This is a genomic window from Marinobacter lutaoensis (assembly GCF_001981305.1).
Classification (GTDB): Bacteria; Pseudomonadota; Gammaproteobacteria; order Pseudomonadales; family Oleiphilaceae; genus Marinobacter; species Marinobacter lutaoensis.
This window is the reverse complement of the sequence record NZ_MSCW01000007.1, coordinates 670,937-728,607: the sequence shown is the minus strand read 5'-3', so window position 1 is coordinate 728,607 and position 57,671 is coordinate 670,937. Positions and strand designations below refer to the sequence as shown.

The 57,671-nt window shown below is 64.7% G+C and carries 46 protein-coding genes (2 of these 46 running past the window's edge); 31 read left to right on the top strand and 15 right to left on the bottom strand.

What is annotated here, in order from left to right; all coding sequences use genetic code 11:
* A protein-coding gene (locus BTO32_RS13000) for an OmpA family protein (RefSeq protein ID WP_076725037.1) crosses the window boundary here: on the bottom strand, positions 1-1,119 show its 5' portion. 90 nt of this gene lie to the left of the window's left edge; the window shows 1,119 of its 1,209 coding nt (coding positions 1-1,119); its start codon is at positions 1,117-1,119; the stop codon falls past the left edge of the window.
* 148 nt (positions 1,120-1,267) lie between these two features.
* Positions 1,268-3,541, bottom strand: coding sequence for an ATP-dependent helicase (locus BTO32_RS12995; RefSeq protein WP_076725036.1), 2,274 nt, complete (start codon positions 3,539-3,541; stop codon positions 1,268-1,270).
* Positions 3,542-3,595: 54 nt separating this feature from the next.
* On the opposite strand from BTO32_RS12995, the gene BTO32_RS12990 reads away from it, so the two are divergent.
* On the top strand, positions 3,596-5,731 hold the full coding sequence (locus BTO32_RS12990; protein ID WP_076725035.1) for a tRNA(Met) cytidine acetyltransferase TmcA: 2,136 nt from the start codon (positions 3,596-3,598) through the stop codon (positions 5,729-5,731).
* Positions 5,732-5,822: 91 nt separating this feature from the next.
* Positions 5,823-6,515 carry an ankyrin repeat domain-containing protein gene (locus tag BTO32_RS12985; RefSeq protein WP_076725034.1) on the top strand — a complete coding sequence of 231 codons (693 nt, stop codon included), beginning with the start codon at positions 5,823-5,825 and terminating at the stop codon, positions 6,513-6,515.
* Here the strand turns inward: BTO32_RS12985 and BTO32_RS12980 are convergent.
* A complete protein-coding gene (locus BTO32_RS12980) occupies positions 6,512-7,621 on the bottom strand; it encodes an enoyl-CoA hydratase/isomerase family protein (protein ID WP_076725033.1) in 1,110 nt (369 codons plus the stop codon). The two genes, BTO32_RS12985 and BTO32_RS12980, sit on opposite strands and share 4 nt — an antisense overlap.
* A 204-nt stretch (positions 7,622-7,825) precedes the next feature.
* Between BTO32_RS12980 and BTO32_RS12975 the strand changes: the two genes are divergently transcribed.
* Positions 7,826-8,155, top strand: a complete 330-nt coding sequence (locus tag BTO32_RS12975; RefSeq protein WP_076725032.1) for a c-type cytochrome — start codon at positions 7,826-7,828, stop codon at positions 8,153-8,155.
* 29 nt (positions 8,156-8,184) lie between these two features.
* Here the strand turns inward: BTO32_RS12975 and ppnN are convergent, their stop codons facing one another.
* The gene (gene ppnN / locus BTO32_RS12970) at positions 8,185-9,567 is read right to left on the bottom strand and encodes a nucleotide 5'-monophosphate nucleosidase PpnN (protein ID WP_076725111.1); all 1,383 of its coding nucleotides are present in this window, start codon (positions 9,565-9,567) and stop codon (positions 8,185-8,187) included.
* 119 nt (positions 9,568-9,686) lie between these two features.
* On the opposite strand from ppnN, the gene thiI reads away from it, so the two are divergent.
* On the top strand, positions 9,687-11,141 hold the full coding sequence (gene thiI, locus BTO32_RS12965) for a tRNA uracil 4-sulfurtransferase ThiI (RefSeq protein WP_076725031.1): 1,455 nt from the start codon (positions 9,687-9,689) through the stop codon (positions 11,139-11,141).
* A gap of 13 nt (positions 11,142-11,154) precedes the next feature.
* Here thiI and BTO32_RS12960 read toward each other — a convergent pair whose 3' ends face one another.
* Positions 11,155-12,168, bottom strand: a complete 1,014-nt coding sequence (locus tag BTO32_RS12960) for a histone deacetylase family protein (RefSeq protein WP_076725030.1) — start codon at positions 12,166-12,168, stop codon at positions 11,155-11,157.
* Positions 12,169-12,331: 163 nt separating this feature from the next.
* Between BTO32_RS12960 and BTO32_RS12955 the strand changes: the two genes are divergently transcribed.
* Both BTO32_RS12955 and uvrD read left to right on the top strand, forming a co-directional pair.
* Positions 12,332-13,780, top strand: coding sequence for an NAD-dependent succinate-semialdehyde dehydrogenase (locus tag BTO32_RS12955; RefSeq protein WP_076725029.1), 1,449 nt, complete (start codon positions 12,332-12,334; stop codon positions 13,778-13,780).
* A gap of 164 nt (positions 13,781-13,944) precedes the next feature.
* Complete coding sequence (gene uvrD, locus BTO32_RS12950; protein ID WP_076725028.1) at positions 13,945-16,110, top strand: DNA helicase II; 2,166 nt, start codon at positions 13,945-13,947, stop codon at positions 16,108-16,110.
* On the opposite strand, the gene BTO32_RS12945 is transcribed toward uvrD, so the two are convergent.
* Complete coding sequence (locus BTO32_RS12945) at positions 16,107-16,604, bottom strand: hypothetical protein (protein ID WP_076725027.1); 498 nt, start codon at positions 16,602-16,604, stop codon at positions 16,107-16,109. The two genes, uvrD and BTO32_RS12945, sit on opposite strands and share 4 nt — an antisense overlap.
* Before the next feature lie 118 nt (positions 16,605-16,722).
* Here BTO32_RS12945 and BTO32_RS12940 point away from each other — a divergent pair, with 118 nt between their 5' ends.
* From BTO32_RS12940 to BTO32_RS12900, 9 genes are all read left to right on the top strand, one after another.
* Positions 16,723-17,454, top strand: a complete 732-nt coding sequence (locus BTO32_RS12940) for an AraC family transcriptional regulator (protein WP_076725110.1) — start codon at positions 16,723-16,725, stop codon at positions 17,452-17,454.
* 79 nt (positions 17,455-17,533) lie between these two features.
* Positions 17,534-18,409, top strand: coding sequence for an aromatic amino acid exporter YddG (gene yddG / locus BTO32_RS12935; RefSeq protein WP_076725026.1), 876 nt, complete (start codon positions 17,534-17,536; stop codon positions 18,407-18,409).
* A 305-nt stretch (positions 18,410-18,714) separates the two neighbouring features.
* Entirely contained in the window at positions 18,715-19,284 is a 570-nt protein-coding gene (locus BTO32_RS12930; protein WP_076725025.1) for an Hsp20/alpha crystallin family protein, read from the top strand.
* Between the two features lie 106 nt (positions 19,285-19,390).
* Complete coding sequence (clpK, locus tag BTO32_RS12925; protein WP_076725024.1) at positions 19,391-22,237, top strand: heat shock survival AAA family ATPase ClpK; 2,847 nt, start codon at positions 19,391-19,393, stop codon at positions 22,235-22,237.
* A gap of 17 nt (positions 22,238-22,254) precedes the next feature.
* A complete protein-coding gene (locus BTO32_RS12920) occupies positions 22,255-23,682 on the top strand; it encodes a phospholipase D-like domain-containing protein (RefSeq protein ID WP_076725109.1) in 1,428 nt (475 codons plus the stop codon).
* A 26-nt stretch (positions 23,683-23,708) separates the two neighbouring features.
* Positions 23,709-25,589, top strand: coding sequence for an ATP-dependent zinc metalloprotease FtsH (gene ftsH, locus BTO32_RS12915; RefSeq protein ID WP_245820328.1), 1,881 nt, complete (start codon positions 23,709-23,711; stop codon positions 25,587-25,589).
* Positions 25,590-25,795: 206 nt separating this feature from the next.
* On the top strand, positions 25,796-27,535 hold the full coding sequence (locus tag BTO32_RS12910) for a cation:proton antiporter domain-containing protein (protein ID WP_076725023.1): 1,740 nt from the start codon (positions 25,796-25,798) through the stop codon (positions 27,533-27,535).
* Positions 27,536-27,674: 139 nt separating this feature from the next.
* Positions 27,675-28,151, top strand: a complete 477-nt coding sequence (locus BTO32_RS12905; RefSeq protein ID WP_076725022.1) for a phosphate-starvation-inducible PsiE family protein — start codon at positions 27,675-27,677, stop codon at positions 28,149-28,151.
* Between the two features lie 240 nt (positions 28,152-28,391).
* Positions 28,392-29,543 carry a S1C family serine protease gene (locus tag BTO32_RS12900; RefSeq protein WP_076725021.1) on the top strand — a complete coding sequence of 384 codons (1,152 nt, stop codon included), beginning with the start codon at positions 28,392-28,394 and terminating at the stop codon, positions 29,541-29,543.
* Positions 29,544-29,754: 211 nt separating this feature from the next.
* Here the strand turns inward: BTO32_RS12900 and BTO32_RS12895 are convergent, their stop codons facing one another.
* Together BTO32_RS12895 and BTO32_RS12890 are read right to left on the bottom strand one after the other, a co-directional pair.
* Positions 29,755-30,552, bottom strand: coding sequence for an undecaprenyl-diphosphate phosphatase (locus BTO32_RS12895; protein WP_076725020.1), 798 nt, complete (start codon positions 30,550-30,552; stop codon positions 29,755-29,757).
* Positions 30,553-30,642: 90 nt separating this feature from the next.
* The gene (locus tag BTO32_RS12890; protein WP_076725019.1) at positions 30,643-31,494 is read right to left on the bottom strand and encodes a helix-turn-helix domain-containing protein; all 852 of its coding nucleotides are present in this window, start codon (positions 31,492-31,494) and stop codon (positions 30,643-30,645) included.
* Positions 31,495-31,665: 171 nt separating this feature from the next.
* On the opposite strand from BTO32_RS12890, the gene BTO32_RS12885 reads away from it, so the two are divergent.
* The 7 genes from BTO32_RS12885 to BTO32_RS12855 all read left to right on the top strand — a co-directional run bounded on the left by BTO32_RS12885 (position 31,666) and on the right by BTO32_RS12855 (position 40,078).
* On the top strand, positions 31,666-33,135 hold the full coding sequence (locus BTO32_RS12885) for an alanine/glycine:cation symporter family protein (protein ID WP_076725018.1): 1,470 nt from the start codon (positions 31,666-31,668) through the stop codon (positions 33,133-33,135).
* Positions 33,136-33,216: 81 nt separating this feature from the next.
* Positions 33,217-34,620 (top strand): aspartate ammonia-lyase, encoded by a 1,404-nt coding sequence (locus BTO32_RS12880; RefSeq protein WP_076725017.1) that lies wholly within the window; start codon positions 33,217-33,219, stop codon positions 34,618-34,620.
* Positions 34,617-35,630: a type I asparaginase gene (locus BTO32_RS12875; protein ID WP_076725016.1), complete on the top strand. Its 1,014-nt coding sequence runs from the start codon at positions 34,617-34,619 to the stop codon at positions 35,628-35,630. The genes BTO32_RS12880 and BTO32_RS12875 overlap by 4 nt, the downstream gene beginning before the upstream one ends.
* A 156-nt stretch (positions 35,631-35,786) precedes the next feature.
* A complete protein-coding gene (locus BTO32_RS12870; RefSeq protein ID WP_076725015.1) occupies positions 35,787-36,551 on the top strand; it encodes a metalloregulator ArsR/SmtB family transcription factor in 765 nt (254 codons plus the stop codon).
* A gap of 43 nt (positions 36,552-36,594) precedes the next feature.
* On the top strand, positions 36,595-37,599 hold the full coding sequence (locus tag BTO32_RS12865) for an ArsJ-associated glyceraldehyde-3-phosphate dehydrogenase (protein WP_076725014.1): 1,005 nt from the start codon (positions 36,595-36,597) through the stop codon (positions 37,597-37,599).
* 1 nt (position 37,600) lies between these two features.
* Positions 37,601-38,788, top strand: coding sequence for an organoarsenical effux MFS transporter ArsJ (gene arsJ / locus BTO32_RS12860; RefSeq protein WP_076725013.1), 1,188 nt, complete (start codon positions 37,601-37,603; stop codon positions 38,786-38,788).
* A 93-nt stretch (positions 38,789-38,881) separates the two neighbouring features.
* A complete protein-coding gene (locus tag BTO32_RS12855) occupies positions 38,882-40,078 on the top strand; it encodes an MFS transporter (protein ID WP_076725012.1) in 1,197 nt (398 codons plus the stop codon).
* Positions 40,079-40,081: 3 nt separating this feature from the next.
* Here BTO32_RS12855 and BTO32_RS12850 read toward each other — a convergent pair whose 3' ends face one another.
* Positions 40,082-40,486 carry an acyl-CoA thioesterase gene (locus tag BTO32_RS12850; protein WP_076725011.1) on the bottom strand — a complete coding sequence of 135 codons (405 nt, stop codon included), beginning with the start codon at positions 40,484-40,486 and terminating at the stop codon, positions 40,082-40,084.
* Positions 40,487-40,688: 202 nt separating this feature from the next.
* Here BTO32_RS12850 and BTO32_RS12845 point away from each other — a divergent pair, with 202 nt between their 5' ends.
* The 5 genes from BTO32_RS12845 to phoU all read left to right on the top strand — a co-directional run bounded on the left by BTO32_RS12845 (position 40,689) and on the right by phoU (position 46,216).
* Positions 40,689-41,747: a substrate-binding domain-containing protein gene (locus tag BTO32_RS12845; protein WP_076725010.1), complete on the top strand. Its 1,059-nt coding sequence runs from the start codon at positions 40,689-40,691 to the stop codon at positions 41,745-41,747.
* Positions 41,748-41,904: 157 nt separating this feature from the next.
* Complete coding sequence (pstC, locus tag BTO32_RS12840) at positions 41,905-43,293, top strand: phosphate ABC transporter permease subunit PstC (RefSeq protein WP_076725009.1); 1,389 nt, start codon at positions 41,905-41,907, stop codon at positions 43,291-43,293.
* Positions 43,286-44,563: a phosphate ABC transporter permease PstA gene (gene pstA / locus BTO32_RS12835; RefSeq protein ID WP_076725008.1), complete on the top strand. Its 1,278-nt coding sequence runs from the start codon at positions 43,286-43,288 to the stop codon at positions 44,561-44,563. Before pstC ends, pstA begins: the two co-directional genes overlap by 8 nt.
* A gap of 11 nt (positions 44,564-44,574) precedes the next feature.
* Entirely contained in the window at positions 44,575-45,462 is an 888-nt protein-coding gene (gene pstB / locus BTO32_RS12830; RefSeq protein ID WP_076725007.1) for a phosphate ABC transporter ATP-binding protein PstB, read from the top strand.
* A gap of 31 nt (positions 45,463-45,493) precedes the next feature.
* On the top strand, positions 45,494-46,216 hold the full coding sequence (phoU, locus tag BTO32_RS12825) for a phosphate signaling complex protein PhoU (protein ID WP_076725006.1): 723 nt from the start codon (positions 45,494-45,496) through the stop codon (positions 46,214-46,216).
* Positions 46,217-46,300: 84 nt separating this feature from the next.
* On the opposite strand, the gene BTO32_RS12820 is transcribed toward phoU, so the two are convergent.
* The 5 genes from BTO32_RS12820 to mnmH form a co-directional block, all read right to left on the bottom strand.
* Positions 46,301-46,666, bottom strand: a complete 366-nt coding sequence (locus tag BTO32_RS12820; protein WP_076725005.1) for a histidine triad nucleotide-binding protein — start codon at positions 46,664-46,666, stop codon at positions 46,301-46,303.
* Between the two features lie 36 nt (positions 46,667-46,702).
* Positions 46,703-47,998: an FAD-dependent monooxygenase gene (locus BTO32_RS12815; RefSeq protein ID WP_076725004.1), complete on the bottom strand. Its 1,296-nt coding sequence runs from the start codon at positions 47,996-47,998 to the stop codon at positions 46,703-46,705.
* Between the two features lie 87 nt (positions 47,999-48,085).
* Positions 48,086-48,643: an aminoacyl-tRNA deacylase gene (locus BTO32_RS12810; protein WP_076725003.1), complete on the bottom strand. Its 558-nt coding sequence runs from the start codon at positions 48,641-48,643 to the stop codon at positions 48,086-48,088.
* 150 nt (positions 48,644-48,793) lie between these two features.
* Positions 48,794-49,627, bottom strand: a complete 834-nt coding sequence (locus BTO32_RS12805) for a mechanosensitive ion channel family protein (protein WP_076725002.1) — start codon at positions 49,625-49,627, stop codon at positions 48,794-48,796.
* Between the two features lie 128 nt (positions 49,628-49,755).
* Entirely contained in the window at positions 49,756-50,853 is a 1,098-nt protein-coding gene (gene mnmH, locus BTO32_RS12800) for a tRNA 2-selenouridine(34) synthase MnmH (protein WP_076725001.1), read from the bottom strand.
* 130 nt (positions 50,854-50,983) lie between these two features.
* Between mnmH and BTO32_RS12795 the strand changes: the two genes are divergently transcribed.
* Positions 50,984-51,646, top strand: a complete 663-nt coding sequence (locus tag BTO32_RS12795; protein ID WP_076725000.1) for a class I SAM-dependent methyltransferase — start codon at positions 50,984-50,986, stop codon at positions 51,644-51,646.
* A 399-nt stretch (positions 51,647-52,045) separates the two neighbouring features.
* Here the strand turns inward: BTO32_RS12795 and BTO32_RS12790 are convergent, their stop codons facing one another.
* The gene (locus tag BTO32_RS12790) at positions 52,046-52,441 is read right to left on the bottom strand and encodes a VanZ family protein (RefSeq protein WP_076724999.1); all 396 of its coding nucleotides are present in this window, start codon (positions 52,439-52,441) and stop codon (positions 52,046-52,048) included.
* 96 nt (positions 52,442-52,537) lie between these two features.
* Here BTO32_RS12790 and cysZ point away from each other — a divergent pair, with 96 nt between their 5' ends.
* The 3 genes from cysZ to BTO32_RS12775 all read left to right on the top strand — a co-directional run.
* Positions 52,538-53,287, top strand: a complete 750-nt coding sequence (gene cysZ / locus BTO32_RS12785) for a sulfate transporter CysZ (protein WP_076724998.1) — start codon at positions 52,538-52,540, stop codon at positions 53,285-53,287.
* Positions 53,288-53,318: 31 nt separating this feature from the next.
* Positions 53,319-56,180 (top strand): RNA polymerase-associated protein RapA, encoded by a 2,862-nt coding sequence (gene rapA, locus BTO32_RS12780; RefSeq protein ID WP_076724997.1) that lies wholly within the window; start codon positions 53,319-53,321, stop codon positions 56,178-56,180.
* Positions 56,181-56,329: 149 nt separating this feature from the next.
* Positions 56,330-57,671, top strand: the 5' portion of a protein-coding gene (locus BTO32_RS12775) for an acyl-CoA dehydrogenase (RefSeq protein WP_076724996.1). Its footprint extends 1,109 nt past the window's final position; 1,342 of the gene's 2,451 nt are visible here — the first part of the coding sequence; the start codon lies at positions 56,330-56,332; its stop codon lies beyond the right edge, outside the window.

Sequence of the window (57,671 nt, the reverse complement as noted above, 5' to 3'; positions counted from 1 at the left end):
GTAGCCGGTGGCACGGACCCGGTCGGGGTTGACGCCGAGCACCTGGGTCAGCCGGTTGGCCACGGCTTCGGCCCGCCGCTGGGAGAGGAACTGGTTGTAGCGGGCCTCGCCCCGGTTGTCGGTGTGGCCGGCGATCTCCACGAAGGTGCTTGGATTGGCCTTCAGGAAGTCGGCGACCCGGCGGATCTCGGCATCAAATTCGTCACGGATCACCGAACTGTTGGTGGGGAACTGGACCCGGATCTCGAAGGTCTGGATGGTCTGGGTCACGCCCTCGCAGCCGCTGTCGTCCACCTTGGCGCCCACCTGGGTGTCCGGGCACAGGTCCTGGCTGTCGACCACGCCATCACCGTCGCTGTCCAGCTCGCAGCCCCGACTGTCCACCCGGGCGCCCCGGGGCGTGTTCGGGCAGGCATCGCGGGCGTCGGCGACACCGTCGCCGTCGGCGTCCGGTTCACAGCCGGTGGCGTCCACGGTGGCCCCGGCACGGGTACCCGGGCATTGGTCCCGGTTGTCGTTGACACCGTCCCCGTCGCTGTCCGGTACCGGCCGGGGCGCCGGCGCGGCGCTGGCCAGGGTACGGGCGAAGGCAACGCTGATGCCGAGCGACACCTGGGTGTCAAAGGTGCTTTCATCGACACCGTGGAATTCCCGCAGATCCCCGCGCAGGGAGACCGTGTCGGAGATGTTGTAGCGCACCCCGGTGCCGACGTTGACGCGGGTTTCATCGTGGCTGGTGCCGGCGGTCTTCGGCGCCGGATCGTCGACCCCGAAGTTGGCGTGGCCAGCCCCGAACGAGAGGTACGGGTTCCAGGCTTGGTCCGGGTCGGCGAAGTAGTAGGTGCCGTCGAGCCGGATTTCGTCGAAGTCGGAGGAGCCGGGCACGTATTTGCGGTCGGCGCTGGCCCGGGAATACAGGGCCTCCAGCGCCCAGCGCGGCATGAACCGGTACTCGACGCCCACGCCGAAGGTGCCGGTCTCGCTCAGGTCCCGGGCGTCATCGAACAGCTGGAACGCGGCGAAGGGGTTGATGTACAGGGTTTCCTGACGGTCGGCCAGCGCCGGGCCGGCCAGGGTCGAGGCGATGGCGGCCATCGCCACGGGGCGCATGATGTTCATGCCGAACCTCCTGTTCCTGGGGTGTTGTGTCGATACCGACGGAAAGCGTGTCTACTGGGAATCTAAGGCAGCCGGGGGCAAAACACAAAGGCCGCCGGGGCTTTGTTACGTCATTGTCACACTCTTGGCCGCCGGTGACCGGAATCGGTCAGGGCAGGGCGGTGAAGTACAGGTGGGCGCTTTTCTTGCTGAAGTTGAGGGTGTCGCCCCGGTCGAAACGCACCTCGAACGAGCGCTCGTCCTCGGCCAGCACCGTGCCGGGGCCGAAGATGGCATGGCTGACGCGGGGGTGGTGCCAGACCGGCGCGCTGGCGTCGACCGCCGGCTGCGGCGCGCCCGCCACCTCGACACCCTCGCGCTCCGCGTAGCGCTGGCCGACGGCGGTCAGCGGCGCCTCCAGGTGCAGCCGGGACGGACGTTCACCGGGCGACCGGTGGAGCCGATCGCCCAGTTCCAGGGACAGCTCGACACAGCATTCGGTCAGGAACCGGCTGGGCCCCTGGTCGCCCTCCAGATGCGGGCGCTGGCTGGCCGGACGGGTGATCAGGTGCAGGGCGTGGCGGGCCCGAGTCATGGCCACGTACAGCAGCCGTCGCTCGCTTTCCAGAAAGGCCTGGGCGTCGTCCTGGGGACGCGGCGTGTAGGGCAGGTATTTTTCCTGCAGGCCGGGCAGAATCACGGTGTCCCACTCCAGGCCCTTGGTGCGGTGGATGGTGGACAGCAGGACGCCCTGGTCGGCGCGTTCGCTGGCCTGTCGCTTCAGGGCCAGCAGGTGCTCCAGGGCATCCTCACCGTTCACGTCCAGGCCCTTGAGGTAGTTCAGGATGCCCTCGACGGTGTCGATGCGCTCGTCGGCGCTCTCGTGGGTCAGCGCCAGCGAACGGAGACCCTCGAACAGCTCGGTGGCCTCGGCGTAACGGCGCAGGAGGGTCGCGGCCGGGCCCCGGAAACCCCGCAGTTGCGCCAGGGCGTCGCCCAGTGCGCGCAGTTTGCGGGCGGCCGGTGCGGACAGCGCGCTGAAGTCCATGGCCAGGAGCCGTTCATGCCAGCCGTCGGTGAAGCCGGCCAGAAACTGAGCCAGGCTGTCCAGCTCCGGTTCCCTGAGGCCGACGTGGGGAAAACGCAGCAGCTGACGGGCGAGGGCCCGCCGGTCCAGTTCCGGCCGCGCCGCGAGCCGGCCGCTGACGACCGTCAACAGCGCGATGATGGCCTCGACTTCCCGGCTGAACAGGGCGCCCTTGCCGGCATCGATCCGGTACGGAATCTGGCGCGCCAGCAGTTTCAGCTCAATGGCAACGCTCTGGCTCCAGACCCGGAACAGAATGGCGGTGTCGGCCAGCGCCTCCGGCGACAGGGTGCGCAGAATCTTCAGAACCGGCCCGGCGTCGGTTTCCGAACGGTGCAGCTGCACCGAGGTTGCGGGGGTGGACGGGTGCGCGTGGCACATCACGTCTTTGCGGCCCCGGTTGTGGCTGATCAGGTGGTTGGCCAGCAGCGCCACTCGGTGGCCGTAACGGAAGGTGTAGCTGAGGGTCTGCTCCAGGGGGTTGCCGAACTCCTCGCTGAAGCGCCGGAGGATGAACTCCGGCCGGGCGCCCCGGAATTCGTAGATGGTCTGGTCCGGATCGCCGACCACCGTGACCCGGGCCCGGTCGCCGGCGACGTAGCGCAGCAACAGGTGCTGGATCTCGTTGGTGTCCTGATACTCGTCCACCAGAATCAGGTCCATCTTGTTGCCCACCCGCCGCTGCAGCGGCGGGTTCTGGTGGATCGCCATCACCGGTTCATACAGCATGTCGGCGTAGCTGATCCGGCTTTCGCCCTTGCGCCACTGTTCGAAGCTGTGGAACAGGTCGATCAGGTAGCGGTGGCGGTCGGCGTAGCCGAGGGACTCGAACACCACCTCTGCCGGCGACAGTGTGGTTTTCACCAAGTCGATGAAGCCGCTGGCGGTTTCCACGTACTCCTTCTTGTTGCGGCGGATGTCGTCCGCGAGTTCCTCCGGCGCCAGCCGACGGGTGAGCTGCCAGACCTGATAGTGGATCTCCTGCTCGGTGAGGATCTGCTCGGAAAATCCCGGCAGGTATCCCTCGCGCACGAAGCGCCGGTACAATCGCAGGCCCATGGCGTGGTAGGTGCGGATTTCCGGCAGGGCCAGCCCGGTTTGGCCGCAGACCTGCCCCAGCTTGCGCTGGAAATCGGCGCGGGCGCTGCGGTTGAACATCAGCACCAGCATCCGGTTGGGGTCGTGTCCCTGCTCCAGCAGATAGCGGATGCGCCACGCCAGGGTGGAGGTCTTGCCGCTGCCGGCCACCGCCGTGATCACGGCGTGCTCGTAGCCGGCGGTGATGATCGCCCGCTGCTCGTCGGTCAGAAAATCCGGCAGGGGCGTGGATGGGGCGGATGGGCTGTGGCTTGGCATGGCGCTATTGTACTGGGCAACGGCCGGGGCGGATACCGGGCCGGGAGGGAGTCGATGACAACGGACACAACCGACTGGTCCGCGTTCGCGCAACGGCTGGCGCGGCGTGGGGAGCGCCGGCTGGTGCTGGTGGAGGGCCCGAGGCCGGAGGCGCTGGCGTGGTTACGGCGGCAGCTGCCGACACCGTTGTGGGGGGCGGGTCTGTGGACCGGGCCGGCGAACGACCGGCCCCACCCGGCGTTGATGCCGGTGGCGCCGGCGCGGGCCCGGGACTGGCTGGGCCGGGAGCTGGACCTGTTGGTCTGGGACGGTTGGCACGGCAATCCGCCGGATGCGCTGGCCGCGCTGGCCGGCACCCTGCGTGCCGGTGGCCTGTTGTTCTGGCTGATGCCGCCGCTGGCCCAGTGGCCGACCTTCGACGACCCCGATTACGCGCGGACCGGCCTGGACGGGGCCGACCGGCACCCGTTCGCCGCCCGCATGGCTGCGCTGCTCCGGGCCTCCGACTCGCTGATCCGGGTGGTCTGCCCCACCCGGGTGCCCCTGGCGCTGCCGGTGCTGGCGGAGCCGGAGACACCGTTTCGGGTCGCCGCTACCGAGGATCAGGCACGGCTGGTGACAGCGCTGGTCCGCTTCGGTCTCGGTCGCCGCCGCCGGCCGGTGGTGGTGACCGCGGACCGGGGCCGGGGCAAGTCCGCCGCTCTGGGCCTGGCGGCGGCACAACTGCTTCGGCGGGGCCGCTCGCGGATCCTGGTCACCGGACCGTCGCCGGACAGTATTGCCACTCTGATGCGACACGCCGAGACGGCGCTGACCGGGGACTTGGCCGAGGTCGGGCCGGACCGGCTGGTCACCGCCGCCGGTGCGGAAATCCGCTACCAGCCGGTGCCGGAACTGCTGGCCCTACGGCCGCCGGCGGAAGTGCTGCTGGTGGACGAAGCCGCGGCGATTCCCCCGGACCGCCTGCGGGCGCTGCTGCTGGGCTGGCCCCGGGTCGCCTTCTGCTCCACCGTGCACGGATACGAGGGCTCGGGCCGGGGCTTTGCGATCCGCTTCCGGGCGACGCTGGAGACGGAGACGCCGCATTGGCAGGCGCTGAGCCTGAGCCAGCCGGTGCGCTGGGCCGGCTCCGACCCCCTGGAACCGCTGATCGACCGGTTGTTCCTGCTGTCGGCCAGCGGTTCGGAGGCGACCGGACCGGCCGGTTCGGAGGGTGGGGTGACCGTGGAACCCTGGTCGCCGGCCGGGGCACCGGAGGCGGAGCTGGCGGAGGCCTTCGGCTTGCTGGTGGACGCTCACTACCGCACCACGCCGGCGGATCTGCGCCAGTGGCTGGACGATCCGGCGGCGCAGACCTGGTGCGCCCGCGTCCAGGGCCGGATTGTCGGCCTGCTCTGGGCGGCACGGGAAGGCGGCTTGCCGGCGCCGCTGGCCGAGGCGGTGGCACAGGGCCGGCGGCGGCTGCGGGGGCACCTGCTGGCGCAGTCGCTGGCCTGCCATGGCGGCCTGGCGGAGGCGGCCCGCGGGCGGATGCTGCGGGTGGTGCGGATCGCGGTGGCGGCCGGGGCTCGCCGCCAGGGCATCGGTCAGCGGCTGGTGCGGGCGGCCCGGGACTGGAGCGCCCGGGCAGGGTTGGCGGTGCTGGGTACCAGTTTCGGGGCCACGCCCGAACTGCTGCGTTTCTGGCAGTCCTGCGGCCTAGCCGTGGTGAGGATCGGCGTGCAGCGGGAAGCCACCAGCGGCGAGTACCCCCTGCAGATGGCGACGGGGCTGAACGCCCCCGGCCAGTCGCTGGTGGCCACACTGCGCCAGCGTCTGGTCCGGCACTGGCCGGATCTGCTGCTGCGGCACTGGCAGGCGATGGCGCCGGAGCTGCTGGTCTCCGTGCTTGAGGATCTGCCGGCGGACGGCCAGCTGGAGCCACTCGATCAGCGGGATTTGCAGGGCTTTGCCCATGGCCACCGGGGCTACGATCTGTGCTGGCCGGTGCTGCGGGCGCTGTCCCGGTGCCCTGGGGTACTGGCCCGAGTCCGGGACCAGGGTGAACTGCCATTGTGGGTGGCGGCGGTGCTCCGGGGGCGGGACTGGCAGGCGCTGCGGCAGGACGGGCTGTGCCTGGGCCAGCGCCAGGGCGAGGCGCGGCTGCGGTCGGTGGTCCGCGCCCTGCTGGCGCAGGCGCCGGAGTTGTGACCGGCTCGATTTAATTCCGGCCGGTCGCCGCCCAGAATAGGCCCCGAGCACGCACCCGATTTCAAGAATAACCAGACTCAGAGACCCGATCATGGCCCAGGGATACGGCGCTGCCCGTTCACCGTTTGTTGTTGTTTCACTGCTTGTCCTGTTGTCCGCCTGTGTCGCCGCCCGGACGCCCAGTAATCTGGCCCGCACCACCGCCACCGAAGCCGGCACGCCGCTGATGGCGGCCGCCGCCTCCGGCGATCTGGAACGGGTGCGTGGCCTGGCCGAGTCCGGCCACCCTCTGAACGCCCTGACGGAACGGGGGACGCCGCTGATGGCCGCTGTCCGGGCCGGACGGGACCGGGTGGCCTGGTATCTGCTGACGCAGGGAGCGGACCCGGACCTGGCCTCGGCCAATGGCGAAACGCCCCTGATGGCCGCGTCGGCGGCGGGACGCCTGCGCCTGGTACAGCTGCTGTTGTCGGCCGGGGCGGATGTCAACGCCCGGGACCGGGCCGGGTATACGCCGGTGGTACGGGCGGCGGAGCAGGGGCAGGTATCGGTGGTGAAAACGCTGGTGTCGGCGGGGGCCAACGTCAACGTGCAGCCGGGCGGCGAATCCCTGCTGATGAAAATCGTCGGCCAGGGGGACTTGCTGATGGCGGAAATGCTGCTGGCCGCCGGCGCCGACGTTCACTTTCGGGCGGCGGACGGCGGCACCGCCCTGCAACGGGCCCGCGCCCTCGGCTATCCGGATCTGGACATGTTGTTGATCCAGGCCGGCGCCCGGGACTAGCCCAGGTCCTGCAGCCGCATGGGATCGGTCTGGTCGTCCCATTCCGGGACGAAATGGGCCGCCACCACCTCGGTCGGTACCTCCGCCACGGAAGCATAGGACCAGACGGGCGTTTGGTCCCGGTCGATGAGCCGGGCGCGGATGCCTTCCGGCAGGTCCGGGCGCCGGCAGCAGGTCAGGGCCATGGCCAGTTCCATCCGGAAAATAGCCTTCAGTGACATCTGCTGGGCCTTCTTCAGCTGGCTCCAGACCAGCCAGGCGGTGACCGGACAGCCGGCCCGCAGGGTATCGATGCAATCCTGCCACCAGTCGCTGTCCGGCGCCGAGGCCAGCAGGTGTTCGACGATCTCCGGCAGTTCGGTACCGGCGCTGAGCCGGGCAATCGCTTGTTCGTGCCGCTCCAGGTGGCTGTCGGGCAGGGCCCGGTAGTCCGGGGCGTGCATCTGGTTCAGCAGCCGGAACAGACGGTTGTCGTCGGCCGCCGCGTCGCCGGTCCAACGCTGCTCCCGCAGGGCGTCGAGCAGGGCCGGGCGATCCTCCGGCAGCAACGCCAGGTCGGCCAGTCCGACCCGCAGGGCGTCGGAAACGTTCAGGCGGGCGCCGGTCAGGCCCATGAACAGCCCCAGGCGACCGGGCAGCCGGTTGAGAAACCAGCTGGCGCCGACGTCCGGAAACAGGCCGATGGCGATTTCCGGCATGGCCAGGGTGACATCGGGCGTGATCAGCCGGTAGCGGCAGGCGGACAGCAATCCCAGGCCACCCCCCATGACGATGCCATGGCCGATGCCCAGCACCGGCTTGGGGTAGCGGTGCAGGCTGTAGTCGAGCCGGTATTCCCGGGTGAAAAAGCGGGCGGCGGCGTCGGTGTCACCGCAGGCCAGGCCCTGATAGAGCTGGCGGATGTTGCCGCCGGCGCAAAAGGCGCGGTCGCCGGCCCCCTGCAGCAGCACCAGGCAGATGCGGCGGTCGGTCGCCCAGCGGTCCAGGGCCGCCTGGGCCTGTTCCACCATCGGTTCGGTGAGGGCATTCAGGGTGTCGGGCGCGTTCAGCGTGAGCAGGCCAAGGTGGCCTTCGCGACAGGGGATTTCCTGGACCTCTACGGACATGCGCTGCGCCTCCGGCTCGCTGTGGTCATCTGGGCAAGGGACTTCTGTGTACTGTCCCACCAATGGCCGGTGCCGGTAAAGAGGACCAATGTCGAAAGTCGGTGGGTTGATCTGTCGCATTTGAGCCTGGCAGTCACTGTGCTATAAGTGGCTCACGGATTCTTATAAGCAAGTCAGACTGATTGAGATGAGAGGGAAAGCCCTATGAAACTGAAACACGTTGCCGTTGCAGGTTTGATGTCCGTCGCTGCCGCTCTGCCGGCGGTCGCCAGCGCCGCTGATGCCGCCGCCGGTCAGGCCAAGGCCGCCGTGTGCGCTGCCTGTCACGGCCAGAATGGCAAGGCCCAGATTCCCACCTACCCGAACCTGGCGGGCCAGAACGAACAATACCTGGTGATGGCCCTCAAGGCCTACAAGAACAAGGAACGCACCGGTGGCCAGGCGGTGATCATGCAGGGCCAGGCTGCGGCCCTGAGCGATACCGACATCGCCAACCTCGCCGCCTACTTCTCCAGCCTGCCGGCTGGGGGCTGAAGCGCGCGGTCCATGGTGGAGCGGCCGTTTCAGGCCGCTCCACTGATGATGCGATAGCACGGCTGGTAGGCCGTGGCGCCCGGCAGTTTCATCCGGTTCTGGGCCACGAATTGCTCCAGCATCGCCTCCAGGGGGCGGATCAGCGTCGGGTCACCGGCGATCTCGAACGGCCCTTTCTCCTGAATCTGGCGAATCCCCTGTTCCTTCACGTTGCCGGCGACAATGCCGCTGAACGCCTTGCGCAGGTTGGCCGCGACCATGTGCACCGGCTGGTCCCGATGCAGTTCCAGTGAGCGCATGTTGGCGTGTGTGGGCTCGAACGGGAACTGGAACACCGGGTCGATCTTCAGCATCCAGTTGAAGTAGTAAGCGTCCTGCATGGCCCGGCGGAAGGTTTCCACCTCCTTGACCCCCCGCTTCATGGTCTGGGCGACGCGCACCGGATCGTCGATGATGATCTCGTAGCGACTCGCCGCTTCGTCGCCCAGGGCGTTGCGGATGAAACGGTCGATCATTTCGAAGTATTCGGCGTTTTCCTTCTGGCCGGTGAACACCACCGGGAAGGGCAGGTCGCTGTTGTCCGGGTGCAGCAGGATGCCCAGCAGGTACAGGATTTCCTCGGCGGTGCCGACGCCGCCCGGGAACACGATCACGCCGTGACCGCAGCGGACAAAGGCCTCCAGACGCTTCTCGATGTCGGGCATGATCACCAGCTCATTGACGATCGGGTTGGGGGCTTCGGCGCCGATGATGGCCGGCTCGGTGATGCCGATGTATCGGCCATTCTTCACCCGCTGCTTGGCATGGCCGATGGTGGCGCCCTTCATCGGTCCCTTCATGGCACCGGGTCCGCAGCCGGTGATGATGCTCAGGCCGCGCAGGCCGAGCTGATGGCCCACTTCCTTGCTGTACTGGTATTCCTCGTGGCTGATGGAGTGACCGCCCCAGCACACCACCAGGTCCGGCTGGCGGCCCGCCTCCAGCACGCCGGCGTTGCGCAGGATGTGGAACACCAGGTTGGTGATGTCGTCCGGGTTGTCGCCCCGGAACCCGGCGATGGTCTGGGGAATGGAGTGGGTGTAGATGATGTCCCGCAGGACCGCGAACAGGTGCTCACGGATTGCCCGCAGCATCTCGCCATCGACGAAGGCATGGCTGGGGGCGTTGATCAGTTCCAGCTTCAGGCCCCGGGGCTGCGGCACCAGGCGCACGTCGAAGTCGGCGTTGGCCTCCATCAGTGCCTTGCAGTCGTCCGTTTCGACGCCGGTGTTGAGGACCGCCAGGGCGCATTGCCGGAACAGCCGGTACAGGCCGCCCTCGCTCTTGTCCTTGAGACGGTTGACTTCATGGTTGGAGAGGATTTCGAGGCTGCCCTCGGGGGAGACCAGGGTGTTGATCTTGGTATCGGTCATGGTCATGTAGTGCGCAGACTCCTGGTGATTTCGGCCAAGCCGGATTTTGAGGCAATCCGACAAAACGGTACACTAAGCGCTTTCCGCTTCATACGCCACCCGTCAAGATTCCGATCCCTATGAAACTGCTGATTCGTCCCGCGCCGGAAGTCGCCATCAAGAGCAAGCCTGTTCGCCAGCAGCAAATGCGGCAGCTGCGTCAGAACATCCGCAAACTGCTGGTCCGGCTGGACCCCGACATCGAGGTGTCGGGCGGCTGGGACCGCATCGACGTGGTGGTGCCGGATGGGCGCGGCCTGCACACGCCGGTGATCGACACGCTGATGCGGACCCCCGGCATCTCCAGCATCCAGGAGGTGGCGGTTTACCCCCTGGTGTCCCTGGAGGATATGGGCGAGAAAGCGGTACAGGCCTACCGTGGCGCCCTGGATGGCAAGACCCTGGCGGTCCGGGCCAAGCGGGTGGGTCAGCATGATTTTCGTTCCCTGGACGTGGAGCGGGCGGTGGGCGCGGCCTTGCTGCGGGCCAACGACACCCGGGGCGTGGACCTGACCAATCCGGACGTGGAAGTGCGGGTCGAGGTCAAGGGCGACCAGTTTCACATCAGCCGGCACAAGCACCCGGGCCTGGGCGGTTACCCGCTGGGGTCGGTGGAAACGGTCATGACGCTGATCTCCGGCGGCTACGACTCGTCGGTGGCGGCCTACCTGATGATGCGCCGGGGCCTGCGCAGCCACTTCCTGTTCTTCAATCTGGGAGGTACCGCCCATGAAGTGGGGGTGCGTCAGGTGGCGCATTATCTCTGGCAGCGGTACGGCGCCTCCCACTCGGTGAAATTCATCTCGGTGCCCTTTGACGGCGTGGTGGCGGAGATCATGCGCGCGGTCAACCACCGGCACTGGGGCGTGGTGCTCAAGCGCCAGATGCTCAAGGCGGCCGGTGAGATCGCCAGAGAGCTGGGCGTGGCCGGTCTGGTGATGGGCGACGCGGTGGCGCAGGTGTCCAGCCAGACCCTGTCCAACCTCAACGTGGTGGACCGGGCGACCGGCGAGGTGGTGCTGCGGCCGCTGATCGCCATGGACAAACAGGACATCATCGCCCTGGCGCGCCAGATCGGCACCGAGCCCTTTGCCCGCACCATGCCGGAGTACTGCGGCGTGATTTCCCAGAAGCCGGCCACCCGGGCCAAGCTGGACCGGGTCGAGGCGGACGAGGCCAACATGGATCCGCAGGTTCTGGCGAACGCCGTTGCCGCGCGGGTGGAAACGCCGGTGCATGCCCTGATGGACAGCACCTCCACGCCGGAGGAGATCGAACTGGTACGGACGCCGTCGGTGGGCGACGTGGTCATCGACATCCGCCACCCCGCCGAGGAAGAGCGGGAGCCGCTGACCCTGACCAACAACGAAGTGCTGAAAATTCCCTTCTACGAGCTCAACCAGCGCATGGAGGCCCTGCCCAGGGACCGCCAGTACCTGCTGTTTTGTGACCGGGGCACCATGAGCCGCCTGCATGCCGGTCACCTGAAGGCCGAGGGGTACGACAACGTGAAGGTCTACAGCCCGGCCGCCTGAGCCTGCTGCGGCCTTACCCCTCCAGTCCCCGGAAGAACTGCTGCACGTTGGTGCCCAGGGTGTCCAGGTCGTAGCCGCCTTCCTGCACCACCAGTGTGGGCAGGCCCAGGTGGCGCAGGTGGGTGCCGAGGCGGCAGAACCCCTCCGAGCTCACCGACACCTTGGCCTGGGGGTCGTTCCGGTAGATATCGAAGCCCAGTGCCAGCACCAGGGCGTCCGGCTGGAACAGCCGGATCGCCGCCAGGGCCTCGTCCAGGCGGCCGAAGAAGTCCTCCTCGCTGGCGCCATGGGGCATGGGTAGATTGATGTTGAACCCGTCGCCCTCGCCCTCGCCGCGTTCATCCTCGAAACCGCTGACCACCGGGTAGAAGTTGGTGGGGTCGCCGTGAATGGATACGTACAGCACGTCACTGCGATGGTAGAAGATTTCCTGAATACCCTGTCCGTGGTGCATGTCGGTATCCAGAATGGCGATCCGGTTGAAGCGGCCGCGCAGGTGCTCGGCGGCGATGGCGGCGTTGTTCAGGTAGCAGAAACCGCCGGCGGCGTCCCGGCGCGCGTGGTGCCCCGGCGGCCGACACACCGCGTAGGCGCTGCGGTCGCCGGCCATCAGCGCGTCGGCCGCACCCAGGGCGCTCTGCGCCGACCAGTAGGCGGCTTCCCAGGTCCGTTCACCCACCGGGCAACTGCCGTCGGCCAGGTAGCGGGCGGCCTCCGCCAAGACCCCGCGCAGGGCATTGGGCGAGCGCACGAAAATGTTCGACATGACCTCGTCGCCCCAGTCTTCCATTTCCATCCAGCGCCGGTGCGCGGTCTGCAGGAAACGCAGGTACCCCAGATCGTGCACCCGGGAAATCGGTCCGGCCCCCTGGTCCGCCGGCTGCAGGACCGGCATGCCCAGCTCTCGGAGCCCTTCCAGCAGATGACCGGTGCGGGCCGGCACTTCCTGGGGCTGGCGCATCTGCCCCCGGGTGAAGTACGTCTTCGGCACGTGCAGGTCCTGCGAGGGGTGGAAATACGCTTTCATCGTCCGGCCTCCTTTCAGTTCGCTTGCCCGAAGCCCGGCGGGTCCGGGGTGAGTCCAGTCTGCCCTTGACTTTACAGGCTTAGACTCAAGATCCACTATGGAAGACATCATTCATGGACGCAACCCGGTGCGGCCGGGCCGAACGCAGATATGAGGAGCCGAGATGATCGAATCACCGCTGCTGGAAAACCTCACGGGCTACATTGGCGGACGCTGGCGGGACAGCGCCGGAGGCCGGACCTTCGATGTCCACAACCCGGCCACCGGCGAGGTGATCGCCCGGGTGCCGTCCATGCCCGCCGAGGACGTCGAAGCGGCCATTGAAGCCGGCAAGTCGGCACTGAGGCTGACCCAGCCCTACCCGCTGGACACCCGGCGCCAGTGGCTGGAAGGCATCCGGGACAGCCTGCTGGCGCACCGGGAGGAAATTGGTCGCATCCTGTGCATGGAACACGGCAAACCCTGGCTGGAAGCCCAGGGCGAGGTGGACTACGCCGCCGGCTTTTTCGACTACTGTGCCAAGCACATCCAGGCGCTGGACGCCCACACCTTGCCGGAGAAACCCAAGGGCTGCAGCTGGACGGTGCACTACCGGCCGGTGGGCGTGACCGGCCTGATCGTGCCCTGGAACTTTCCCATCGGCATGATCGCCAAGAAACTCTCGGCGGCACTGGCGGCCGGCTGCCCGTCGGTGATCAAACCGGCCAGTGAAACACCGCTGACCATGATTGCCTTCTTCAGCCTGCTGGACCGCCTGGGGCTGCCCGATGGCATGGTCAACCTGGTGATGGGTAAGGCCAGCGTGATCGGCAAGGTGCTGTGCGAGCATCCGGATGTGCCCATGTTGAGCTTCACCGGCTCCACCGAAGTGGGCCGGCAGCTGATCCTGGACACCGCGCCCCAGATCAAGAAACTGGCCCTGGAGCTGGGTGGCAACGCGCCGTTCATTGTCTTTGACGACGCCGACCTGGACGCCGCCGCGGACAACCTGGTGGCGAACAAATTCCGGGGCGGTGGTCAGACCTGTGTCTGCGCCAACCGCATCTTCGTGCACGAGAAGGTGGCCGATGCCTTCGCCGGAAAACTGGCCGACCGGGTGGCCGGACTGACCGTCGGCAACGGCCTGGAGTCCGGTGTGGACATCGGGCCGCTGATCAACCGTGCCGGCTTCGACAAGGTCCGGCGCCACCTGGAGGATGCCCTGGCCAAGGGCGCCCGCCTGATTGCCGGTGCCCGGCCCGAGGACTTGGGGGAGGGCCTGTTCTTCCCGCCAACCGTGGTCCTGGGGGTGGACCGGTCGATGGACTGCTACCGCGAGGAAACCTTCGGGCCGCTGGTGCCGATGGCGGTGTTCCGTGGCGAGGAGGAGGTGATCGCGGCGGGGAACGACACCGAATTCGGCCTCGCTTCTTACGTATTCACGGCCGACGCCGAGCGGGCGCAACGCGTGGCGGCCGGGCTCCGGTTCGGTCATGTCGGCTGGAACACCGGCACCGGGCCGACGCCGGAGGCACCGTTCGGCGGCATGAAAGCCTCCGGCATCGGCCGCGAGGGCGGGTTGGAAGGCCTGTTCGAGTTCGTCGAGCCGCAAACCGTGCCCCGGGGCTTCTGACCGCAACACCACCGCCCGCCCCGGGCGGTGCGAAGAGCCCCGACAGCCCTCCCGCCCGGGACCTGTGTCCCGGGCGGCCCCGTGCCCATCCCCGCCCGGCAATCCCGCGTTTCTCCTGTTATACTCACGAACCTGTTTATTTAGCCAGTAGCGAACGATTTCCTATGGACGTCTCCCACATCATCGACCCTCTCAATGATGCCCAGCGCGAGGCCGTAACGGCCCAGAACGACCACCTGCTGGTGCTGGCCGGCGCCGGCAGCGGCAAGACGCGGGTACTGGTGCATCGCATTGCCTGGCTGATGGCGGTGGACCGGGTTCCGCCCACGGCAATCCTGGCGGTCACCTTCACCAATAAGGCCGCGAAGGAAATGCGCTATCGCATCGAGGAGATGATGCAGATTCCGGCCCGGGGGCTGTGGATCGGCACCTTCCATGGTATCGCCCACCGCCTGTTGCGAGCCCACTGGCGGGACGCCGGGCTGCCGGAAAACTTCCAGGTACTGGACAGCGACGACCAACTGCGGCTGGTCAAGCGGGTCATGCGCGAGTTGCAGATCGACGAGAGCCAGTGGCCGCCCAAGCAGGCCCAGTGGTTCATCAACAGCCAGAAGGACGAAGGGCTGCGCGCCGACCACATCCAGGAAGTACCGGGCGACCACTTCACCGGCACCATGCTGAAAATCTACCGCCGTTACGAACAACTGTGCCAGCAGGGCGGTCTGGTGGATTTCGGTGAACTGCTGCTGCGCTCCCATGAACTCTGGCTGCAACGGCCCGAACTGCTGGGGCACTACCAGCAGCGGTTCCAGCACATACTGGTGGACGAATTTCAGGACACCAACACCATTCAGTACGCCTGGTTGCAGGTGCTGGCCAGCCACCGGGTGCCCCTGACCGTCGTGGGGGACGACGACCAGTCCATCTACGGCTGGCGCGGCGCCCGGATCGAAAACATCCAGCAGTACCAGCGCGATTTCCCCAACGCCCGGTTGGTGCGGCTGGAACAGAACTACCGCTCCACCAAGACCATCCTCAAGGCCGCCAACTCGGTGATTGCCAACAACCAGGGCCGGCTGGGCAAGGAACTCTGGACCGACGGCCCGGAGGGCGAGCCCATCAGCCTGTATGCCGCCTTCAACGAACAGGACGAGGCCAACTACATTGCCGACAGCATTTCCGAGTGGGTCAGCGAGGGCAACCTGCGCCGGGACGTGGCCATTCTATACCGTTCCAACGCCCAGTCCCGGGTGCTGGAAGAGGCGCTGATCCGCCAGGGCATTCCCTATCGGGTTTACGGTGGTCTGCGTTTCTACGACCGCCAGGAAATTCGCAACGCCCTGGCGTACCTGCGCCTGGTCCACTACCGCCGCGACGATGCCGCGTTCGAACGGGTGGTGAACGTGCCGCCCCGGGGCATCGGTGCCAAGAGCCTGGCGGAACTGAGGGCATACGCCACCGAGCAGGGGATTTCCCTGTGGGAATCAAGTGAGCGGCTGTTGCAGGCGGGCCAGGTGAAAGGACGGGCGAAAACCGGCCTGCAGTCCTTCATGGACATCATCCAGCGCCTGTCCGGAATGGCTGAACAGGCGTCACTGCAGGGGCTGATGAAGGAAACCATTGAAGCCAGCGGCCTGAAGGAATACCACGCCAGTGAGAAAGGGGAAAAGGGGCAAGCCCGGGTGGAAAACCTGGAAGAACTGGTCAACGCGCTGGCGGACTTCGAGGTGGACGACGGCCTGGACCCGCTGGCGGAATTCATCGCCCAGGCGGCGCTGGACGCCGGTGAGGCTCAGGCCGACGCTCACGAGGACAGCGTTCAGCTGATGACCCTGCACTCGGCCAAGGGGCTGGAATTCCCCCTGGTGTTCATCGCCGGTGTCGAGGAGGGGTTGTTCCCGCACAGCATGTCGCTGGAGGAACCGGGGCGCATGGAAGAAGAACGTCGCTTGGCCTACGTGGGCATCACCCGCGCCAAGAAAAAGCTGGTGCTCACCTACGCCGAATCCCGGCGCCTGTACGGCCAGGAAAAATTCCACGCGCTGTCCCGATTTGCCCGGGAGATTCCCGCCGACTGCCTACAGGAAGTGCGTTTGCGCAACACCGTGACCCGCCCGGCCATGGTCGCGCGTCCGAACGAGACCCTGTTCAGCCAGGACTCGGCCAGCCAGGCCGGTTTCAGCCTGGGCCAACGGGTCCGGCACCCGAAATTCGGCGAAGGCATCGTGATGAACTGCGAGGGCACCGGCCACCACACCCGGGTGCAGGTGAACTTCGAAGACGGCGCGAAATGGCTGGTGCTGGCCTATGCGCCGTTGGAGGCGTGTTAATAGTAGATCACTTCCCGTTTTGTTGTCAGGCATGAGTTACCCCCATTCTGAGGGGTCATGTAGATATTCACGGAGCCCTCCGGGTTTTCCAGTACAGTCGTTGTTCCTTTCAGGGCGCCGCTAAACTTGAATCCGGAAAATACCTCCTCCCGCAACACGGTGCAGGACTTTGGCCAAAAAGAAGTTTCGTTATACTCCGCATAGCATGCCCCGGACTTATCTGGGCCCACGATCACGGATATGTGGCTGTCGCCATCTGAGTAGCTTTTTACCAGGAACGACGAAAACATCCTGTCATTGGCATTATCGCGATTCCAAAAATCATGCGATGCATGAGCGTTGCCCTTGACGATGAAGTTTCCTACATCTCTTATCTGGGTGAGGCAAGTTTTGATGCCATTTTCCGCAGCCGTTTTGTATGGGAGCGAATCATTAGCCATGGCAATGCAGGGTCCGATTGCAAGTGTGCTTGCCAAAAGGACTCGAGTAAGCATATCTTCCTGATCTCCTGTGGGGTTTTCGTCTCTACCAGGGCGAGAATGATAACCTCGAACTCCAGATCAGGCGTAGAGCACCTGAGGCGTTATTACGTTGAGCCTGGTAACCAATACCATGCCGGAGTCTACCGTTAAGCTCGAGATCCGAAGCTACGATTCGGAAAGCAAGAAGCACTGTCACCGCTATCACCAGCTGGTGCTACCGCTGGCCGGTGAGTTGCTGCTGATGGTGGACCATCAGGAGGGGGCGGTGGTGCGGCAAAAGGCGGCGGTGATTCCCTCCGGTCGGGATCACGGCTTCGCGGCACTGGTCGACAACCGCTTTCTAGTGCTGGATATTCCGGAGCAGGCGGCGCCGGACTTGGAGCGAGTACCGCGCTTTGTCGAACTGGATCCGGCCCTGCTGCACTACGCCCGATTTCTGGAGACGCAGGTTTCCCTAAAGGCCACGTCAGGCGGCAGTAAGCGGCAGATGGTGTTGTTGCTGGTGCAGTTGCTGCTGGAACGCTACGGCGAAAAGCCGGATCTGGACCGTCGCATCGCCGCCGCCAGGCACTTTCTCGACAGTCATTTCCAGCACCGGATTACCCTCCAGGATGTTGCGACCGCGGCCCACCTGAGCGTCCGCCAGCTCAACGAGCTCTTCAAACGCCAGGTGGGTATGACACCGCACCAGTACCTGACGGAGCTGCGGATGCAGCAGGCGCTGCAACTGCTGGAGCAGTCCCGGCTGAGCATTCAGCAGATTGCCGAACGGGTCGGCTACAGCACCCTGGCATCGTTCAGCACCCGATTCGCGCAACACTTTGGCAAGCCGCCCAGCCATTTCCGCGCTATTGCGCAATAACGCCGCCGTTTCGATAAAGCAAACGGGCCGCCATCCGCGATAGGCTGGTGCCTTGATTTTGAGGCAATCGGATAGGCACATGGCGGCAACGCACACGGCAACACTGATCGGCACAGTTTCCATTCTTTTGTGGGGCACGCTGGCCCTGCTGACCAAGCTCACGGGCGGTGACATTCCGGAATTTCAGATGCTGGCCATGACCTTTGGCGTGGCCTTCCTGTTGATGGCCTCCCGCTGGTGGTGTCAGGGCCACAGTGGTATCCGCCACATCCGGCAACCGCGGGTGGCCTGGCTGATCGGGATTGGCGGGCTGTTCGGTTATCACTTTGCCTATTTCAAGGCGATGACGCTGGCACCGGCCGTTGAAGTCAGTCTGCTGGCCTATCTCTGGCCCCTGCTGATTGTACTGTTTTCTTCGCTGTTGCCCGGTGAGTCATTGCGATTGCAACAGATAATAGGAACCTTGCTGGCGCTGACCGGCTGCTGGCTGCTGGTGGGTTGGGACAGCGACGGTTTCGCCTGGGATTACCTCGATGGCTATCTGATGGCGCTGGCCTGTGCTCTGATCTGGTCGTCCTACTCGGTGCTCAGTCGCCTCGTCCGCTCGGTGCCAACCGACGCCGTCGGCTGGTTTTGCGGGGTCACGGCGCTGCTGGCGTGGCTGTGTCATTTGCTTTGGGAAGACACAGTCTGGCCATCCGATGCCTACCAATGGGTGGGCGTCATCGGGCTCGGCCTCGGCCCCGTCGGCATTGCGTTTTTTACCTGGGACTACGGCGTCAAGCATGGCAACATCCAGCTTTTGGGCACGCTCTCATACAGCGCGCCGCTGATCTCGGTGGTGTTGCTGGTGCTGGCCGGTTTTGGGGAAGCCACGCCGGTACTGATCGCCGCCAGCTCGCTCATCGTTATCGGCTCGCTGGTGGCCGGCCATCACCCTTCAAAGCCCAGATAAGTGGGTTATTGCAACCTCTTTCGAACAATACGATAAGCGCCTCGCTTTCCCCGCTCATTTGGATCCTTGATTGACGTGTGTCAAGCATGAGCGGTTGAGCTTGCTTGATATCCCGACAGTGCGGTGCCATGTTTTGCAGGGACAGAGTGAATTACAGAAGTAATGATTTGCCTCTGTCTGTAGGAGCAGGAGCAGGTAGAGCTGTGGGGAATGAACGTAATGCCTGTGCCCTACATGCTCTAAGACATTGCTTGGTGCCTTAGCCAAGAAGGCTGACGGGTTCTTAAATTTTCTGGAGGTGTGGTATGGATATTGACTTCAAGAAGTGGGCTCCTTGGAACTGGTTCAAGAAAGAGCAGGAAGAGCAGCAAACCGCCTCTTCGCTGCCGGTTCAGCGCAGTGATCTGCCGGCGGCGGGCGGCGCAGTCAGCCCGATTTTACAACTGCACCGGGAAATTGACCGGCTGTTCGATGATGCGTTTCGAGGCTTCGGGTTTCCGGCGTTGAGCACGCCACAGTGGCCATCCGATTGGTCGGGTGTGCTGAAACCGGCTCTGGATATCCAGGAAACCGACAAGGAGTACAAGATCACTCTGGAGGTGCCTGGTGTCGAAGAGAAAGACATCCAAATCACTCTCGACAACGACGTGCTGGTGGTGCGTGGTGAGAAGCGTCAGGAGCAGGAAACGAAGGAGGGTGGCTACCATCGGGTCGAGCGCTCTTATGGCAGCTTTCAACGCACCCTAAACCTGCCCGGTGATGCCAATCAGGACTCGATCAAGGCATCGTTTAAAAACGGGGTGCTCACAATCACGATCGACAAACACGAGACTGGCACGCTGAAGCAAGGGCGCTCGATCCCGATTAACAGCTGACCCCCGCTCGACGGTCAATTGTTATAAAACAGTCTGCAACAGGCGAGGTGCCGAATCGTGACTCACGGCACTTCGTCTCATTATCTTTTTTCTCAGGAGTATCAGCATGGCCAGAAAGCAGTGTCAGGTTTGCGGCCAACCCGCAACCGTGCGGGTGGAAGCCAATCTCAACGGTCGACACAGCGGCCTGCTGCTGTGTGACGACCATTACCGCCAACTGGTGCGCCAGCAAAAGCGCACTGTGTCACCGCTGGAAGCGTTATTTGGCTCGCGCAGCGGCCTGTTTGAAGATTTCCTAGGTAGCGATTTCTTCCGCATTGGTGACGATTCCGTGCCCGTTTCGGGTGCCGATGAGGTGGTCGATGCCTCGTTCGATGAGCCTGCTGCTGTAGGGCTGGGCGCATCACGCCGTCGCGGCAGTGGTCTTGCCAGCCGCCTGAGTGAGCAGTCGGAAGCTTTGCTGCAGGCGGCCGCTAAACATGCCGCCGAATTTGGCCGCTCCGAGGTGGATACCGAACATCTGCTGCTGGCGCTGGCCGACAGCGACGTGGTCAAGACCATCCTGGACCAGTTCAAGATCAAGGTCGATGACCTCAAGCGGCAAATCGAGTCTGAGGCCAAGCGCGGAGACAAGCCATTCGAGGGTGAGATCGGCGTGTCGCCGCGGGTGAAGGATGCCCTCAGCCGCGCTTTCGTGGCCTCCAACGAACTTGGCCATTCCTATGTCGGCCCGGAGCATTTCCTGGTCGGCCTGGCCGAGGAGGGCGAAGGGCTGGCTGCCAACCTGCTGCGCCGCTACGGCTTGACGCCGCAGGCGCTGCGCCAACAGGTCAGCAAGGTGGTCGGCAAGGGCGCCGAGGACGGTCGCGCCGAGACGCCGAGCAATACGCCGGAGCTCGACAAGTATTCGCGTGATCTCACCCAGATGGCGCGCGAGGGTAAGCTCGATCCTGTGATCGGCCGCGCGCAGGAGATCGAGACCACCATCGAAGTGCTGGCCCGGCGCAAAAAGAACAACCCGGTGCTGATCGGCGAGCCGGGCGTGGGCAAGACGGCTATCGTCGAGGGGTTGGCACAGCGCATGGTGGCGGGGGAAGTTCCCGAGACCTTGCGCGACAAGCGCCTGGTGGAACTCAACATCAACGCCATGGTGGCCGGCGCCAAGTACCGGGGCGAGTTCGAGGAGCGCGTGCAGAAGGTGTTGAAGGAGGTGACTGAACACCAGGGCGAGCTGATTCTGTTCATCGACGAAGTGCACACCATCGTCGGTGCCGGCCAAGGCGGTGGCGAAGGCGGGCTGGACGTGGCCAACGTCTTCAAACCGATGATGGCGCGCGGCGAGCTGAACCTGATCGGCGCCACCACGCTGAACGAGTACCAGAAATACATCGAGAAGGATGCCGCGCTGGAGCGTCGCTTCCAGCCGGTGATGGTGCCGGAACCAACGGTGGCCCAAGCCATCATGATCCTGCGCGGCTTGCGCGACACCTTTGAGGCGCACCACAAGGTCAGCATCACCGAGGATGCGATCATCGCCGCCGCCGAGTTGTCGGACCGCTACATCACCGCGCGCTTTTTGCCGGACAAGGCGATTGATTTGCTTGATCAAGCGGCTGCACGCGTAAAACTGTCGGCTACCGCACGTCCGGTGGCCGTGCAGGAGCTGGAGTCTGAACTGCACCAGCTGCGGCGTGAGCAGGATTATCTTGCCGCGCGCAAGCAGTATGACAAGGCCGCTGAGCTTGGCAAACGCATCGAGGCCAAGGAGGTTGAACTCAAGAGTCTGGTCGAGGAATGGGAGCGTGAGCGCGCATCCGGCAGTGCCGAAGTCAAGGCCGAGCACGTGGCCCAGATCGTTTCGCGCCTGACCGGCATTCCGGTCAACGAGTTGACGGTGGAAGAGCGCGAAAAACTGCTGCACCTCGAGCAGCGCCTGCACGAGCGCCTGGTGGGGCAAGACGAGGCGGTGCGTGCCGTGGCCGATGCCGTACGCCTGTCTCGTGCCGGCCTGCGCGAAGGCAGCAAGCCGGTGGCCACCTTCCTGTTCCTGGGTCCGACCGGGGTGGGCAAGACCGAGCTCGCCAAGGCCTTGGCCGAATCGATCTACGGCGATGAACACGCCCTGCTGCGCATCGACATGTCGGAGTATGGCGAACGCCACACCGTGGCGCGGCTGGTGGGCGCGCCTCCGGGCTATGTCGGTTACGACGAAGGCGGTCAGCTCACCGAGAAGGTGCGGCGCAAGCCTTACAGCGTGCTGCTGCTGGACGAGATCGAGAAAGCACACCCTGACGTCTACAACATCCTGCTGCAGGTGTTCGACGACGGCCGCCTCACCGACGGCAAGGGCCGGGTGGTGGATTTCACCAACACCATCATCATCGCCACGTCTAACCTGGGCTCGGACATCATCCAGCGACGGCTGAAGGCGCGCGGGGCGGTCGGTGAAGCGTATGAGAAAACCAAGGCCGAGGTGATGGATGTGCTGCGTGGCCACTTCCGTCCCGAATTCCTCAACCGCATCGACGAAATCATCGTCTTCCACGCGTTGGGCAAGGAGGAGATCGGCCATATCGTTGGCCTGCAGCTCGATCGCGTGGCGCGCAGCGCTGCCAGTCAGGGCGTGACGCTCACCTTCGATCAGACGCTGATCGATCATTTCGCGGAAGAAGGCTACAAGCCCGAGTTCGGTGCGCGTGAACTCAAGCGTCTGATCCGCAGCGAGCTCGAGACGGCGCTGGCGCGCGAGATACTCGGCGGCGGCATCGGCAAGGGCGATCACGCCAGCGCACGCTGGGACGACAAGGCCGAACGCGTGGTGTTCGAACGCAAGGAGCCACCGCAGACTCCGGCCGAGCCAGAGCAGGCGGATGCCGCGAAGGCGACCAAGGCGCCGCCCGGCGACGCGGGTAAGGGCTCTCGCAAGAAGAAGTCGGCGAGCGATGCGTCTTGATGTTGGGAGAGGCTGCCGTGTCCGACCCCATCGGCCTGGCATGGGCAGCCACCCTGGCCTCGATCGCGGTGGCGGTGGTGGCTGCGGGGCACGCGGTCGTCTACAAACGGGATCCGCGCTCGGCCACGCTCTGGGTGCTGTTGATCGGGGGGCTGCCGGTACTGGGCTCGCTGCTGTACCTGCTGTTTGGCATCAACCGCTATCAGAGGCGCGCCCGGCGCTTGTATGATGGGGCAAGCTGTCCTGCCGATGCAGACCTGGCCCAGGGGCTCGATGTCTTGCCGGAGGCCGCTGCAGGTCTTGCTGTGCTGGTAGGGCATGCCACCGGCCAGCCGTTGACCCAGGGTAATCGTATCGAGCCGCTGGTGGGTGGCGAGCAGGCGTATCCCGCCATGCTCGCCGCTATCGTATCGGCCCGGCACAGCATCGTTCTGGCCTCCTATATTTTCGAGGACAAGGGTGTCGGTGCAGAATTTGTCGATGCCCTGCACCAGGCGCATGTGCGCGGTGTGCAGGTGCGGGTACTGATTGATGATGTCTATGCCCGTTGGGCCCGGCACAGTGCATTCCGGCGTTTGAAACGCTGCGGCGTGCCGGTGGCTGCCTTCAATCCGACACTGATTCCGGCCCGCCTGCACGCGGCACACCTGCGCAATCACCGCAAGCTGTTGGTTGTCGATGGTGTGCTGGGCTTCACCGGTGGCATGAACATCGCCAGTGACTACTGGGACCCCGGCGCGCCCGGGCGCGCTTGCCGGGATCTGCACTTTCGCCTGCAGGGCCCTGTGGTGGGGCAACTCGCCCACTGTTTTCGAGAGGACTGGTGCGACACCACCGGCGAACGACTTGACGCGCCGTTTTGGGGGGCACACCCCGAGCCGGCCAGCCCGACGGGCGCCAGTCTGGCACGCGGTATTGAAGCCGGGCCCGATGAAACCCTGGATCGCATGCGCTGGACTTTCATGGGCGCCTTGAGTACGGCGCGGCGCTCGGTGCGCATCTGGACGCCCTACTTCGTGCCCGATCAGCCGGTTATCGCTGCCGTGAACACGGCTGCCCTGCGTGGAGTGCAGGTCGAGATACTGACGCCGGCAAACAGTGATCACCCGAGTGTGCAGTGGGCGGCGCGTGCCCACTACTGGCAGGTGATGGAGCATGGTGCGCGCATCTTCGAGCGACCCGGGCCTTTCGATCACAGCAAGTTGATGCTGGTCGATGGTCTGTGGTGCTGCCTGGGGTCGGCTAACTGGGACGCGCGCAGCCTGCGGCTCAACTTCGAGTTCAACGTCGAAGTCTATGACGCGGCGCTCTGCGCAGAGTTGGAAGCCTTGTTTGACGCGGTGCGCGATACCGCACAGCCTGTGTCACCACAGATGCTGCGCCAGCGTCCTCTCGGGGTGCGACTGCGCGATGGAGTGGCACGTCTGTTCACGCCCGTGCTTTGACCGGGGATTTTACGGAGTTGGAGATCATGGATAAAAAACATCAATGGAATACCGGCTACTGGATCGTTGCGGTCCTGCTACTGCTCATGCTGCAGGAATACTGGCAAACCGCGAAAACCATCGAGCCGGTACCTTACAGTGAGTTCGAGAAGGCGCTGGCCGAGGATCGTGTGGCCGAAGTGCTGGTGTCGGATCGTACGGTGACCGGACGCCTGAAAACACCGGACAACCGGGGCAAGACGACGATCGTGGCGACCCGGGTCGAGCCGGATCTTGCCGAACGCCTGTCGAAGTACGATGTGCCCTATGCCCGTGTGATCGAAAGCACCTGGCTGCGTGATGTACTGTCGTGGATCCTGCCGGCAGTGGCCTTCTTTGGTGTCTGGTTCTTCCTGTTCCGCCGCTTTGCCGAAAAACAGGGTATGGGCGGGTTTCTCAGTATCGGCAAGAGCCGCGCCAAGGTGTTCGTGGAGAAGAACACCGGTGTGACGTTCACCGATGTGGCCGGCGTCGATGAAGCCAAAGCGGAGCTGGTCGAAATCGTCGATTTCCTGAAGAACCCGCAGGACTATGGTCGTCTTGGGGCGCGCATTCCGAAGGGCGTGCTGCTGGTCGGTCCGCCCGGCACCGGCAAGACCTTGTTGGCCAAGGCAGTGGCGGGTGAAGCGGGCGTGCCCTTCTTCTCGATCTCGGGCTCGGAATTTGTCGAGATGTTCGTCGGGGTGGGCGCGGCACGGGTGCGCGACCTGTTCGAGCAGGCCCGCGCACAGGCGCCGGCGATCATCTTCATCGACGAACTGGATGCGCTGGGCCGGGCGCGGGGTGTCGGCGGCCCGGTCGGCGGCCATGACGAACGCGAGCAGACGCTGAACCAGTTGCTGACCGAAATGGACGGCTTCGATGCCTCCGTGGGACTCATCATTCTGGCCGCCACCAACCGGCCCGAAATTCTCGACCAGGCGCTCATGCGTGCTGGCCGCTTCGACCGACAAGTGCTGGTGGACCGCCCCGACAAGAAGGGCCGGCTCGATATCCTGAAGGTGCATGTCAGGAAGGTGAAGTTGGCAGCCGGTGTGGACCTCGAACAGGTGGCCGCGCTGACCACCGGTTTCTCCGGCGCGGATCTGGCCAACCTGGTCAACGAGGCGGCGCTGACTGCGACGCGCCGACGCGCGCAGGCTGTGGAACTCATCGACTTCACCGCCGCCATCGAACGCATCGTGGCGGGGCTGGAGAAGAAAAACCGCGTGCTCAACCCGAAGGAACGGGAGACGGTGGCGTATCACGAAATGGGCCATGCCCTGGTGGCACTGGCCTTGCCGGGTACCGACCCGGTACACAAGATTTCCATCATTCCCCGTGGCATCGGCGCCCTGGGTTACACCCTGCAGCGCCCGACTGAAGACCGCTTCCTGATGACACGCGCCGATCTGGAACACAAGATCGCCGTGCTCCTGGGCGGACGCGCCGCCGAGAAGCTGGTGTTCGGCGAACTCTCCACCGGCGCGGCGGACGATCTGGCGCGCGCCACCGACATCGCCCGCGACATGATCACCCGCTTCGGCATGGACGAGGAACTGGGCTATATCGCCTTCGAGGCGCAGCGACCACGCTTTCTCGATACGCCCGAACTGGTACAGGGTGGGTGCCGGGTGGCTGAATCAACTCAGGCGCGCATTGATCAGGCTGTCCGCGACATCGTGATGGGGGCATTCGACCGCGCCTATCGGATTTTAGAGGTCAATCGCGATGTGCTGGAGCGCTGTGCGCGTGAGCTGCTGGCGCGAGAGACCCTAGACGAAAACGACATCAGCCAGCTGGCGCAGGGTTTGCAAACTGAATATCTTGGAGAGGCCATTCCTCAGTCCGAGTCCTCGCGTTCTGGGTCCCGAGGGAACACGCCGTGAGTGAGCGTCTCCGGAGCGCCCGCCCACACGGCAAATCCATCAACCACGTTCCAGCAGCGAGATTCTCCGATCAAGCAAACTGTGATCGTTGCTGCCTTTCCTTGTCCAAAGGTGAGCTTATTGAACTGACAATGGCGATATCCGCTCGCCATGCAGAGCGCAAGAGCATCGTGCGCTGGGTCGCAGTACAGTTGGAACATTGAATTATGGAAGACTTGCTCGGTACTACGCTGATCCTGCTGGTGGCGTGTAGTCTGGCGGCAGTTTCGGCGGCGGCGCTCAGGGTGCCCACCTTGTTGGGTTATCTCGCCGTCGGTGTCGTGCTGGGGCCCTCGGTTAGCGGCGTGGTCGCGCCAGGAGAGACGCTTGACTTTCTGTCCGAGCTGGGCGTCGCCCTGCTGTTGTTCATGGTCGGGCTGGAGTTTTCTCTCGGGCACTTCTGGCTCACCCGCAAGACTGTACTGGTGGCTGGCGGCTTGCAGATGGTCGCTGTGGCGGTACCCATTGCGTTGGTGTTGATCTGGTTTGAGCTACCTGTTCAGAGTGCCGCGATGCTCGGCGCGGCGGCGGCCATGTCGTCTACCGCTTTGGTCAGCCGGCAGCTGGCCGACCAGGGCGAGCTCACTACACGTCATGGCCGCAGTGCAATCGCTGTTCTGGTATTCCAAGATCTTGCGGCCATTCCGTTGCTGGCCTTACTTGCGATCTGGGCGCGCGGCGAGTCGCTGAAAGTTGAGAGCTTGCTGCTTGAAGTGTTCGGCGTGCTGGTGCTGTTTACAGTATCGGCCGTTGTCTCGCGCCGTCTGTTGCATGGAGTCCTGGGTTGGGTGGCGCGACAGGGGCATGAGGAATCCTTTGTTCTGGTCTCCTTGTGTGTGGTTGTATCGGCCGCGGCTGGGGCACATGCCGTTGGTGTATCAGCTGCCTTGGGTGCGTTCCTTGCCGGCATGGTGTTAGGTGAAAGCGACGTTCGGCATCACATGGAAAACCATCTCAAACCGTTTCGCGATGTGTTGTCGGGTATTTTCTTCGTGACCATTGGTTTGCAGCTGGACGGTTCACAGGTGATGGTGGCACCGCTGGCGGTGCTTGCGTGGCTATTGGCACTGCTGCCGCTCAAGATCGCTCTTAACACTCTGGCCTTGCGAGCGGCACGCTTGTCCGCGCTGGATGCTTGGCGCACGGGCATTGTTCTCGGGCATGGTGGCGAGTTTGCCTTGTTGTTGCTGGGAATGCTCTTGCACCAACATTTGATCCCCGCCACACTCGCACAACCGATGCTGGTGGCGCTAGTGCTGAGTATGGCTCTGGCGCCCCTGTTGATCCGTCACTACGACCCAGTTGCCCAGTTCTTGAGCCGCACACGAGGTATCCGTCAGCCGCCGCAAGCAGAAGAAGACGATATCGCCATGCAGGCTGCGTCGTTGCGAGAGCACGTCATCATTTGTGGCGCGGGGGAACTGGGCATGACGGTCAGTCTGATGCTGCAGCAGGCGGGTGTGGCACATCTGCTGCTAGAGTCGGATAACCAGAAGGTTCGGGCTGCAGGTGCGGCCGGCGCGCCGGTGTTCTACGGCGATGCCAGTCGCCCTGATACTTTGCTGGCTGCTGGTTTGGCGCATGCGCGCCTCGTGGTGTTGACGTTCGCCGATACCCAGCCTGCGCTGCGCATTGCCCACACTGTGGCCGAGCGATGTCCGGCGCTGCTAGTGTTGGTGTCATGCAAGTCGTTGACCCAGGCTGATGCCTTGCGCCCCCTGCCCAACGTGCGTCTGTATCAGCAATCCTTTGCCGCTGCTCTTGGATTGGCGGAACAGGTCATGTTGGCGATTGGCGTACCGGCCGAGGTCGTAGAAGGGCACGCCAGCGCGATGCGACACCATCTAGACCGCCATCCTTTTCATGTTCTTGGGAGCCCTGGAGCATCGTCTCCGTGTGGCCCTTAACGTGCGTGGAAACGACCTGCGGCGCGTATTGGCCGTGCTGCTTTAGTGTACGTTTGTCAGGGGCGTGACGGTGATGACCTCCCTTAGGTGAACCGGAGCGGGTGAAATCAGGTGGCGTTCGCTTCCACGGAGAATGACAATGCATGACAAAAAAGCGCCGTGGCTCGAGCAGTTTCGTTCAGCTTGGGCGATGATGAGCTTCTATGAACGTTTCGAGCAGGTTATTGCGCTCGTGCTGTCGGCGGTCATCGCCGTCATCATCGTGGTCTCAATGCTTCAGCTGATTTTCATCGTTGTCTCGCTGCTGATCGTTGATGCCTTCAATCCATTGGATCACACAGTGTTCCAGAGCGTGTTTGGCATGATCATGACGCTGTTGATTGCGATGGAGTTCAAGCACTCCATCGTGCGCGTTGCGCTGCGTCGAGACAGCATCATACAGGTTAAGACGGTTATTCTGATTGCTCTGATCGCGCTCTCCCGCAAGTTTGTGGTCTTAGACCCAGAAGTGAGCCCCAGCAAAATTGCGGCGCTGGCAGGTGCTACACTGGCTCTCGGTGTGACCTACTGGTTGCTGCGAGAACGGGACGACCGAGCCAAGGGCATTTCCAGATGACTCCTCAGCCCCCCGCAGCTCTCTCAGCATGCTGCTAATCCGAACCCTGGGTGGACTCCTCGCTTCTATATTATTCGACGATCGTGGTTTTTGGCGGGTGCGGGTGGCTGTATGTACGTGGCTGTTCGAACCGGAACTGGCACTCATCTTGCGGTAGGTCGTACGAAGACGCTGTGTCCACCGATCTGTTACCTCGGCGGCCTATGGCGCTGACTGCATCCCTTGACTGGAGAGTTTTTTATGGCTTACCCCGATCCTTACCGCCGCTCAGAATCGGCGCCTTTTGTCCGGCGCTGGTTGTTCATCACGGCTTGCATTGCAGTACTCATGCTGTTGTGGCGGTTCCTGCCCGCCATCGAGGCTTGGTTGAGTCCGAGCGAGGCGGAGGAACGCACTGTGACGGCGCGAGGCGATCTAGCGGCAGACGAGAAAGCCACTATCGAGCTGTTCGAGCAATCACGTGCATCAGTGGTCTACATCACCACCGCGCAATTGGTACGTGATGTCTGGACACGCAATGTCTTTTCTGTACCGCGGGGCACTGGTTCCGGTTTCGTCTGGGACGACGCCGGCCACATCGTAACCAACTTCCATGTCATTGAGGGCGCATCCGAAGCCATTATCAAGCTCGCCGATGGCCGCGACTACCAAGCTGCTCTTGTGGGGGTGAGTCCTGCACACGACATTGCCGTGCTCAAGATCGGCGTAGGCTTCAAGCGCCCGCCGGCGGTGCCGATCGGAACCAGTGCCGACCTTAAGGTCGGCCAGAAGGTCTTTGCAATAGGCAACCCCTTCGGCCTGGACTGGACGCTGACCACTGGTATTGTCTCTGCGCTCGATCGCTCTCTCCCTGGGGAAGGGGGGAGGTCGGCCATCAGTCACCTGATCCAGACAGATGCCGCCATCAATCCCGGCAATTCTGGTGGCCCTTTGCTTGACTCGGCCGGACGTCTCATTGGCATTAATACGGCGATTTACAGCCCGTCAGGCGCGTTCGCCGGGATTGGTTTCGCTGTGCCAGTGGACACGGTTATGCGAGTTGTACCTCAACTTATCAAAACGGGTAGATACATCCGCCCGGCACTGGGCATCGAGGTGGATGAGCAGCTTAACCGGCGTTTGCTTGCACTGACCGGTGGCCAGGGTGTGTTCGTGCTGCGCGTGTCCCCAGGGTCGGCGGCGCACAAGGCGGGCCTCATGGGCGCTGAAGTGACACATCAGGGTATTGTGCCCGGTGACCGTATCGTCAGTGTTGATGACACGGTAGTGGAGGATGTTGCCCAGCTGCTTGCCCTGCTCGATGACAAAAAAGTCGGAGATGTCGTGGTTTTGTCCGTGGAACGGGCTGGCAAATTGCGTGAGGTGCCCGTGGAGCTGCAACCGGGGATTTGATCGCGTTGGCCTTGTCTGTGGTGGGGCATGCCATGGCTGGAGTCATTCTGACATACCGTGCCCATGACCGTCGCCCCGGCCGCACCCCGTGCTTCTGGCGCGATACTCAACCAATGGATGGCCCTGATATCATGCATGCGAGACTAAGGCTTCTGGTTGGGTCACATGGAAATGCCGCCACGGCGTGTCGCGGCTTTCCGGGGAGTGGGGGTTACATCAGCACGGCATAAATGACCGCCGCCAAGGCGATGCGGTAGATCACGTAGGGCCACATGCCCACTTTATCCAGCCATTTCAGGAAGAAGTGGATGGCGGTGATTGCCATCACGAAGGAGGTGACGCCACCGATCAGGAAGCCGCTCCAGTCCACGGCCACGTCGGAGGTGGCCGCTTCCAGCAGTTTGACGGAGCCGGCCAGGACGATGATGGGGATGGACAGCAGGAAGGAGAACCGGGATGCGGTTTCCCGGGTCATGCCCAGGAACAGGCCGGCGGTGATGGTGACGCCTGATCGGGAGGTGCCGGGCACCAGGGCCATGGCCTGGGCGATGCCCACCAGCAGGGCGTCTTTCCAGCTGAGAGTGTCCAACGTGCGGGTGCGTTTGGGCAGCCAGTCGGCGATGCCCAGCAGCAGGCCAAAGAGCAGGGTGGTGGCGAAGATCACCGACGGCGAGCGCAGCACGCTGTCGATCAGGTCCAGCAGGGCCAGCCCGGCGAGGCCGGCGGGGATGGTGCCGATCACCAGATACCCGGCGAGGGCGCCCTGGCCGACGATCCGGCGCCGGGCGACCGATACCAGGCCGTCCCGGGCGATGCCGAACACCTCCCGCCGGAAGTACAGCACCACCGCCAGCAGCGTGCCCAGGTGCACGGACAGGTCGAAGCCCACGCCCTGGTCGCTCCAGCCGAAGAAGGCGGGCGTGAGGATCAGGTGAGCGGAGCTGGAGATGGGGAGGAACTCGGTCAGCCCCTGCAGGAGACCGAGAAAAAGGGCCTGAAAAACATCCATAGTGTCAGTCCGTATTCGCCATCGGGAGAGCCATCAGGCCGCCGATAGTAGCAGGGTGGCCCGGGGCTGAACAGGTTGTGTCCGGTGTGCTCAGTGTCCGCTGCGGTGGCCGGGCGAGTGGCGGGCCCGGAACAGGGGTTCGTCGGGGGCCATGCGGTTGTCGACGGCGTCCCAGATCTGGGGGCCGATTTCGCCGCAGCCACGTTCGTACAGGCCGCACATGGACAGCGCCTTGCGCAGGTTCACCCGGTGCCCCAGGTATTCGTACAGGACCCGGGCGCAGCAGGGCATGCGCTCGCTGTTGTCGGACACCCCCATCTTCAGACCGGTCAGCCGGGAGACCCGGTTGCGGTAGCTGGGAAAGAGGATGGTCTGGGAAATTTCCTGCTGGTTGATGGTTTCGTGATCCACCAGAAACAGCCGGTCGGTGAGCAGGTAGGCCACGCCCTGATAGCGGTTGTGGCAGATCGGCTCGCCGGGACCGGCCTGCATCCGTTCGGTGCGCTGGTAGACCACCTGGCCCTTGCGCTGCTCCAGGCACACCAGGTTGCGCAGCAGCCGCCCGGGCGCCGACATCGACAGGTAATACTCGAAGTAGTAGCCAAGGTAGCGTTCCAGGGCCCGGTTGCTGGCCTGGGACAGTTGCTGCAGGTGCGTGGCGAGCGTGTCATCGGGGACCTGTGCCGGGTGGCGCTGGGGGCGCAGCTGCACCAGCCGGGAGAACTGGTCGTGGGGCAGCAGGATTTCGTGGACCTCGACGCCAAAGAATTCACACAGCCGGCGCAGGGTATTGGCGGAGGGGCGGTATTGCCCGCTCAGGTAGCGATTGAACTGGGGGCGGTTGATGTCGAGCCGGCGGCAGACCTCGGCAATGGATTTGTAGTAGCTGCACAGCAGGCGCAGGTTGAGCGCCAGGTCGGTGTTGCGGGCGGTGTCTTTCATCGCGGTGCCTGTCTTGGGCGGCGGAGTGGAACACAGTGCAAATGACGTGGGGTGATGCCCTATCTGCGTCGAAGTGCGTCAGTGTGTAGACGAGGCGCGAAATTTTAACAGGCCCGTCCAGCGTTTTAAATGTGCGCCTCGCCGGACAACAACAAGCCGTGGAGTTTTTCAATGCTGGATTTTTTCAATGACATTCTTTGGGGCAAGGTGCTTATCGCGCTGTTGATCGCGGTCGGTTTGGGCTTCACCTTGGCCTCCCGTTTTGTGCAGTTCCGGTACTTTGGCCGGATGTTCCGGATTCTCAGTGCCAGCCAGGCGTTCAAGAAGGACAAGCACGGCCACCTGAGTTCCTTCCAGGCGCTGGTGCTGTCGGTGGCCGGCCGGGTCGGGGGTGGCAACATCGCCGGTGTCGCGGTGGCCATCACCCTGGGTGGGCCGGGCGCGGTGTTCTGGATGTGGGTGGTGGGCCTGATGGGCATGGCCACCAGTTTTCTGGAGTGTACCCTGGCCCAGGCCTACAAGCGCAATGACACCGACGGGACCTACCGCGGTGGCCCGGCGCACTACATTGCCCGGGGCCTCGGCCGCAAGTGGTCCTGGGTCGCCGCGCTCTATTCGGTGTTGCTGCTGATTACGTTCGGTTTCGGTTTCAACGCGCTGCAATCCTACGCGGTGGCCACCTCTCTGGAGGACGCCTTCGGCATTCCCGTGTACTACAGCGGCATCGGCCTGGCGATGGTCGTGGGCCTGATCATTTTTGGTGGGGTCAAGCGCATCGCCCGGGTTTCGGAGGTGCTGGTGCCGGTTATGGCGCTGGGTTACCTGCTGATCGCGCTGGTGGTGCTGGGGCTCAACCTGGATCGCATTCCAGGCGTCATTGGGCTGATCGTCAACAGCGCCTTTGGCCTGGAGCCGGTGGTCGGCGGCGGTATCGGCGCGGCGATCATGATGGGCGTCAAGCGTGGTCTGTTCTCCAATGAGGCGGGGCTGGGCAGCGCGCCCAACGTGGCCGCCGTGGCCTATGTGCCGCACCCGGCCAACCAGGGGGTGGTGCAGGCGTTCTCGGTGTTCATCGACACCATGATCATCTGCTCCTGCACCGCCTTCATCATTCTGCTCAGCGGGATCTACGATCCGGCCGGGCAGGCCAGCGATGTCGGCGGCGTGGCCCTGACCCAGGCGGCGCTGGCGGATCATGTCGGCGAGTGGGGGCGCAGTTTTGTCAGCAGTGCTCTGTTCCTGTTCGGCTTCAGCACGATTCTGTACAACTACTATCTGGGTGAGAACAGCATCAACTTCTTCAATACCGAGAACCAGAATCTGTTCACCGGTTTCCGGGTGCTGATCATCGGTCTGGTGTGCTGGGGCGCCACCACCGATTTGGGTACGGTGTTCGCCTTCGCCGATGTGACCATGGGCCTGCTGGCGCTGGTGAACCTGATCGCCCTGATCTTCCTGTTCAAGCCGGCACTGCGCATCCTTCGGGACTTCGACGGCCAGATTGCCGCCGGGGTCGAGCAGCCGGTGTTCGATGCCAAGCGTTTCGCCGACATGAACGTAGACACGGACGCCTGGGAGATCGAACCCGAAGACCTGGAGCGGCTGCGCCAGCATACAGGCGACGTGGTACAGGCCCGGTAGGGGCGTTGTCGGTGGACCGGAAGGCCTGGCGTATGCCGGGCCTTCGCTGTATATATTGAGCCTTAACGGTATCGCGATCTCATGAAAACACGTATTGAGCACGACCTGCTTGGTGACCTCGAAGTTCCGGCGGACGCCTGGTACGGCATCCAGACCCAGCGCGCGCTGGACAATTTCACCATTACCGGTGTTCCGATCAGCCATTTCCCGCCGCTGATCCGGGCGCTGGCGATGGTCAAGTCGGCAGCGGCCCGCGCCAACCGCGATCTCGGCGTGCTGGCGCCGCACAAGGCGGAGGCGATTATCGCCGCCTGTGACGACATCATCGGTGGTGCGCTGCACGACCAGTTCGTGGTGGACCTGATTCAGGGCGGTGCCGGCACCTCCACCAACATGAATGCCAATGAGGTGATTGCCAACCTGGCCCTGACCAAGCTGGGGCACCAGAAAGGTGAGTACGCCTACCTGCATCCCAACGACGACGTCAACCGCTCCCAGTCCACCAATGATGCCTACCCCACCGCGGTGTGTCTGGCCATCCAGTTCGCCGCCGAGCCGCTGGAGCGGGCCATCGTGCGGCTGAAGGCACGGCTGGAGGAAAAGGGGCGCGAATTCGCCGATATCGTCAAGATGGGCCGCACCCAGCTGCAGGACGCGGTGCCGATGACCCTGGGGCAGGAGTTTGAGGCCTTCGCCGTCAACCTGGGCGAAGACATCGACCGCCTGCACGAGGCCTGTCGCCTGCTCTGCGAGGTAAACCTGGGGGGCACCGCCATCGGCACCGGCATCAATACCCATCCCCGTTACCAGGCGCTGGCGGTGCAGTACCTGGCGGAAATTTCCGGTAAGCCCATCGTGTCCGCCAGTAACCTGGTCGAGGCCACCTCGGACATGGGCGCGTTTGTGCTGTTCTCCGGTATCCTCAAGCGCTTTGCGATCAAGCTCGGCAAGATGTGCAACGACCTGCGCCTGCTCTCCAGCGGGCCGCGCACCGGCCTGGGGGAAATCCACCTGCCGCCGATGCAGCCGGGTTCTTCCATCATGCCCGGCAAGGTCAATCCGGTGATCCCCGAAGCGGTCAACCAGACCGCCTATCAGGTGATCGCAAGTGATCTGGCGGTCACCCTGGCGGCGGAGGCGGGGCAGCTGCAGCTCAATGCCATGGAGCCGCTGATCGTCTACAACATCCTCAACGCCATGAAGATGCTGGAGGCGGCGATCACCATGCTGGACGAGCGCTGCATCGCCGGTATCCGCGCCAACGCCGAACAGTGCCAGCGTCACGTCGACAACAGCATCGGCATCATCACCGCGCTGGTGCCGCACATCGGCTATGCCAACGCCACCCGCATCGCTGCCCAGGCATTGAACAGCGGGGCCACCGTGCGCGAGCTGGTGCTGGCCGAGGGACTGCTGGACGAGGCCACCCTGGACCGCCTGCTCAGCCCGCGGGCCATGCTGGCGCCGATGGCGGTGGCGTCATGACGGCACGGGTACTGGTGCTCTACACCGGCGGTACCATTGGTATGGTGCCGTCGGCGCAGGGCTTTGTACCCGCGCCGGACCTTCGGCGCCGCGTCCTGGGCGAGCTGGGTGGCCTGGTCGACCGGCTGCCGCAGCACGATCTGCTGGAACTGGCGCCGCTGATCGACAGCGCCAACTTGTCACCGGAAGACTGGAGCCGGATCGGCACCGCACTGGTGGAGCGCTGGCAGGACTACGACGGATTCGTGGTCCTGCACGGCACCGATACCCTGGCGTACACCGCCTCGGCGCTGTCGTTCATGCTGGCGGGGCAGGACAAGCCGGTGATCCTGACCGGCGCCCAGATTCCGCTCGGGCAGCTGCGCAGCGACGCCCGGGACAACCTGGTCACCTCGCTGCTGCTGGCGGCCCGACCGGAAATCAGCGAGGTCTGCGTCTATTTCCACGGCCGGTTGTTGCGCGGCAACCGCGCGCGCAAGGTCCGGGCCAGCGGCTTCGATGCTTTCGACTCGCCGAACTTTCCCTGGCTCGGCGAGGCCGGCATTGGCCTGCGGCTGCGGGACGACCTGCTGCTGGCCCCGGGCACGCCCGATTTCACCGTGCCCCGATGCCAGGCCGGCGCGGTGGCGATGGCCACCGTGTACCCCGGCATGTCGGCCCAGTCCCTCCAGTCGCTGCTGACGGCGCCGGGGGTACGGGGGCTGGTGTTGCAGAGCTACGGCGTCGGTAATCTGCCGGCCGCCGACACCGCGCTGCTGCAGGTGCTGGCCGAGGCGGTGGCTGCCGGCACCACCGTGGTCAATGTCAGCCAGTGCCTGAACGGTGAAGTCCAGCAGGGTGCCTACGCGACCGGTGCGGCGCTGGACGCGGCCGGCGTGCTGCCCGGCCTGGACCTGACGCCGGAGGCCGCTTTTGCCAAGCTGCACCTGCTGCTGGCCCGGGGGTTGCCGGCGCCGGCGCTGCGGCGGGCGATGTCCGAGCCGATCCGGGGCGAGTGCAGCCCCGGCTGAGGCGTTGTCCCCCCCCATCCAGTTTCCTCTGGCCCAACCGCCGTCCGGGCGACACCTGTTGCGGTGGCTGTCATGGTTTTGTCTTTACTCTGTCACGGTCACGCCCTACGATCGAGGTTATCGAATATATGGAAATTCATATATAAAGGTATCCGCATGAAAAAACGCGTCCTGTTCGTCTGCACCGCCAACAGTGCCCGTTCGCTGATGGCCGAGGCGCTGCTCCGGGACATGGCCGGCGACCGGTTCGAGGTGGCCAGCGCGGGCACCGAGCCGGGCCAGCCCCATCCGCTGGCGCTGGAGGTATTGCAGGAGGCCGGCATGTCCGTGGCGGGGCTCTACAGCAAGCCGTTGTCCGGGGTGCGCCAGCAGGATTGGGACTATGTCATCACCCTGTGCGAACAGGCCGCCCGGGAGTGCCTCCCGGTGGCCTCCCGCGCCCAGCGGCTGGCCTGGGATTTCCCGGACCCGGCGGCCAGCCAGCGCCGCGCCACCTTTGCCCGGACTCTGAAGGAACTGAAGGAACGCATCCGCCTGTTCGTTCGGGTTCACCAGAAGGAGACCCACCCGAAACCCGCCGATGACGACCCGGTGGCCCTGTTCAAGGCGATGGGAGAAACGCTGCGTTTGACGGCGCTGCTGCTGATCCGGGATCAGGGCGGGCTGTGCGTGTGCGAGCTGACCGAAGCCCTGGCGGAGTCCCAACCGAAAGTCAGTCGTCATCTCGCCGTGCTGCGGGCGGCCGGGCTGCTGGAAACCGAGCGCCGCGGCCAGTGGATCTTTTACCACCTGCCTCCCGGACTGCCCGGGTGGGTGACCCGCATACTGGAGGAAACGGCCAGGCACCACGCAGCCCTCATCGAGCAGCCCCTGACCCGGTTGCGGGGCAGGGCGGATCGCCCGGCCGGACGGTGTGCCTGAGCCTTGCCGGGCCGGGCGTAATTGCCAACAACAGGAGAACCCCATGAACAGGATCAACGTCGGTATCAACGGATTTGGTCGCATTGGCCGGCTGGCATTGCGGGCTGCCTGGTGCTGGCCCGAGCTGTCGTTCGTCGCCATCAACGATCCGGGCGCCGACGCCGCGACCCTGGCTCACCTGCTGAATTTCGACAGTGTCCATGGGCGCTGGGCCCACGAGGCCCGCGCGGACGGCTCCGACATCGTCATTGGCGACCGGCGCCTCCGGGTTAGCCACAACCGGACCCTTGGCGAAACCGACTGGTCCGGCTGCGATCTGGTGATCGAAGCCAGTGGCAGGATGCGGCGGGTCGATGTGCTCCAGGCCTACCTGGATCAGGGGGTGAAGCGCGTGGTGGTCACCGCGCCGGTCAAGGAAGCCGGCGCCCGGAACCTGGTGGTCGGTGTCAATGATCATCTCTTCGATCCGGCCACCGACCGCATCGTCACGGCCGCCTCCTGCACCACCAACTGCCTGGCGCCGGTGGTGAAGGTGATTCACGAACGGCTGGGAATCCGGCACGGCTCCTTCACCACCATTCACAGCCTGACCAATACCCAGACCATCATCGACGCCCCCCACAAGGACCTGCGCCGGGCGCGGGCCTGTGGCAGCTCGCTGATTCCCACCACAACGGGGTCGGCCACCGCGATCGTCGAGATTTTCCCGGAACTGGCGGGCCGGCTGGATGGCCACGCGGTGCGGGTACCGTTGGCCAATGCCTCTCTGACGGATTGCGCCTTCGAAGTGAACCGGCCCACCGATAGGGACACCGTGAACCGCCTGCTGAAAGAGGCGGCCGAAGGTGAGCTGACGGGGATTCTCGGCTACGAGGAACGGCCGCTGGTGTCCATCGACTACCGGACCGACCCCCGTTCGGCCATTGTTGATGCTCCGTCCACCCGGGTGATCAACGGCACCCAGGTTAAGATTTACGCCTGGTACGACAACGAGTGGGGCTACGCCAACCGCACCGTGGAACTGGCACGCAAGGTGGGCCTGGCCTGAGATGACCGCCGCGCTCCGCCAGTATCTGGTGATCACCGGTAACTACTGGGCTTTCACCCTGACCGATGGCGCCCTGCGAATGCTGGTGGTGCTGCACTTCCACCAGCTTGGTTACTCGCCCCTGAACATTGCGCTGCTGTTCCTCTTCTACGAGTTCTTCGGCGTGGTGACCAATCTGGCGGGCGGTTACCTGGGGGCCCGCATCGGGCTGAACCGCACCATGAACCTCGGGCTGCTGTTGCAGGTGGTGGCCCTGGCCATGCTGGCGGTGCCGGCGGCCATGCTTGCCGTGCCCTGGGTGATGGCGGCGCAGGCGTTGTCCGGCATCGCCAAGGACCTCAACAAGATGTCCGCCAAGAGTGGTATCAAACTGCTGGTGCCGGCCGGGCAGCAGGGCACCCTGTATCGCTGGGTCGCCATTCTGACCGGTTCCAAGAACACGCTGAAAGGGGTGGGGTTCTTTCTCGGCGGCGTGCTGCTGATGGCGGCCGGCTTCCGGGGGGCGGTGGTTGTCATGGCAGCGACGCTGGCGCTGGTATGGCTGGCCAGCCTGTGCCTGCTTGGCCGGGACCTGGGCAAGAGCCGGGCCAAGCCCAAGTTCACCGATCTGCTGTCCAAGAGCCGGGCCATCAATGTGCTGTCGGCCGCGCGGATGTTTCTGTTCGGAGCCCGGGATGTGTGGTTCGTGGTGGCGTTGCCGGTGTACCTGGCCACGGTGTTTGGCTGGGATTTCTGGCAGGTGGGTGGCTTCATGGCCAGCTGGATCATCGGCTACGGCGTGATCCAGGCCCTGGCGCCGCGGATCACCGGCCACGGCGAGGGCCGGCGGCCGGCGGTGCTCTGGGCAGCGGCCCTGGCGCTGATCCCGGCTGTCATGGCGTTGGCGCTGATGACGGGGAGTGGCGCATCCCGGGCCGTGGTGGTGGGCGGGCTGGTCCTGTTTGGTGTGCTGTTTGCCGTCAACTCCGCTCTGCACAGCTATTTGATCGTTCGCTATGCCCGCGCCGACGGCGTGTCTCTGGACGTGGGGTTTTACTACATGTCCAACGCGGCGGGCCGGCTGTTGGGAACGGTACTTTCGGGTTGGCTCTATCAGAGCCATGGCCTGCCGGCCTGCCTCGGGCTTTCGGCTGTGTTCGTGACGGTGGCGGCGCTTGTGTCCCTGCGCTTGCCGAAGCCGGCGACCTGAATGTCGCCGGCCGTCGCTGCACCAAAGTCGGATGGGCGGCCGGCGCCGCGACACGCTAGTCTGTTACGGTGTGGCCATGAAAAGACAACAACAATGACCAACCTGTTACGGCGCTACCCGCTGCCGACCATCGTACTGGCCCAGCTGTTTGGCACCTCCCTGTGGTTCAGCGTGAACGGTGTCTGGCTGTCCCTGGCCCGGGAAGCAGGGCTGACGGAGGGCGATCTGGGTCGTCTTACCCTAGCGGTCCAGGCCGGCTTCATTGCCGGCACCCTTGGCATCGCCATCACCGGCCTCGCCGACCGATTCGGCGCCAGCCGGATTTTTGCCGTGTCCTGTACCCTGGGCGCGCTCGCCAATGCCGGTTTCATGGCGGTGGCCAGTCAGCCGCCCCTGGATTTCCTGTTCCGTTTCCTCACCGGGCTGTGCCTGGCCGGCATCTACCCCCTGGGCATGAAACTGGTGATCGCCTGGACACCCAGATACGCCGGTGCCGCCCTGGCTTGGCTGGTGGGAATGCTGACCCTCGGTACCGCGCTGCCGCATATGATGCGAGGGGTGACGCTGGGCCTGCCTTGGGAGTGGCCGCTGGGGGTGGCATCCTGTCTCGCCGCGACCGGCGGCGTATTGGTGCTGCGGTTGGGCGATGGCCCGCACCTTCCGAAGATCAGCGGGCGGTTGCCGTTGCGGCAGGGGCTGGCCGCGCTGGGGCGGCCGAGGTTTCTGGCGGTGGCCGGAGGCTACTTTGGTCACATGTGGGAACTCTACGCATTCTGGACCCTCGTGCCGCTGCTGACGGGTCGTGAATTGCAGCGACTGGGGGCAGGGGAGGCCTGGGTCCCCTGGCTTTCGTTCGCGGTGATTGGGGTGGGCGCGGCCGGTTGTATCGCGGGCGGCTGGCTCAGCCGTACCTTGGGGAGTGCCTGGGTTGCACGGCGGGCCCTTATGCTATCGGGCGCCGTCTGCCTGTCATATCCCTGGCTGGGTGGGTGGTCCCCGCTGTTTCTGATGGCGCTGCTGCTGGTGTGGGGCATCGCCGTGGTGGCGGATTCCCCCCAGTTTTCGGCCCTGGCCGCCGAGGCCGCTCCCCGCGAGTCCGTGGGAGCGTCTCTGGCGGTGATGAACGCGGTCGGGTTTGGCCTGACCCTGCCGGCGATCTGGCTCACCAGCGGCCTTTGGGAATCGTTGGGCGTCTGGGTACTGGTGGTGCTCGTTCCGGGACCGGTGCTGGGGCTTTGGTCGCTGGGACGGGTGCGGCTTGCCCCGACGGGGCCGGGGGCTCAGGCATGAGGATCAGCGGTTCTGCTCGGGGACTTCGCGAATCCGACCGTGCTCGTCGATGGCCACGTACACGAACAGGCCCTCGGTGACCTTGCGCGGCTGCGAGGCGTTGCGGTCCAGAGTCCAGACCTCGACGTTGATCTTCATCGAACTGCGGCCAATGTCCACCAGCTCGCAATAACAGAGGACCTGGGAGCCGACCCGCAGCGGCGACAGGAATTCCATGCGGTCCATGGCGACGGTGGCGTTGCGACCCTGGGAAATCCGGCCGGCCAGGGTGGCCGCGGCAATATCCATCTGCTTGACCAGCCAGCCGGCGAAGACGTCGCCGTTGGCGTTGGTGTCGGCAGGCAGGGGGACTACCTGCAAGGTCAGTTCGCCCCTGGGGGCGGGTTTGTCGTCATCAAAAGCGGTCATGGAGCCTGCCTTCCTCCTTCTTGTTGGTACTGCGCTGTTTTCCTTTCGCATGTTAGTCGCTTGAACGGGCGCTGCAAGAGAATTCGGCGGACGTGACGGATATTTTCGGGGGTGTAACAAAGTTGTCATACCCCGCTCTTAGGATGCCCTCATCGGTAAAGCAGATCCGAACACAACGTCCACCGATACTTGGAGACATAACGTGATTAAACTGAAAACAGCTCTTGCCTCTGTTGCCCTGGCCGGCAGCATTGCGGCGGTTTCGGCTCCCGCCATGGCCCGCGATACCATCAACATCGTAGGTTCTTCTACGGTTTATCCGTTCGCGACCGTGGTTGCCGAGCGGTTTGGTCGTAACACCGACTTCCCGACGCCGAAGCTGGAATCCACGGGCTCCGGCGGTGGCTTCAAGCTGTTCTGCGCCGGTATTGGTGCCGAACACCCGGACATCACCAATGCTTCCCGTCGCATGAAGTCCAGTGAGTTCGAGGCTTGCCAGAAGAACGGCGTCAAGGAAATCACCGAGGTCAAGATCGGTTCCGACGGCATCGTGATCGCCATGTCCAAGGACGCCCCGAAGATGGATCTGACCCTGAAGGAAATCTTCCTGGCCCTGGCCAAAGACGTACCCGATCCCAAGGGGGGCGAGAAGGTCGTGCCGAACCCGTACAAGAAGTGGAGCGACATCGACGCCAGCCTGCCCAACACGCCGATCAACGTGATGGGGCCGCCCCCGACTTCCGGTACCCGCGATGCCTTCGTGGAAATCGCGATGGAAGGCGGCTGCAAGCAGTTCGGCTGGATCAAGGCTCTGGAAAAGACCGACGGTGCCAAGTACAAGACCATCTGCCACAGCATGCGTGAAGACGGCCCGTTCGTCGAAGCCGGCGAGAACGACAACCTGATCGTTCAGCGTCTGGGGCAGGACAAAGAGGTTCTGGGTATCTTCGGTTATAGTTTCCTGATGGAAAACGAAGGCACGATCAAGGCGGCCACCATCGAGGGTGTGTACCCGACGCCGGAAACCATCGCCGACGAGGAATACCCGGTTGCCCGTTCCCTGTACTTCTACATCAAGAACGCGCACGTGGGCGTGATTCCGGGCATCAAGGAGTACGCGGAAGAGTTTACCAGCGAAGCGGCCTGGGGTGACAACGGTTACCTGGTGGACGTGGGCCTGATCCCGAACCCGCGCAACCTGCGCATGGACGTGGCGAAAAAAGTGCGTAACCTGACTCCGCTGACTGGCAACGAGCTGTAACCGCCAGCGGTAACGGTGACATACTGAGGCAAAGAACGCGGGCCCTGGGTTCGCGTTCTTTGCTGCTTTTGGGTATGCCGAAAGGCGAGGTGACCGGAGCCACCCAGGCGGGACCGGTCACCGGCCCCCAGCCACCTCATTCAAGACAGAGAGAGATATGCAAACCGCCAATTTACTGCCCCTGGTCCTGGTGATTGCGTTGGTCGCCTATGGGCTGGCGTATCTGCGCTCCCGGTCCGTGGCCTCCCCCCTGGGGGGTATCCGCCACCTCAAGGCCCTGCCGTTTTACTACGCGGCCCGCGCGGCCCTGTGGTGCGCGATTCCGTCCCTGTTGCTGCTGGGCATCTGGGCGGCGTTCGAGGGCAAGGTGATCCAGGACATGGTGATGGCGTCCCTGCCCGAAGACATGGCGCCCACCTCCGCCGGCGAGGCCAGCCTGCTGCTGTCCCAGATCAGCAACGTGGCGGCCGGCAAGCTGGACCCCGGCTTCGTGCCTCAGCCGATTGTCGGGGCCGCCGACCAGTTGCAGGTTCTCCGGTCGCAGAGCAGCGAGTTCAAGACCACCCTGGTGGTCCTGATCGCGGTGCTCGGGGCGACGTTTGCCTGGACCCGGGTGCAGCCGCACATCAACGCCCGGGAAAACGTCGAGCGCACCCTGCGCTGGATTTTCTTCGTGTGTGCCGCGGTGGCCATCCTGACCACCATTGGCATCGTCTTCTCGGTCATCTTCGAAACCATCCGTTTCTTTGGCAAGGTTCCGGTTACCGAATTCCTGTTCGGCACCGCCTGGAGTCCCCAGACCGCCCTGCGGGCGGATCAGGTGGGGGCGGAAGGGGCCTTCGGCGTGATTCCGCTGTTCGTGGGCACTCTGCTGATTTCCGCGATCGCCCTGCTGGTGTCGGTGCCGATCGGCCTGCTGTCGGCGGTGTACCTGTCTGAGTACGCGTCCCGGCCGGCCCGGGCCGTGGTCAAGCCGATGCTGGAAATGCTGGCGGGGATTCCCACCGTGGTTTACGGCTTCTTCGCGGCGCTGACGGTGGCGCCGTTCATCCGTGACCTGGCGGAGCTGGTGGGGCTGCACGCCTCGGCCCAGAGCGCCCTGGCGGCCGGCCTGGTGATGGGCATTATGATCATCCCGTTCGTGTCCTCGCTGTCCGACGACGTCATCAACGCCGTGCCCCAGGCGATGCGGGACGGTTCGCTGGCGCTGGGGGCCACCCAGTCCGAAACCATGAAGAACGTGATCTTCCCGGCGGCCCTGCCGGGCATCATGGGTGGCATTCTGCTGGCGGCCTCGCGGGCCATCGGTGAAACCATGATCGTGGTCATGGCGGCGGGACTGGCCGCCAACCTGACGGCCAACCCGCTGGAGTCGGTGACCACGGTCACGGTGCAGATCGTGACACTGCTGACCGGTGACCAGGAGTTCGACAGCGCCAAGACGCTCTCGGCGTTTGCCCTGGGGATGCTGCTGTTCCTCGTCACCCTCGTTCTGAACATCGTCGCGCTCAAGATTGTCCGCAAGTATAGGGAACAGTATGAATGATCAACGCTCACAGGCGGAGCTCGTCCGCCGGTCGCTCAAGCGCCGCTACCGCAAGGAGCGACGGTTCCGCCTATACGGCATGGCCGCCATCGCGGTGGCCCTCTGCTCGCTGGTGATCCTGTTCGCCGACATCATCGGCAAGGGTTACACCGGGTTCGTCAAGACCACCATTACCCTGGAGGTTCCGCTGGAGAGCGGGCTCATGTACCTGGAGGATGCGACGGACCCGGACCAGCTGTCCATGGCCGACTTCCAGGCGCCGATCATCCGCGCCCTGCAATCGTATTTTCCGGAGGCCACGAGCCGCCAGCAGGTGCGGGAGCTGAGCCGGTTGGTGGGCAGCTACGCCAGCAACCGGATCCGTGACCGGCTCAAGGCGCACCCCGAGCTGCTGGGCACCCACCAGACCTTTGAGTTCCTGGTGCACGACACCGTTTCGGTCTACGTCAAGCATGCCGACAACCCCGCCTACAGTATCCGCTTGTCCGAGCAGCAGCAGCGCTGGGTGGACGAACTGGTGCGCCAGGGGGTGATCCAGACCAGCTTCAACGATGTGTTCTTCCGCCGGGGCGACTCCCGGGAACCGTCCAATGCCGGCATTCTGGGCGCCATCGTCGGCTCGTTGCTGACCATGGTGGTGACCCTGGCGATCGCCTTCCCGGTGGGGGTGGCGGCGGCGGTGTACCTGGAGGAATTCGCGCCCCGGAACCGGATGACGGACTTTATCGAGGTCAACATCAACAACCTGGCCGCGGTGCCGTCGATCATTTTCGGCCTGCTGGGCCTGGCCGTGTTTATCGGCTTTTTCGGCATGCCCCGGTCGGTGCCGGTGGTGGGCGGCCTGGTGCTGGCGCTGATGACCCTGCCGACCATCATCATTTCCAGCCGCGCCGCCATCAAGAGCGTACCGCCGTCGATCCGGGAGGCGGCGGAAGGCATTGGGGCCTCCAAGATGCAGGTGGTGCTGCACCATGTGCTGCCGCTGGCCATGCCGGGTATGCTGACCGGTTCCATCATCGGTATGGCCCAGGCCCTGGGGGAAACCGCGCCGTTGCTGCTGATCGGCATGGTGGCGTTCATCGTGGACGTGCCGGACGGCTTCTTCAGCGCCGCCACCGTGTTGCCGGTACAGATTTACCTGTGGGCCAGCAGTGCCGAGCAGGGGTTCGTGGAGCTGGCCTCGGCCGGCATCATGATCCTGCTGGCCTTTATGATTACCATGAATGCTTTGGCCATCTGGCTGCGCAAACGTCTTGAGCGCCGGTGGTAGGGAGAATGTCTATGAATACCTTGAATTCAACGGTTACGAGCGAGGCGGGCATGCCGGAGCAACGGACGGCGGTGGTGCAGGAAGACCGGCCGGCGGAAACCGTCATCGAAGAGGGCAAGACCGTCGGTTCTCCGTTCGCCGACGATCCCAAGTTCAAGCTGCGCAACGTGGAAGTGTTCTACGGTGAGCAGCGGGCCATCAAGAATGTCAGCCTGGACATCGCCCGTAACGAGGTGATTGCCTTCATCGGCCCGTCCGGCTGCGGCAAGTCCACCTTCCTGCGGTGTCTGAACCGCATGAACGACAGCATCGAAAGCTGCCGGGTGACCGGATCCCTGACCCTGGACGATCAGGACATTTATGACCCGAAACACGACGTGGTGGAGCTGCGGGCCCGGGTGGGCATGGTGTTCCAGAAGCCCAACCCCTTCCCCAAGTCGATCTACGACAATGTGGCCTATGGCCCCCGCATCCACGGTCTGGCGAACCGTAAGTCGGACCTGGACGACATCGTTGAGAACAGCCTGCGCAAGGCCGGTCTCTGGGACGAGGTCAAGGACCGGTTGGACGCCACCGCCACCGGCATGTCCGGTGGTCAGCAGCAGCGCCTGTGCATTGCTCGGGCAATCGCCGTCAGCCCGGAAGTGGTGCTGATGGACGAGCCCTGTTCGGCGCTGGACCCGATCGCCACCGCCAAGGTGGAGGAGCTGATCGCCGAGCTGTCCGAGAGCTACACGATCGTGATCGTGACCCACTCCATGCAGCAGGCGGCCCGGGTTTCGCACCGCACGGCCTATTTCCACCTGGGACACCTGGTGGAGGTGAACGAGACCAGCAAGGTCTTTACTTCGCCGGAACACGAACTGACCGAATCGTACATTACCGGCCGCTTCGGCTGATTCCCGGTGTCGGTTTCTTGGGAGACGAGATATGCCAAACAGCAAAGACGACGTATACGGGGATCACATTTCCCACAAGTTCAACGACGAGCTGATGGAGCTGAAGACCGAGTTCCTGAAAATGGGGGGCGTCGTGGAGTCCCAGGTGGAACAGGCCATCCAGGCGCTGATGGACAGTGACGGCCAGCTGGCCGAACAGGTCCGGGCCCGGGACAAGGACGTGGACCAGATGGAACGCGGTCTGGACGAGGAAGCCACCCTCATCATCGCCCGGCGCCAACCCACCGCCCGGGACCTGCGCCTGGTGGTGTCGGTGATCAAGATGGTGGCGGACCTGGAGCGGGTGGGAGACGAGGCGAAGAAGATCGCCAAGCTCGCCCTGAAACTGGCCGAGGAAGGGCAGGCGCCCCGGGGCTATGTGGAAGTGCGCCACATTGGCAACCACGTGCTCGGCATGTTGCACGATGCCCTGGATGCCTTCGCCCGGCTGGATTCCGAACAGGCCCTGCGGATCATGAAAGAGGACAAGTGGGTGGACGAGGAGTACCAGGCAGCGGCCCGGACTCTGCTGACCTTCATGATGGAGGACACCCGCAACATCTCCCGCTGCATGTCGGTGATGTGGGTGCTGCGGGCTCTGGAGCGGGTCGGTGACCACGCCTGCAACATCGCCGAGAACGTGATTTTCATGGTCAAGGGTGAGGACGTGCGCCACACCCCGATGGAGGAAGCGGAGAAGGTGGTCGGTCGCTGAGCCGGCTCACCGAGGTGATGTCAGAACGGGGCCCACGGGCCCCGTTTTGCGTTCCCGCCAGCGACCGGCGCACCGGTCCGGCCGTCAGGCCTGCTTCATCTTGTCGGTGTACGGCGGCCAGCCCAGGGGTTTGCCCGCCAGCAGGTGCAGGTGGATATGGAACACCGTCTGCCCGGCGTTGGCGCCGCAGTTCATGACGGTGCGATAGCCGTCTTCGGCAAAGCCCATCTCCCGGGCCAGCTTGCCGGCCACCCAATACAGGTGTCCTACCAGCTCGCGGTCACCTTCTTCGATGTCGTTGATGCTGGCGATGGGCTTTTTCGGAATCACCAGCAGATGAACCGGGGCTTGGGGGTTGATGTCCCTGAACGCCAGACTGAGGTCGTCCTCGTAGACGATGTCGGCGGGGATCTCTCGGTTGATGATCTTGGTGAAAATCGTTTCCGACATGTTGGCTCCTTGGTTGGGGTTGGGGGCCGGACCGGCTCAGAGATGACCCAGGCCGGGTAACCGCGCGGTGATCGGTTTCAGCACGGCCGGCAGGTCCTCCTGCAGGCCCATGGCGTAGCGTGCCACCTGATTGCGCGCGAACGGCAGGGCGCGGGCGGCGCCCAGGCCCAGATTGCGTGCCAGGTGCACCGGGGGAATCCGGTTGCTGAACACATGATAGAACACATCCATGGCGGCCATCATGCGCCGGTTGGCCGGACGGCGCTGTCGCTCATAGCGCCCCAGCCAGGTTGGGCTGGCCAGGTCGCTGCCCTCGCGCAGGGCTTCCCGGATCATCGCCTGCAGGCACTGGGCGTCCTGAAAACCCAGGTTCACCCCCTGACCGGCCAGGGGGTTGATGGTGTGGGCCGCATCCCCGGCCAGCACGACCCGGCCGGCGAAATAGCGCTTGGCGTGCTGGCGTGCCAGGGGAAAGCTGGCGCGGGCGTCGAGGTGGGTCAGGGGCGGCAAGTCTCGGGGAAACCCACGCTGGATCTCCGCCAGCAGCGATGCGTCGTCCAGCCGTTGCAGGCGGGCCAGCTGCTCCGGTGCGTCGTACCAGACCAGGGAGGCCCAGCTTTCGCCGGGATGGCGCGGCCCGGCCGAGTGCAGGGGCAGGAAGGCCCGGGGGCCGGAGGGGTGGAATCCCTGCCAGGTGATGTCCGCCACCGGGCCCTGGTAGCGCACCGAGATCACCAGGGCCTGCTGATGATACTGGTCGCGGTGCACGCCGATGCCGGCGAGGGTCCGTACCCGGGAATGGGCACCGTCGGCGCCGATCACCAGGCGCGCGTGAATCTGCTGGCCGTTGTCCAGGCTCACCGTCGCCTGGTGCCGGTCCTGGTGGATGCCGTCGACGCCATGGCCGGAGATCAGGGTGACGGACGGCTGGGCTTGCGCCGTTTGCCACAGCGCCTGCTGGGTCACAGAATTCTCGACAATGTGGCCCAGGTGGGAGGCTCCCACCTCGGTGGCGTCGAAGGTCACCTGGGCCAGCCGTCCGGACCATAGCCGAGACAGCGGGTGCGGGGTTTCATCCCAGACCGCCAGCCGCCGGTAGGGGGTGGCCCGCATGGCGCGGATGCCGGGCCAGGCGCCCAGGCTCTGGAGATAGCGTTCGCTGCCGGCGCTGAGGGCCGAAACGCGGAGGTCCGGCGCCGCCTCCGGGTCGAACGCCGGGGCCGGGGCGCGGTCGATCACGGCGACGGTCAGGCCCGCCTGGCCCAGCCCCGTGGCGAGGGCGGCACCGACCATGCCGGCGCCAACGATGGCAATGTCAACTGCTTGAGTCATATCCGGATTCCTGTCTGAAGCCGTCGCCCAGTGTACGCCAAGGTGGCCAGCCGACAAACGATCCGGGTCAAGAGCGGGAACGGTTGCTCAGTAGCCCGCCAGGCGCGGGCCGTCGTCCTGGCCCAGGTCCTCCGGGCGCCGGCGTCCCTTCACCAGCCAGGCCGGTCGCCGTGCCCCCGGTTTGACGAAGCCCTGGCTCAGCACCACCGGTTTGACCAAGTTCAGGAAATCCGCGGTTTTCATGTGTACCGACTCGGTGTGGCTGCCGGCGGCGAACGCCAGCTCCGGCTGCTCGGTCAGGCCCTCGGCGCAGTACACGGTCATCCCGAACAGGCTGCCGAACGGCGGCATGGCGCCCACTTCGCACTCCGGGAAACGGTCCTGAAACTCTTGCTCGTCGGCCAGGTCGACGAAGTCGGTGTCGAGCGCGCGGGACAGGCGTTCCCAGTGGATGCGCCAGGTCGCGGGCAGCACCAGCATGGCCATTTTGCCGTCGAGCTCAAGGATGACGGTCTTGACGACGCGCTCCCCGGCGATCTTGACGTGGCGGGCCAGTTCCTGGGCGGTGAACGCGGGTGGGTGGGTCAGGCACATGTATTCGACACCGGCCTGATCGAGAAATTCTTTCAACTGCTGTACCGGCATAGCGACAACCTCCTACCAGCAATGACAGCGTATTGGGGGCCGCTTATTCTCTATCGGTCCGGCCGCCTGGGGAAGGGGGGAACCACGAAATTCCACCCCTCATGCTCAGCATAGTTAGAGGTTGCCGCCAGCGCCATCTGGCCGGACGGGTCAGCCGTTCTGGTACAGGTGCACGTCCCGCTGTGGGAACGGAATGCTGATGCCTTCGGCGTCGAACGCTTTCTTCACCCGCTCCTGCATGTCCCAGTAAAACGGCCACAGGTCGGAGCTCTTGGTCCAGGCCCGCACCGTCAGATCCACGGAGCTGTCGCCCAGGCCGCCGACCACCACCACCGGCGCCGGTTCCTTGAGGGCCCGTTCGTCCGCCTCGATCAGCCGGCGGCAGATGGCCTTGGCCTTGTCGATGTCGTCGCCGTAGCCGATGCCGAAGGTCATGTCGCAGCGCCGGGTTTCATAGGCACTGACGTTGGTCAGGCTGGCGTTGGACAACTGGCCGTTGGGGATCACCACCCGACGGTTGTCGAAGGTGTCCAGAACGGTGTACAGGATGCTGATTTCCCGGACCGTGCCCACGTAGCCCTGGGCATCAATGACGTCACCCACCTTGAACGGCTTGAAGATCAGGATCAGCACGCCGCCGGCGAAGTTGGCGAGGCTGCCCTGCAGCGCCAAGCCCACCGCCAGGCCGGCGGCACCGATGATGGCGACGAAGGAGGTGGTGGCGATGCCAACCATGGACGCCACCGAGATCAGCAGCAGGATCTTGAGGATGGCGCCGACCAGGCCACACAGGAATTTGTTGAGGGTCGGGTCCTTCTGCCCCAGCTTGCGGTCCAGGACATTGATGAGGCGCTTGATCAGCCAGAGGCCGACCACCAGGGTGATGATGGCCAGTACGACCTTGGGGGCGTAGGTCATGATCAGGGCTACCGCCTGATCCAGCCATTCCGTCGCGCGTCCGTTAGTGCCAAACAGGTCTTCCATTGAAGAGGCTCCTTGAGTGTCGGTGTGTGACATGAAATTGGATTGGACAATATCGCGCTACGACCTGACTTGCCCACCCTTGTATATAGCAGACTCCGCTGCGATTGGCCCGCCCGCCGGGCGGGCGTTCAGCCGGCCCGGTGGACAAACTCGAGGATCGCCTCCGGGCCGCCCCGAACCAGAATCCGCCCTCCCTTCTGGCTCAGCTGGTAGTCGTACATGGGGTCGTAGTAGTCCTGCAGCAGGGCCGTGATCCAGGCGTCGTGCCCGGTCACCTCGCCGGTGGCTTCCTGTCGGGCCAGGGCCTGCGCCATCAGCTGCCGAAGCCGCTGGTGGCGCTCGCCCCCCAGACGCCGGCGGATACGGTCGATCGCCGACAGCAGATAGTCCCGGAAATTCAGCCAGCCGGCGGTCTCGCCGTCCCGGGCCAGATACGCCGCGTGCATGTCCTCGACGTAGTCCTGGCGGATCAGCGCCACCCGCTCCGGCAGCGGCTGCTCCAGAATCAGCAGAGGCGCCTCGGCCATCCGCACGCGCAGGGGTTCCGGCAGCGCGCAGCGACCGATCAGCCGGCTTTCATCTTCCAGATACACCGGCCCATGGGCAAGGTGATGGGCCTTGAGCAGAGCCACCGCCAGGCCGTTTTCAAAGTCGATTTGCGTCGGCTGCGGCGTGACCTGACGGCCAAAACTGGAGCCCCGGTGATTGGCCAGCGCCTCCAGGTCGACCGGGTTGGGCAGCCGGCGCAGCACGCGGGTTTTGCCGGTGCCAGTGCGGCCGCTCAGGATGCGGAAGTCGCCGTCGCGCACCCGGGCTTCCAGGCTGTCGATCAAAAACCGGCGCAACGCTTTGTAGCCGCCCAGCACCTTGGGGTAGTCGATGCCCGATTCCCGCAGCCACTGCTGGCTGATGCTGGAGCGCAGGCCGCCCCGGAAGCAGTACAGGTAGCCGTCGGGGTGGCGGGCGACAAAGCGCTTCCAGGCCTCGATCCGCTGGGCCTTGATGTCACCGGACACCAGCTGGTGGCCCAGCTCGATGGCCTTGGCCTGGCCCTTCTCCTTGTAGCAGACGCCGACCCGGTGACGCTCGTCGTCGTTCATCAGCGGCGCATTTTCGGCGAGCGGGAAACGGCCCCGGGCAAACTCCGTCGGTGCCCGGACGTCCATGAGCGGGACATCGTTCAGGAACAGGGACAGGTAGTCGTCGGTGTCCGGTCTGCTGGCCATGCCTGGAACCTCTGGATGTTCGTGTGGGCCGCAAGTATACCGGATTCCAGGGCCTGCCCGCTGCCCGGCGTGGCACCGGTTGTGCCACGCCCGTACAATGCCTGCCTGGGATGGTTTGGGGACATGCGGCATGTTCGAGGAACGACTCAACGCGCACCTGCGCAAGACACTGCGGCGCGGGCGCGTCGCCGTTACGCGGCCGGCCGGTTGTCCGGAACTGGCCCTGTACCTGTTCGATCCGGCGGTGCTGGACGGCCCCCTGAGTCACGATGAGGCCCAGGCGGTGGTGGCCGAGCCGGCCTATTGGTCGTTCTGCTGGGCCAGTGGTCAGGTACTGGCGCGCTGGCTGCTCCGGCATCCGGAGCGGGTGGCGGGGCAAACGGTACTGGACTTCGGCACAGGGTCGGGCGTTGTGGCGGTGGCGGCGGCCAAGGCCGGAGCGGCCCGGGTGATCGCCTGCGACCTGGACCCGGCGGCGTTGGACGCGGCCCGGGCCAATGCCCACCTCAACGGTGTGGCGCTGGAGTGTTGCGACGACTGGCACCGACGCCCCGGGGCCATTGATGTGATTACCGCCGCCGATGTGCTCTACGACCCTGACAACCGGCCCCTGCTGGAGGCATTCCGGAGTTCGGCTTCGGAGGTGCTGCTGGCGGATTCCCGGGTGCGGGATCTGGGCAACGAGGCGTATCGGTGCGAGGCGGTGGTGGCAGCTCGAACCTGGCCCGATCTCAATGAATTCGAGGAGTTCAACCGGGTGAGGATTTACCGGTGCGGAAAAAATAAAGGGTAACCAGCGGGTTACCCTTGTCGAAGAAACAGGTCGGCGCCTCCATGCGCTTTGGCAACTGCCGTGTTGCGGGTCCCTGAAGCCGCTCCGTGGGGCCGGCGTCCAGGCCGGCGCTCCCTGAGCATCCCTGAAGCGAGGCGTCCCTGGCTCCCTGCCTCTCCCCGCGCTCCCTGCCGGGGTGCATCCGGTGCGTCATCCGTTCCATGTCATCCTTGACGTTGTCACTATATCAAGTGCGCTGTTGCAATCGTGTGAATTACGCACAAGGTGCCTTTACCCCGGTGCGCGGCAGTCTCTAATTTTCAATTTTAAATCAATGGGATGTGAAATTTCCTGGGGGTAATTCTGTAGCTTGCGCACAGAACGAATCCGAAAATTCTCACGCAAGATGTAGGAAATGTCTCACACCGAGTTCGGGGAATCTCTCAGCCCTTTCTTACGGGCCTCGCGAACGATCGGCCAAGGCAGCAGGCCCAGGCCAATACCGCAGGCGTCGGCGGCCAGGTCGGCCAGAGAAAAATCCCGGTACGGCAGGTTGGCCTGAACACCCTCGATGGCCAGACCGAACGCCAGCAGTCCGGGGATCAGCCAGAACGCCTGGAGCGCAGGCCAGCCCAGGCGCGCCAGCAGGGTCAGCTCAAGGAAGGCCAGCAGGTGATTGAGCTTGTCGCTGGGGGTCGACGGCAGCGGGAAGCGGGTATCCGCCGTGGCGAGCACCAGGATGGCGAGGACCGACAGCGCGAACAGCACGCGCCAAAGGGTGCGGTTGCCCAGCAGGGCGTTCTTCATGGATGCCATGGGGACTTTCCGTAGGGCCTCCCGGGCTGTTGGAGCAGAGTCAACATGATATGCTTTGCGCCCCGTCACTGTCATTGAAGCGGAGGTTGGCCAGCGATGCTCAAGGGAAACTTTTTTCGTGGACTGGGCTACCTGGGTGAGGGCTTCCGGCTCATTCGACAGCCCCGCCTGCGTCTGTTCGTCATCGTTCCGCTGGTCATCAACGTGGTGCTTTTCAGTCTTCTCTTTTACCTGATGGCCGAGGGTTTTGCCATCCTGATCGCCACGGTGATGTCCTGGCTGCCCGACTGGAGCTGGCTGCAGGCGCTGGACTGGCTGTTCTGGCTGCTGTACGGCGCGGTCATCCTGCTGATGCTGGCCTACGGCTTCGTAATCGTGGCCAACCTGATCGGCGCGCCGTTCTACGGTTACTTGGCGGAGCTGACCGAACAGCACCTGACCGGTCAGGAGGTGAGCACGGAAGGCGGCTGGGCGGCCATCTTGCGCGACATTCCCCGGGCACTCTGGCGCGAACTGCAGAAGATTGCCTACTACCTGCCACGGGCGCTGGCGCTGTTCCTGGTCGGTCTGATTCCGGTGGTGAACCTGGCGGCGGCGCTGCTCTGGTTCCTGTTCAACAGCTGGATGATGGCGCTCCAGTACGTGGACTACCCGGCGGACAACCACAAGGTCAGCTTCCCGGCCTTGCGCCGTCTGCTGGCGGATACCCGGCTGTCGGCGCTGGGGTTCGGTGTGCCGGTGGCGCTGGCCGCCATGGTGCCGGTCCTGAACCTGGTGGTGGTGCCGGCGGCGGTGTGTGGCGCTACCGCCTACTGGGTGCGGGAAAACGGTTCAACTCGCAAGTAACAATACACGCAACACGGTTTTTGGAGGCTTCTTGGAAACATCGGACTTTGTCATTGGTCAACGCTGGGTCAGCCACAGCGACACCGGCTTGGGGTTGGGAATCGTCACCGAGGTGTCCGGGCGCCGGGTGACCCTCGGTTTTCCCGCCGCCGACGAGGAGCGGACCTACGCCATCGACAACGCCCCCCTTTCGCGCATCGTGTTTCAGGTGGGCGAGGAGATTGAGACCTTTGACGGCAACACCTACACGGTCCGGGACGTGGACGACATCGGCGGTGTGCTGATGTATCACGCCGCCGATGCCGACGGCGGGCTTCATGACATTTCCGAAGTAAAACTGTCCGGGACCCTGAATTTCTCGGCCCCGCACCAGCGGTTGTTCGCCGGCCAGTTTGATCGCAACGGCGCCTTCCGCCTGCGCTACGCCACCTTCCAACATCTGGACCGGCTGCGCGGCTCCCGGGCCCAGGGCCTGATCGGCGCGCGGACCCAGCACCTGCCGCACCAGATCTACATTGCCCACGAAGTGGCTCGCCGCCACGCACCGAGGGTGTTGCTGGCCGACGAGGTGGGCCTGGGCAAGACCATCGAGGCGGGGCTGATTCTGCACTATCAGCTGCATACCGGCCGCGCGCGCCGGGTGCTGGTGGTGGTGCCGGATTCCCTGATCCATCAGTGGCTGGTGGAAATGCTGCGCCGCTTCAACCTGCGTTTCTCGATCATCGACCAAGCCCGTTACGACGCCCTCAAGGAAGACGAGGACGACATCGACGCGCTGGTGAACCACATCTTTGGTGACGAATACTCCGAGAACCCCTTCGAGAGCGAACAGCTGGTGCTGTGCAGCCTCGACTTTCTGACCCGCCATCCGGGGGCCCGCGAGCACGTGCTGGCGGCGCCCTGGGATCTGATGGTGGTGGACGAGGCGCACCACCTGGCCTGGGAGCCGGAGTCTCCGAGCCCGGAATACGCACTGGTGGAGGCGCTGGCCGAGCGTACCCGGGGCCTGTTGCTGCTGACCGCCACCCCGGAACAGGTGGGGATGGCCAGCCACTTTGCCCGTCTGCGCCTGCTGGATCCGGCGCGCTTCCATGACCTGGACGCGTTCCGCCAGGAAGAGGCCCAGTACGAGGCACTGAACGCCGTGGTCCGGCGTCTGCTGGTGGAAGAGCCGGTCCGCGCCGAAGACCGGGAGGCCTTGCGGGACTGGCTGGGCGATGAACTGGATGCCCTGGAGCAGGAGGCAGACCCGCGCCGGGCCATCGTCGATGCACTGCTGGACCGCCACGGCACCGGCCGGGTGCTGTTCCGCAATACCCGGGCCGCCATCCAGGGCTTCCCGGAACGCCGGGCCCGGCCGGTGCCGCTGCCGTGCCCGCCCCTGTACGACGGCTGCCGGACCGGGTTGCCGGGGCTGAGCCCGGAACAGGACCTGGAGCCGGAGCAGTGGCTGGCCGAGGACCCGAGGGTGGCCTGGCTGGAGCGGACCCTGAAACAGTTGCGCCCGGCCAAAGTGGTGGTGATCTGCGCCCACGCCAGCACCGCCATGGCCCTGGAGCATTACCTGCAACTGCGGGCGGGCATCCGCAGCGCGGCCTTCCATGAGCACCTCAACCTGGTGGAGCGGGATCGCGCCGCCGCCTATTTCGCCGACCACGAGCAGGGTGCCCAGGCGCTGATCTGCTCGGAGATCGGCAGCGAGGGGCGCAACTTCCAGTTCGCCCACCACTTGGTGCTGTTCGACCTGCCAGAGAACCCGGATTTGTTGGAACAGCGGATTGGTCGCCTGGACCGCATCGGCCAGACCGAGACCATCCAGATCCACATCCCCTATCTGGAAGGCACCAGCCAGGAAGTGCAGTACCGCTGGTTCCAGGACGGGCTGGGGGCATTCGAGGAAAGCTGTGCCGTCGGCGTGGCGGTGATGGCCGCGGTGCGCGAGACTTGGCAGCAGGCCCTGGCCGGCGACACCGGTGCGCTGGCGTCGCTGATCGAGGCTTCCGCCCATGAAACCCGGCGTCTGAAGGCGATGCTGCAAAACGGCCGGGATGCCCTGATCGAGTTGAACTCCTGCCGCCGTGAGGTGGCCGATGGGTTGATCGCCACCATCGAGGAGGAAGAAGCCGGGGCCCGGGTGCGTGACTACATGCTGCAGGCCTTCGACATTCTGGGCGTCGACGTTGAGGAACACGGCGACCACTCCGATGTGCTGCGGCCCGGAGAACAGTACCAGGCCGGCCACGTCGAGGGCCTGCCGGACGATGGCCTGACCGTAACCTGGAGCCGCACCGAGGCGCTGGAGCGGGAGGATCTGGCATTCATGAGCTGGGAACACCCGATGGTGACCGGAGTGATGGACTCGGTCACCAGTTCCGGTCTGGGCAAGGCGGCCCTGGCCAGCCTGAGCGTGAAAGCGCTGCCGCCAGGTACCCTGTTGCTGGAGGCGCTGTTCACGGTGCATTGCCCGGCGCCGGAGTCGCTGCAGCTGACCCGGTACCTGCCGGTATCGCCGTTGCGGCTGGTGGTGGACATGCAGGGCAAGGAACTGTCCAAGGCGCTGCCCCATGAACGCCTGAACGAACTGTGCGCCAACATCCGTCGGCGCACGGCCCAGGCCATCGTGCCCAAGATCCGGCCACAGGTGGACACCCTGGTGGGCCATGCCGAGCGGCTTGCCGCGCCGCACCTGGAACCGCTGAAAGCCCAGGCACTGGCCCGGGTGGAAGCGATGTTCCTGCCGGAGATCCGCCGGCTGGAAGCGTTGCGCCAGGTCAACCCCGCCATCCGCGAATCGGAGATCGACTTCTTCCGCGACCAGCTGGCCGCGGCCCGGGAGGCCATCGGCCACGCCAGCCTGGCCCTCGAAGGCATCCGGGTGATTGTGACCGCCTAGACACATCGGCAGCGTGCCGCCGATGCCGTCTGGTCACCTTTCATCCGATACGGTACCGTGACCGTATTCGGAACCAGACCGTTCGCCCCGGTTCCGGCAGGTGCTCGGGGCCGGTGAGCCCGTTATCCAAGGAGGACAGAGGAACGCTTATGATCACTCTCTTGCTGTTTCTGGTTGCGCTGGCGGGGCTGCTCGTCGTCATGCGCCGGGAGGCCGGGGCGAAGCCGGCCATCGGTGTCATGGTGGTGGTGGGCCTGCTGTCCTGCGTGCTGGCCAGCGGCTGGCTGGCGCTGCTGCTGTTCGCGGGTGCGGCCGTCACCGCTGCGGCCGGTTTGCCCGGCTTCCGCCGCAGCTGGCTGACCCCGAAAATCTTCGCCGTGTTCAAACAGGTCGCGCCCAAGGTGTCGGACACCGAGAAGGTGGCGCTGGAAGCGGGTACCGTGGGCTGGGACGGCGAGCTGTTCACCGGCCGCCCGGACTGGCACAGCCTGCTGGTCAACCGGCACACGGGACTGACCGACGAGGAGCAGGCGTTCCTGGACAACCAGTGCACCCAGGCCATTGCCCTATGCAACGCCTGGGATCTGGCGGTGGAACGGGCGGACCTGCCCGGGGAGCTGTGGGAGTTCCTCAAGAAGGAAAAATTCTTCGGCATGATCATTCCGAAAGAATACGGCGGGCTCGGCTTCTCTGCCAAAGCCCAGACCGCCGTGCTGCAGAAGCTCGCCGCCAACGAGATGCTGATGGTGACCGTCGGTGTGCCCAACTCCCTGGGGCCCGGCGAGCTGCTGGTTAAGTACGGTACCGAGGCGCAGAAACAGCACTACCTGCCACGGCTGGCCGACGGCCGGGAAATTCCCTGTTTCGGCCTGACCGGCCCGCGCGCCGGCTCCGACGCCACGTCCCTGCCGGACAAAGGCATCGTCTGCAAGCAGACCGTGGACGGCAAGGAAGTGCTCGGCATTCGCCTGAACTTCGAGAAGCGCTGGATCACCTTGGCGCCGGTGGCCACCGTGGTCGGTCTTGCCTTCCGCCTGTTCGACCCGGATGGCCTGCTTGGTGACAAGGAGGATTACGGCATCACCTGCGCCCTGATCCCCCGCGACACCCCGGGCATGGAGATCGGCCGCCGGCACTGTCCGGTGGGCAGCCCGTTCATGAACGGGCCGATCCGGGGCAAGGACGTGTTCATTCCCCTGGACTACATCATCGGCGGCATCGACATGGCCGGGCAGGGCTGGCGCATGCTGGTGGAGTGTCTGTCGGTGGGCCGCTGCATCACCCTGCCGTCCGGCGCGGCGGGCATTTCCGCGTTCGCGCTTGGCACGGCGGGAGGCTTCACTCGCATCCGGCGCCAGTTCAACACGCCGGTGGCGGACCTGGAAGGCGTGCAGGAACCCCTGGCGCGCATCGCTGCCCGGACCTACATCGCCCAAGCCTCGGTGAACCACACCGCCAATATGATCGACCATGGCCAGAAACCGGCGGTGC

Coding starts and splice junctions, on each gene's coding strand:
- BTO32_RS12995 (WP_076725036.1), bottom strand. CDS start 3,541: ATGCCAAGCCACAGCCCATCCGCCCCATCCACGCCCCTGCCGGATTTT.
- BTO32_RS12990 (WP_076725035.1), top strand. CDS start 3,596: ATGACAACGGACACAACCGACTGGTCCGCGTTCGCGCAACGGCTGGCG.
- BTO32_RS12985 (WP_076725034.1), top strand. CDS start 5,823: ATGGCCCAGGGATACGGCGCTGCCCGTTCACCGTTTGTTGTTGTTTCA.
- BTO32_RS12980 (WP_076725033.1), bottom strand. CDS start 7,621: ATGTCCGTAGAGGTCCAGGAAATCCCCTGTCGCGAAGGCCACCTTGGC.
- BTO32_RS12975 (WP_076725032.1), top strand. CDS start 7,826: ATGAAACTGAAACACGTTGCCGTTGCAGGTTTGATGTCCGTCGCTGCC.
- ppnN (WP_076725111.1), bottom strand. CDS start 9,567: ATGACCGATACCAAGATCAACACCCTGGTCTCCCCCGAGGGCAGCCTC.
- thiI (WP_076725031.1), top strand. CDS start 9,687: ATGAAACTGCTGATTCGTCCCGCGCCGGAAGTCGCCATCAAGAGCAAG.
- BTO32_RS12960 (WP_076725030.1), bottom strand. CDS start 12,168: ATGAAAGCGTATTTCCACCCCTCGCAGGACCTGCACGTGCCGAAGACG.
- BTO32_RS12955 (WP_076725029.1), top strand. CDS start 12,332: ATGATCGAATCACCGCTGCTGGAAAACCTCACGGGCTACATTGGCGGA.
- uvrD (WP_076725028.1), top strand. CDS start 13,945: ATGGACGTCTCCCACATCATCGACCCTCTCAATGATGCCCAGCGCGAG.
- BTO32_RS12945 (WP_076725027.1), bottom strand. CDS start 16,604: ATGCTTACTCGAGTCCTTTTGGCAAGCACACTTGCAATCGGACCCTGC.
- BTO32_RS12940 (WP_076725110.1), top strand. CDS start 16,723: ATGCCGGAGTCTACCGTTAAGCTCGAGATCCGAAGCTACGATTCGGAA.
- yddG (WP_076725026.1), top strand. CDS start 17,534: ATGGCGGCAACGCACACGGCAACACTGATCGGCACAGTTTCCATTCTT.
- BTO32_RS12930 (WP_076725025.1), top strand. CDS start 18,715: ATGGATATTGACTTCAAGAAGTGGGCTCCTTGGAACTGGTTCAAGAAA.
- clpK (WP_076725024.1), top strand. CDS start 19,391: ATGGCCAGAAAGCAGTGTCAGGTTTGCGGCCAACCCGCAACCGTGCGG.
- ftsH (WP_245820328.1), top strand. CDS start 23,709: ATGGATAAAAAACATCAATGGAATACCGGCTACTGGATCGTTGCGGTC.
- BTO32_RS12910 (WP_076725023.1), top strand. CDS start 25,796: ATGGAAGACTTGCTCGGTACTACGCTGATCCTGCTGGTGGCGTGTAGT.
- BTO32_RS12905 (WP_076725022.1), top strand. CDS start 27,675: ATGCATGACAAAAAAGCGCCGTGGCTCGAGCAGTTTCGTTCAGCTTGG.
- BTO32_RS12900 (WP_076725021.1), top strand. CDS start 28,392: ATGGCTTACCCCGATCCTTACCGCCGCTCAGAATCGGCGCCTTTTGTC.
- BTO32_RS12895 (WP_076725020.1), bottom strand. CDS start 30,552: ATGGATGTTTTTCAGGCCCTTTTTCTCGGTCTCCTGCAGGGGCTGACC.
- BTO32_RS12890 (WP_076725019.1), bottom strand. CDS start 31,494: ATGAAAGACACCGCCCGCAACACCGACCTGGCGCTCAACCTGCGCCTG.
- BTO32_RS12885 (WP_076725018.1), top strand. CDS start 31,666: ATGCTGGATTTTTTCAATGACATTCTTTGGGGCAAGGTGCTTATCGCG.
- BTO32_RS12880 (WP_076725017.1), top strand. CDS start 33,217: ATGAAAACACGTATTGAGCACGACCTGCTTGGTGACCTCGAAGTTCCG.
- BTO32_RS12875 (WP_076725016.1), top strand. CDS start 34,617: ATGACGGCACGGGTACTGGTGCTCTACACCGGCGGTACCATTGGTATG.
- BTO32_RS12870 (WP_076725015.1), top strand. CDS start 35,787: ATGAAAAAACGCGTCCTGTTCGTCTGCACCGCCAACAGTGCCCGTTCG.
- BTO32_RS12865 (WP_076725014.1), top strand. CDS start 36,595: ATGAACAGGATCAACGTCGGTATCAACGGATTTGGTCGCATTGGCCGG.
- arsJ (WP_076725013.1), top strand. CDS start 37,601: ATGACCGCCGCGCTCCGCCAGTATCTGGTGATCACCGGTAACTACTGG.
- BTO32_RS12855 (WP_076725012.1), top strand. CDS start 38,882: ATGACCAACCTGTTACGGCGCTACCCGCTGCCGACCATCGTACTGGCC.
- BTO32_RS12850 (WP_076725011.1), bottom strand. CDS start 40,486: ATGACCGCTTTTGATGACGACAAACCCGCCCCCAGGGGCGAACTGACC.
- pstC (WP_076725009.1), top strand. CDS start 41,905: ATGCAAACCGCCAATTTACTGCCCCTGGTCCTGGTGATTGCGTTGGTC.
- pstA (WP_076725008.1), top strand. CDS start 43,286: ATGAATGATCAACGCTCACAGGCGGAGCTCGTCCGCCGGTCGCTCAAG.
- pstB (WP_076725007.1), top strand. CDS start 44,575: ATGAATACCTTGAATTCAACGGTTACGAGCGAGGCGGGCATGCCGGAG.
- phoU (WP_076725006.1), top strand. CDS start 45,494: ATGCCAAACAGCAAAGACGACGTATACGGGGATCACATTTCCCACAAG.
- BTO32_RS12820 (WP_076725005.1), bottom strand. CDS start 46,666: ATGTCGGAAACGATTTTCACCAAGATCATCAACCGAGAGATCCCCGCC.
- BTO32_RS12815 (WP_076725004.1), bottom strand. CDS start 47,998: ATGACTCAAGCAGTTGACATTGCCATCGTTGGCGCCGGCATGGTCGGT.
- BTO32_RS12810 (WP_076725003.1), bottom strand. CDS start 48,643: ATGCCGGTACAGCAGTTGAAAGAATTTCTCGATCAGGCCGGTGTCGAA.
- BTO32_RS12805 (WP_076725002.1), bottom strand. CDS start 49,627: ATGGAAGACCTGTTTGGCACTAACGGACGCGCGACGGAATGGCTGGAT.
- mnmH (WP_076725001.1), bottom strand. CDS start 50,853: ATGGCCAGCAGACCGGACACCGACGACTACCTGTCCCTGTTCCTGAAC.
- BTO32_RS12795 (WP_076725000.1), top strand. CDS start 50,984: ATGTTCGAGGAACGACTCAACGCGCACCTGCGCAAGACACTGCGGCGC.
- BTO32_RS12790 (WP_076724999.1), bottom strand. CDS start 52,441: ATGGCATCCATGAAGAACGCCCTGCTGGGCAACCGCACCCTTTGGCGC.
- cysZ (WP_076724998.1), top strand. CDS start 52,538: ATGCTCAAGGGAAACTTTTTTCGTGGACTGGGCTACCTGGGTGAGGGC.